The following is a 57,671-nucleotide window of genomic DNA, read 5'->3' as shown; positions in this document are numbered from 1 at the left end:
TGCGGTTTGCAGAAACAACGTTTCCAAAACCGATGTTAATTAATTTCAAACTCAAGGCTGACTCCTCCTTCTAGACCAAGCACTTCTACTCAATAACTCTATTATATGAAAAAAACAGGGCGAAACACAATTGTTATTCGATATTTTGCACTTGTTCTTTCATTTTTTCAATTTCACTCTTCAAATTCACAACGGTCTCCATCACCTGACCATCATTGGATTTCGAACCGATCGTATTCACTTCTCTGTGCATTTCCTGAACAATAAAATCCAGGCGGCGGCCGATAGGTTCTTCCCTCTCTAGCGTTTCCTCCAATTGGATCAGATGGGACTCTAGACGAGTCAACTCCTCTGTCACGTCCCCTTTCTCAGCCAGGAGAGCGACTTCCTGAAGAATTTTCGTGTCATCAGGACGGATTTGTTCCCGGGTATACTCCTCCACACGGTTACGAATTCTCTCTTTGTACGCCTCAATAACGATAGGACGGCGATCATCGAGACTGCGAATGGACTCCCTGACATTATCGACCCGAAGGCTCAAGTCCTGGTGTAACTTTTTGCCTTCCTGGATTCGCATATGCAGCAGCCGCTCAACAGCATCCTCTGCAGCTTGCAACAACACGTTCTGTAGAGCATCAGAGTCTACCTGTGCTTCTTTTTCTGTAAATATATCCTCTAACTTGGATACCATATCAATAGATATATCACCCGTCAAATTGTATCGATTCTTGATTTCCTGTAAACGATCGATATACTGATCCACTCTTGACCAATCTACATCGATCTTTTTATCAAAGAGCGCCTGCCCTTCAAGTGTTACAATGACATCCACCCTGCCACGGGACAATTCTTTTTTCACCACTTTTTTCAACCGGTCATCCAGGAACATCAATGTACGGGGACTTTTTATTGCTACATCCAGAAAGCGATGATTGACAGCTTTGATCTCTACATCTATCTGGGTATCACCGACTTCCACAGCAGCCTTGCCATAACCTGTCATGCTCTTTACCATTCGACTATCACACCTATATATGTAAATTAATCTATTTTCTTTATTTTATCAAAGCCCCATCTCTGTGGCGAATAATTGTCCCTGCACAAGGAATATTCTTAGAATTAACCGGACCAAACATGCTATACTTTTTACAGTAGAGAGGTGAAGACCATGTCTTTTGACGGAATTGTAACCCGGGCGATCACTAATGAGTTGAATGAAACGATCCAGTCCGGACGTATTATGAAAATTTATCAGCCAACAGAAACGGAACTTGTATTCACAGTCCGTTCACAGAGAAAAAAACACACCCTTCTGTTGTCCGCTCACCCGAGCTATGCTCGCTTCCATTTGACGGATGACCAATATCATAACCCAAAAGAGCCTCCGATGTTGTGCATGCTGCTTAGAAAGCACTTAATCGGCGGGTTCATTGAAAGGATTGAACAAGTAAGTATGGAACGGATCGTCAAGTTCCATATCCGCACACGTAACGAAATCGGCGATGAAACAATGAAGACACTAGTGATTGAAGTGATGGGAAAACACTCTAACATACTGCTAATCGATGAAGAACAAGGCCATATGCTTGATAGCATCAAACACCTGCCCCCTTCACAAAACCGGCACCGTACGATCATGCCGGGACAGCCGTATAAACTTCCCCCTGAGCAAGGTAAAATCAATCCTGTAGATCTGGACCCGGACACATTCATAAAGAAACTGGACTTCAATTCCGGTAAGATGGACAAACAAATTTTGAATATCGTCATGGGCTTTTCCCCATTGGTGACGAAAGAAATTGTCCATCAGGCGGGTCTCGGAGGGCCTGCTGCCTATAAAGAAGCTTATAGCGAAGTCAGAGATCGGATTATCGAGCATCGCTATGAGCCCCAAATACATCGGACAGACAAAGAACAATTTTATGTGGTCCCTCTTCATGCATTTTCAGGTGAAGTAGAATCCTTTGCTTCTGTCAGCGCCATGCTGGATGATTATTATTCAGGAAAAGCGGAACGCGACCGTGTGAAGCAGCAGGCTGGTGATTTACATCGCTTCTTGAAAAACGAACGCGATAAAAATAAAAGAAAAATCAAAAAGCACGAAGAGACCATGAGGAAATCAGAAGCAGCTGAAGATTACCAGCGTCTTGGTGAACTTTTGACAGCTCATATGCATATGGTCAAGACAGGCGACGAGTCCGTAACGATCATCAATTATTATGACCCTGATCAATCGGAACTTACGATCGAATTGAACCCCAACAAGACACCAAGTGAAAATGCACAAAGTTACTTCCAAACCTATACGAAATTAAAAAAATCTAAAGAAGTCGTGCAAAAAGAAATTCAAAAAGCTACCGATGAAATCCTTTACTTTGAGAGATTGATCCAACAAGTGGAATCAGCGCGGGAAGAGGATATAGAAGAGATTCGGGAAGAGTTGCGTGAACAAGGATACTTGAAGAAAAAACCGGCTGCAAAAGGAAACCGGAAAAACAACCAGAAGAAACCGGCACCGGAAAGCTTTCAATCCAGTGACGGTACGTTGATTTATGTTGGTAGAAACAACAAACAGAACGAATACTTGACGAACCGGATGGCAAACAAAATGGACATTTGGCTGCATGCGAAAGATATTCCCGGGTCACATGTAGTGATTCGCGATGAAGAACCCAGTGAAGACACTCTGTTCGAAGCCGCTCAACTTGCTGCCAATTTCAGTAAATCAAGTAAGTCCTCCTCTGTTCCTGTAGACTACACAAGGATCCGTCATGTGAAGAAACCCTCAGGAGCGAAGCCAGGCTTTGTGACTTACGATCAGCAACAGACATTGTTTGTAACCCCTGATGCTTCCTTCGTGAAAAAGTTAAAAATGCAGGACTGACCGATGACCTCCGTTCCTAATTAATGGAACGGAGGTTTTTACATATCCGACACCTCATGAGACAAACTATATCAAGCACCATCAAAAGGAGGCTAGGAACATGCCGAAAAATTCTAAATCCAAACGAAATCCAAAGAAAAGCAGAGATGCTGTCCAGCCGAGTACAGGAGAAGGAAGAATTTCCATCTCTAAAGCCGGTAAACCTTTCAACGAAGAAGAAAGATAACAGATGTAGGAAAAGGAACATCCTCAAAAAAACAGTGTTAAAATATAAAAAAGCACGAACAGAGACTACCGTTCGTGCTTTCATTCCCTTTCTTCTTTTCTCTCCACACCGATCCGTGCTCCAATCATCATCAGTGTCTGGTTGATTTTCCACACATAGAACAAGTGGTGGACGAGATCTCCCTGCCCATCGTTGTGCCCTGGAGCATAGCGCTCAATGGTCTCCCTTTCAGCATGGAGGTCATATAAAGTCCCTTCTCCCCCTTTGTTTTCAATAACAGAACAAAGTACCCTAATATTGTGACAAAACTTTTCCTCCATCATTTGAAAAGCTTCGTGTACTTCCTTGGAGTAATGAAAATTTTTCTGATAAGAAGAGGCTACTAATTGCTTGGCATAATAGTTGATGGCTATGAACATCGTCAACAACCTGGGAAGGTCTGAATACTTCATTCCTACAGGGCCCTGAACGACCGGTTTGGACTCATCTTCCAGGGATTGTACTTTTTCGTCCATCTCAAATGCGAGGTCTGCCAAATGTTTCACACTCGCTATGCCTTGAAAACTTTTCATATACTTAAGAACATAGGTCTCTAAATCTTCCAGGTAATCAAGCAGCACTTCATTCACTTTTTCCATTGTTTTGGTAGGATAGATGAAAGCGGCGACACCTAGAGCAATCAGGGCCCCTGCAATCGTATCAACAACTCTCGCCCCTAGAAGGTGATAGCTGATCCCACCCAACATGAGGTCATACATGAATGCGATTAACATGGTGATGAACATACTCGTTAACGTATAAGATACCGAAAGGAAATAAAAAGCTGAAAAAATCACCAGGAAAATTAAAACCACTTCGAGTTCAGAGTAGCCTGATACCGATTTTGCAAGGACGAATCCGATGAGCGCTCCAATCACCGTCCCAATCGAACGCTCCAACCCTTTCAAGTAGGTTCTTCCTACTGTTTCTGTACCCAGCTGGACAATAAACGTTGTTAAAAGCACCCAGTAAGGCTGGATCGGTGAAAGGAGATGGCCGACGATTACAGCAATCGTACCTGCCAGGATAGACTGGATCGCCTTCTTTGTCGTCGGTTCGAGGCCTTCCTTCTCCTCTTCCTCCTCCTCGTCCTTTTCTGATTCATTCTGTTTATAGAAATCAGGGTGGTGGCTGATCTTGTAGCGAACTTCTATCGCACCTTCCGTAACGTGTGTCGCGATCGCTTCGATACGACGCAATAGATAAAGCCATCCTTCCGGCCTTGTCGTTCGTTCTTTAAATAAATCGTCGATGAACGCCCGCAAAGCACCGACCACTTTTTCAGCTTCCGAAAGATGCTCCTCTTGATTTCTCGAATCAAGTACTTCTGCCTGTTGTAAGGTAAGGATGACCCGGACAAGAAGGTTCCTGAGCTCAGTGATTTCCAACGCTTCACTTTCCTTCAGCTTCTGCAAACTGTCAGAGAGAGTCATGACGAACATCGCTGTATCAAATACATACAATCTCAACTGACTAGACTCTAGTCCTGGCCAAATATCCTTTATGTCCTGAGTATTCAAATCCGTGGAAACTTGTATGGCATATTTCCTCAACTTGCTGATGTTGTACTCGAGTTTATTTTTCCGTGAAGTCTTACTCTCCGGTTCCTGAATGATTTCGATAAGTAATTGAAAGGTTAAATTCGCTTGTCTATGAAAAGATTGCATACTTCTTCTCAATAACTGGGCTGAATCTTTGAACACAATAAAATTATAAAGGAATGCATAGCTTATCCCTATAGTTACAGCCAAATAAAACCAGACAAACTGATCCGGCGGCAATTTTAAAAAAGAGGAAAAGTAGACAGTAATAAACCCGATCATCCCGAGGGAGAAATACCGACTACCGAATTTAGAAAAGTAAAAGGCACAAAAAATGATGGCGATCATGAGGGCCGAGACGTAAAAAGCACTGAATGAGAGTAATGACCCTAATGTGATTCCCATAAAAGCCGGAAGAGGCATGAGCATTGTTGTCACTTGTTTTTGCTGTTTTGTGTCATCCATGACCGCCATGATTCCTAACAAGCCGCCGACCCCCGACATGATGGACGGTAGTAATGGGTCATTGCCGAACATATTCAATAGCCATAAACTAGTAAAAACGGCTGAAATGACACTGACCGTTGCTTTTCCAGCCTGATTCAATCGTTTCCTCCCCGGGTCGGAAGCTAGCAAACGTCGAATCCAATAGGACTGAAACAGGCGTGCTTTCATATGTACCCTCCTTTTCTGTAATACTTTAATTATCACTGATCGTGGAGACATAACATTAAATTATAGAGTCCCCGTGTCTTTCTGTCAAAACTCCATACGATCCCTGTTCTTGCTTTTAATGTTCTATGCTTTCGATCTGGTGAGGAATATGGCGTGTGTGAAAACAACCACTTTCATCTATCATTCCATTCCACATTTACCGGAATGATATCCATTCTGCAGATGAATAAACATTTTTTCAAAATAAAAAGCCACGAAGGAATCGTGGCTTTACGTTAAGAAATATGCAAAAATGACAATAGATCCTACATACGAAAATATCGCTTGAGCCCAGTAACGGTTACGCTCTCTTTTCAACATATAAACGTTCCACAATACGAAAAGTACCAAAGAGGCGACAAGGCTTAACAATGGTTCGAGAGACCACATGGATTCCATAAAAGAAAATGCGACCCATGTGTACAAATAAACGAAACAAGTCAACAAACCCAACGAAGCGTTCATCAGTATGAAAAAAGAATGTTTTTTTGATTTCATGTTCATCACCAATACACTTTGATGACTTCATCGTACTAGGACGTGAATGAAATAGCAACTCCTTACCATTTAAGCTTTTGTAAAAATATGAGGATCCATACGCCATTTCTCCAGAAGCTCTTTTTGTTCGAATGTTAAATGCTCATCTTCGACCATTTGAGCAAGGAGGTCTTCATAACTAGCAAGCGATTGATAGGTATACCCTTTCTTACTGAATGTTTGATCCGCTTCCCGGAGGCCGTAGGTGAAAATCGAAAAAACGTCGAGTACTTCCACTCCTGCATTATGTAATGCATCTGCAGTTTCCACCGATGATTTTCCTGTGGAAATCAAATCTTCAATGACGACTGCTCGCTGTCCTTTTTGCAACTGCCCCTCGATCTGATTCCCTTTCCCATGTTTTTTTGCAGAGGATCTTACATAGACCATTGGTAAATTCATTCGTTCTGCTATCCAGGCTGCATGGGGAATGCCTGCCGTTGCACAGCCAGCAATCACATCCACCTCTTTATTCAATGATTCGATTTTTTCTACGAATGCACCCGCGATGGTACTACGAATCTCAGGATAAGACATCGTCAACCTGTTATCACAGTAAATCGGAGACTTGATCCCGGATGTCCATGTAAAAAAGTCTTCTGTCTGAACTTTGACTGCACCGATTTCCAGCAAGTCACGAATGAGTCGTTTGTTGTCCATAAGTGAAAGCCTCCTTCATTTTTGTATAGGTAGCCTGTGGGTCTTCAGCATCTCTGATGGCACGTCCAACGACAATCGAATCACTTCCTTTTTCAAGAGCCTCCACTGGAGTAGCTACGCGCTTTTGATCCTGTCGCCCACCATTTTTTTCACGAATTCCCGGTGTTAAAGCCAGAAGCCTGGTTTGCTGTTTGATCATTGCGGCTTCCTCTACGGAACAAACGACACCATCCGCCCCGTTTATTTCGGCAAGCTTACTGTAATGATGAACCACATTGATCAGTGACTCCTTCAATAACAAATCCTGCTCCAGCATTTTCTGATCTGTGGATGTAAGCATAGTAACAGCCAGGAGAACAGGCACTTCATCAGAAGCACCTTCTTCCAATCCCCTCTTTGCTGCTTTGATCATATCCCCGCCACCCTGGGCATGGACATTTATGACGTCTACGTCCAGTTTGGCTAAGTTGCGCATCGATCGCCGGACTGTCTCTGGAATATCATGCAGTTTCAAATCAAGGAAAATATCATGCCCTCTAGACTTTAATTGCTCGATGATACGGGGACCTTCCCGGTAATAAAGTTCCATTCCGACTTTTACAGGGATGCCGGATAAATCGTTTTTATCAAGAAAGGATAATGCTGTTTCTGCATTTTCAAAATCAAGAGCGAAGTAGATGGGTTGGATCTTTTTCAATGTGAGCACCTCCGATGACATCATCAATCTTAGAAAAACCATATTTCTCCAGGGTCTCTGGCAATTCGTCAATGATTTCCTTACAAATGAAAGGATTCTTGAAATTCGCACTGCCGATAGCCACTGCATTAGCACCAGCCAGTAAATATTCGATGACATCATCGGCTGATTCGATGCCTCCCATCCCGATGATCGGCAGGTCGACAGCTTGATAGACTTGATGGATCATCCGGATACTGATCGGTTTAATCGCCGCTCCTGACAAACCTCCTGTACCATTTGCAATGATAGGCTTCCTTGTTTTCGGATTTATCCTCATGCCTGTAAGTGTATTCACCATCGACAGTCCAGAGGCCCCCGCTGATTCTACAGCTTGTGCCATTTCTACAATATCTGTTACGTTTGGGGATAATTTGACGTAAACAGGTACATGGCTTGCACTTACTACTTCGGCCGTTACTTCGGCTGCAAGTGTCGCGTCTGTGCCAAACTGTACCCCACCTTCTTTCACGTTCGGGCAGGAGATGTTCAATTCGATGGCATCCACATGCTCAGAGATTTTCCCTGTGACAGTAACATATTCCTCCACCGTACTTCCGGCCACATTCGCAATGATTGGTACTTGTCTTTCTTTTAGAAAAGGAACCTCGTCCGTAATGATTTGATCCACTCCAGGGTTTTGCAATCCAATAGCATTCAGCATACCGCTGGCGGTTTCTGCGACCCTCGGTGTTGCGTTTCCGAACCGCTGGCTGCCTGTCGCTGCTTTCATGATTACAGCCCCCAGCTCTTCTAAATCGTAAAATTGGGCGAATTCTTTTCCGAATCCGAAACAACCGGATGCTGGCATGACAGGGTTTTTCAAAGACAACCCTGGTAGGTTTACTGATAAGTTCAAGATAACACGACCTCCTCGCTGCGGAAGACAGGGCCGTCACAACAAATTCTCCGGTACCCTTTCTTATCCGGTGACTCTACAACACAAGCGAAGCAGGCTCCGATTCCACACCCCATCCGCTCTTCCATTGAAATGTATCCGGGTATATCGGATAACCGCTCGGACACAGCTTTTAACATAGGGGTAGGACCACACGTGAAGTACGTATCAAATGTCCCTTCTAGTTCAGAAAGGGGATCGGTAACCAGCCCTTTCCTTCCTAATGAACCATCATCCGTCGTGATGTATACCTCCCCGAACTTTTCGAATTCATCCACCAGAAAAGCGTCATCCATCGATTGAAAACCGAGGACACTAATAATGGTTACTCCCTGGTTATGCAGATGTTTTGCAAGACTGTACAAAGGTGGAATTCCGATGCCTCCACCGATGATCAACGCCCGTTGTGTTTGAATGCTTTTAAGTGGGAACCCCTGGCCTCCTGGACCGAGAACGTCCAGCTGTTCACCGACTGATTTCCTTGTCAAGGCTTTCGTCCCTTCTCCCAACACTTTATAAAGGAGGGTGACTGTACCACTGGATTTGTCATAATCAGCGATAGATACCGGACGTCTTAAGTAAAATCCATCGATCAACAAGTGTACGAACTGCCCCGGATCCTCGATTTGATCGACCAGCTTGCCTTTCAAGACAAGCTGGTACGTATCTTTTGCAATTCTTTCATGGTGTAATATCGTCATAGACTCACGATTCATCCCATTACTCCTTCCATCGGGGAAATGGCACGTGCGGAAAAGGTCATGGTATTGATGACATCTACAATGGTTTGTGCTGTATCAAGGTTCGTCAAGCAAGCAATTCGGTGTTCGACAGCTTCTCTGCGGATCCTGAACCCATCGGATCTTGCCCGCATCCCGTTGTTAAGCGTATTAACTACAACTTGTACATCTCCCTGCTGGATGAGGTCAATCACATCACGCTGGGTCGATCCTACCTTTCCAACCCCTTCGACAGGAATACCGGCTCTTTCAATGACCGCAGCCGTCCCTTCCGTTGCGTATAATTTAAAGCCAAGCTGGAAGAAGGTATCTGCTATTTTCAGCATCTCGCTCTTATCTTTATCGGCTACCGTTAGTAGCACAGCCCCTTGTGTCGGAATCTGCAAACCTGCAGAAGTCATCCCTTTATAAAGAGCTTTTTCCAGTGTCTCATCATACCCGATGACTTCACCTGTGGACTTCATTTCAGGTCCCAGCGTTGTATCGACGCTCCGCAATTTCTCAAAAGAGAAGACAGGAACTTTTACATAGACACCAGACGGTTTCACTGCCACACCTGATGAGTAGCCATGATCCTTCAGTTTCTCCCCTAAAAGCACCTGGGTGGCTAGTCTGGCCATAGGCACGCCGGTAATTTTACTTAGGAATGGAACGGTCCGGCTTGCACGCGGATTGACTTCCAGGACGTAGGCTGTCCCTTCAAAGACGACGAACTGTATGTTTATCAAGCCTTTCATGTTCAGTTCACGTGCGATTTTCATCGTCGCATCGATACACTGCTGCTCAAGGTCTTCCGTAAGTCTTTGGGTCGGATATACAGCCATCGAATCACCGGAGTGGACACCAGCGCGTTCTATATGTTCCATGATTCCCGGAATGAAGACATCTTCTCCATCTGAGATGGCGTCGACTTCGATTTCCATCCCTGTCATATATTTATCGATTAAAATCGGATGGCCATTATGCACGGTTACGTTTGTTTCCAAGTAAGCGGCCAGCTCTTCCTCTGAATAAACAATCGCCATTGCCCGACCTCCGAGCACATAGGATGGACGGACGACGAGAGGATAACCGATATTTTTCGCTGCTTGATATGCTTCTGCTTCACTCGTTACACTTTCTCCGCCCGGTTTAGCGATTTCCAATTTATTCAAGAGCTGTTCGAACAAATCGCGATCCTCTGTCTGGTTGATGGATTCCATCGTTGTACCGAGAATCTTCACTCCTTCAGCAGTCAGATCATCCACGAGATTGATCGCTGTCTGACCCCCGAATTGAACAATGACTCCTTCCGGCTGTTCAAGGTCGATGACATTCATTACATCTTCTATTGTCAATGGTTCAAAGTATAATTTGTCAGAAACACTGAAATCTGTAGAAACCGTTTCCGGGTTATTATTCATGATGATCGCCTCATATCCCATTTCCTTCAAAGCAAGGACAGAGTGGACGGTAGCATAATCAAATTCCACGCCCTGACCGATACGGATGGGACCAGATCCGATGACGAGCACTTTTTTATTATCTGTCGGAATTGCTTCATTTTCCTCTTCATAGCTGCTGTAAAAATAAGGCGTCTCTGAGGCAAACTCACCTGCACAAGTATCGACCATCTTATAAACAGGGCGAACACCATTCGTGCGTCTCTCTGTTCTGACCTCTTTCGTAGATCTTCCAGACAGACGAGCGACCTGGGTATCTGAAAATCCAGTTCTCTTCACTTTTTCCAGTAACGGAAGAGTAAGTTCCCCTTGAACGATTTCTTTTTCCAGCATGATGATTTTTTGTAACTTGTACAGGAAGAAGAGATCGACACCTCCTGTAATATCATGCAATCGTTCGATGGAGAAGCCACGTCGTAAAGCTTCCGCTATAAGGAAAATTCTCTCATCATCCGCACGTCTCAAGCGCCCAATCAATTCTTCCTCCGACAGGCCTTCTGCGGATGGTAAAAACAATTCTTCTGTTTCTCCTTCAAGAGACCGCACTGCTTTCATGAGTGATTCTTCAAATGTACGGCCGATGCTCATCACTTCCCCTGTGGCTTTCATTTGAGTGCCAAGCTTCCGGTTGCCTTTGGCGAACTTATCAAACGGCCAGCGGGGTATTTTCGTGACTACATAGTCCAGGGCTGGTTCGAAACAAGCATAAGTCGTACCTGTGATCGGATTTTTTATTTCATCCAACGTCATACCCACAGCGATTTTGGCTGCTAGTTTTGCGATAGGATAACCAGTCGCTTTAGACGCAAGTGCAGAAGAACGGCTGACCCGTGGATTCACTTCTATTACATAATATTGAAAGCTATGAGGATCTAGTGCGAGCTGGACATTGCATCCTCCTTCGATTTCGAGCGCCTGAATGATTTCCAGGGAAGCATTTCTGAGCATCTGATACTCCCGATCACTTAAAGTCTGGGATGGTGCTACAACAATGGAATCCCCCGTATGGATACCGACTGGATCGAAGTTCTCCATATTACAAACAACAATCTTATTATCAAAACTATCACGCATGACTTCATATTCGACTTCCTTGAAGCCTGCAATGTTCTTTTCAATGAGACATTGGTGTACTGGGGACATCGCAAGCCCGTTTCGCGCGATTTCACGCAGTTGAGCAGGGTCATCACACATTCCCCCTCCCGCTCCGCCCATCGTATAAGCAGGACGGACAATGACGGGATAACCGATTTCTGCAGCAAAATCCAGTGCCTGGTCAACAGAGCTCACAATTTCACTTTCCGGTACCGGTTGATTCATTTGATGCATCAGGGAGCGGAATTTTTCACGATCCTCCGCTCGTTGAATTGCATCCAGTGGTGTACCCAACAACTCGACATCGAATTGATCCAGTATCCCTGATTCACTTAGTTCGACGGCAAGGTTCAAACCAGTTTGCCCTCCAAGAGTCGGTAAAATGGCGTCTGGCGTTTCTTTTCGAACGATTTTCTTCAAAAACTCGAGGGTAAGAGGCTCCATATACACTTCATCTGCAAATGTATGATCTGTCATGATCGTAGCAGGATTCGAGTTTGCTAGAATCACTTCATACCCTTCTTCTTTTAGGGACTGACAGGCTTGAGTTCCGGAATAATCGAATTCAGCAGCCTGGCCAATGACAATAGGTCCTGATCCGATGACGAGAATTTTGTTTATATCTGTACGCTTAGGCATGATAGATCCTCCTTTTTCTTCTGCTCCTGCTGTATAGTAATCATTTCTAAAAATTCATCAAAAAGGTGTGCGGTATCTTCTGGACCAGGCGAACTCTCCGGGTGGTATTGCACAGAGAACACAGGATAATCTTTGTGAAGCAATCCTTCGACCGTTTCGTCATTCAGAGACACTTGCGTCAAATCCATTTTCGTTGTTTGTAATGATTCTAGATCGACGGCATAGCCATGGTTTTGCGAGGTCATATACGTTCTCCCTGTCCGCAAATCTTTGACAGGCTGATTGATTCCGCGGTGTCCGAATTTCATTTTCGACGTATCTGCTCCAGAAGCAAGGGCGATCAGTTGATGTCCAAGACAGATACCGAAAATCGGTACCGTGCCGAATAACTGACGAATGGTATCGATGGCTTCCGGAACACTTTTTGGATCGCCAGGACCATTGGACAGCATCACTCCATCAGGCTTCAACCGTAATATTTCTTCTGCTGTCGTATCGTAAGGAACCACGGTTACATGGCAATGACGCTTCGTGAACTCTCTTAGAATGCCATGCTTCATACCAAAGTCCATGAGAACGATGCGCTGCCCTCTTCCAGGTACAACGTAAGGTTTGACGGTGGACACTTGTTTCACCTGGTCTGTCGCAAGTTTCGTATCTTCTAAAATTTTGATGGCTTCCGTAACTGGTCGATCCACCGTTGTGATCATCGCCTTCATCGTACCGTGCTGGCGAATGATTTTCGTCAGTTTTCTCGTATCAATGCCACTGATTCCTGGTATTTGCTTCGCTTTCAAGAATTCATCGAGCGTCTCTTCATTACGGAAGTTGGATGGAAATTCACAATGTTCCTTGACAATGACACCGAGGGCAGAAGGATTGACCGTTTCAAAATCATCCCGGTTGATTCCGTAGTTCCCGACTAAAGGGTACGTGAACGTAATGAGCTGTCCACAATAGGAAGGATCAGAAATCACTTCTTGATATCCAGTCATCCCTGTATTGAATACGACTTCTCCAATTGTTTCCCGATCACTTCCAAATCCTTCACCTACGAACACAGTTCCATCTTCAAGCACGAGTTGTTTCATATTTCTTCCCCTCCCAAACAATTTTCCCATTTACCATAGTGACTTGCGGCCAACCTTTCACTTTCCAGCCATGGAATGGTGTATTTTTACCTTTGGATACAAATTCATGTCGGTTGATTTCTTTTTCCGTATCTAAGTCAATAAAAGTCAGGTCTGCAGCCGTCCCCTTTTGAATGGTTCCATATGGAAGTCCAAACGTTTCGGCCGGTTTTCTTGTCAGCCAATCGACTACCTGGTCTACAGGAGCCAATCCTTTCTCAACGATATGTGTATAAAGCAGAGGAAAAGCTGTCTCCAGACCAGTGATCCCGAATGGAGAATACAAAAACCCTTGTTGTTTTTCTTCCTCTGTATGAGGAGCGTGGTCCGTGGCGATGAAGTCAATGGTTCCATCGAGCAAACCTTGAATTAATGCCTGTTGATCTTCCTCTGACCGGAGCGGAGGATTCATTTTGAAAAAGCCATCATCTTCCTTCACATCTTTTTCATTCAATAGAAGGTGATGAGGAGTGACCTCCGCTGTCACACGGATCCCTGCCCGCTTCGCATCACGGATCACCCGGACAGACTCTTTCGTAGAAACATGACAAACATGGTAATGGCAGCCGGTTGCTTCAGCGAGAAGAACGTCTCTTGCAATTTGGACCGATTCTGCTACATTGGCTATTCCTGGGAGTCCTAACCTTTCACTCACTTCTCCTTGATGGGCGACCCCTTTATAAACGAGCGAATTGTCTTCACAATGTGCGACAATCGCTTTATCCAGTCGACTTGCTTCTTGCATAGCTTCATACATTTTGCCTGTAGTCTGAACTCCTACTCCATCATCTGTAAATGCAAAAGCTCCTAATTCCGCTAAACTTTCCATGTCGACAAGCTCTTGTCCCAGCTGTCTAGTAGTTATAGAAGCATAAGGTAACACTCTTACGACTGCGTCTTTATCAATTTTGTCGAGTAACTGCTGCATCACTGCCGGTTGATCAGGAACCGGGCGGGTGTTCGGCATGGCACAGACAGTAGTGAATCCTCCTCGGGCAGCCGCCTGTGTACCGGTTGCTATCGTTTCCTTAGCTTCATCCCCTGGTTCCCTTAAATGGATATGGACATCTACAAATCCCGGCAATACGAGATGTCCCTTTGCATCAATCACCTCATCCGCGTCCCCTGCTTTTTCATCCAGCTGAATGATTGTCCCCTCTTCGATTAAAATCTCTCTATCTTTATAACTTCCATTCTCTAACACTTTAGTATTGACGATTTTCTTCTTCATTTAAAGCTCCCCTTTCATAAATGCTTCCATAATGGCCATCCTGATTGTCACGCCATTTGTCATTTGCCGGAAAATCCGTGACTTTGGCGACTCGACAAGGTCTGCGTCAATTTCCACTCCCCGGTTCACAGGGGCCGGATGAAGGATGAGACTGTGAGCAGCCATGCGTGATTCCCTCTCTTTTGTCAGCCCATACTGTTCAAGGTAGGAACCTGTCGTCTCTTGTTCTTCGTGCCTTTCATGCTGGATTCTTAAAAGCATAAGCACATCACATTGTTCCACAGCATCGTCTATGTTTATGTAACGATCTGCAAGCGTCGGATCCTGCCATTCCTCTTTACTGGCAAAAGAAACATTTGCGCCAAGCTGTCTGAGTGCAAAAGCATTCGACCTTGCCACCCGGCTATGCTTCAAGTCGCCTGCGATACAAATATTCAAACCTTGGAAGGTATTAAAATGTTCAAAAATCGTGTACAGATCGAGCAGAGATTGAGTCGGATGCTCTCCACACCCGTCGCCAGCGTTAATTAAGGACATATCCAGCCCTTTGGAACAATGGTCCAACATTCCGATCTCGGATTGCCTTACAACAGCGATATCAACACCGAGAGCCTCGATCGTTTTCAGTGTGTCATAAAGGCTTTCCCCTTTGGTCAAACTGGAATCATCTCCGCCAAGTTCCAACACTTCCATCCCTAATTTCCGTTCTGCTATATGAAAACTAGTTTTTGTACGAGTACTTGGCTCAAGGAATAAGTTCGTTGCAAACGTATCATTATAAGAAGGTTTTGTTTCTTCCCGTTCCAAACGCTTAGCTATTTCGAATAGGTGATGAATCTTTTCGTTCGTCAACTGTTTTATTGAAAGTAAATGCTGTTTCGATTTTGTAATCATCATTTTCATCTCTCCGATCTAAGATTAGGTTAAATCGGGACTAAGGTTATAAAAAAAGTACCCCCAGGTGTCTGGGGGTACTCTGCTCGTCACATATATGACGAGAAAGACCCTAGTACACCTTTTCGAGCCTCACGGGACTCAGTTAAAACGTGTGCATGAGTTTTGGTTCAAGCTACATGAGTTTTCTTTTTTTTCCTTTTCTACCACTGGTGCTTCAAACATCTGTCCGTTTCCATGTCCTTTTTCTTTTCCAGGCAGGATCAAATTCAATAAGATACCGATGATCGCTGCGAGGGCCATGCCTGCTATTTGGATATCTTCTGTCACTTGGACAAATGCCCCTCCGACACCGATGACAAGGATGACGGATGCGATGATAAGGTTTCTTTTTTCGCCGAAGTCGATTTGATTATCAATCAGCATACGCAAACCGCTGGATGCGATGATTCCGAAGAGCAGGATCGACACACCGCCCATTACTGCTGATGGAATGGATCCGATAACAGCGGTAACCATACCGATGAATCCGAAGACGATGGCGATGACTGCCGCACCACCGATGACAAAGACGCTGTAGACGCGCGTGATAGCCAGCACTCCGATATTCTCCCCATAAGTCGTGTTCGGTGGTCCACCGAGACAAGAAGCGATAAAGGTCGCTACCCCATCCCCTAAGATGGATTTGTCCAATCCCGGTTCTTTCAAGAAGTTCTTGCCGACAACCTTAGACAGAACCATTTGGTCTCCCGTATGCTCTGTAATAGTCACAAGGGCGAATGGCACCATCAGGAAGGCGATTTCCCAACTAATCACTTCCAGCGGGGAAAAGTCTACAAAAGGAATAATGAAACCTGGCATCTGGAAGATCGCTGCAACGCTACCAGCTAGAGATCCAGCAGTGGTTATCGCTGTCCATTCTTCCTGAATGGCGCTTGTATCAACAATTCCTTGAGTCATTGCAAACACATACCCTCCGACGATTCCGAACAAAATCGGCAGCAAGGAGAAGAACCCTTTAAAATAAATCGATGCGATTATCGTGATTGCCAGGGTAACAAGTGCGACCAATAAATGGGTGCCACTATAAATGTTCTCTTCCTGGCCGGGCAAGTACATCGCCATGTCGATAGCCGTTGATGCAAGTCCGAGACCGATGACGATGATTACTGGTCCTACAACGATCGGTGGCAGAAGATTCATGAGCCACTTTGTACCGAAGAGCGATATGAGCAAGGCCACCAAGCCGTAGACGAGACCGGCAAGAAAGCTTCCGACCATGGCTCCAGGAATTCCGCTTGAATTCGATACTTGAATGATCGGTGCAATAAAAGCAAAGCTTGACCCGAGATAAGCAGGTACTTTACCTCTAGTGATCAATAGATAAGCGAGTGTTCCAACCCCGCTTGAGACAAGGGCGACGGCCGGTGGTAGTCCTGTTAAAAATGGGACAAGGATAGTCGCTCCGAACATAGCGAATAGGTGTTGCAAACTGAGGACGAGCCATTTACTCATGGCTGGTACTTCGTTGACTTCAAGTGCTGCTTTATGTTGTTTCATTGATGATTCCTCCTTAAATTTTAGCGCTGAAGTCTGAGAGGGTTGAAATTTTCATAAAAAAACCTCTTTGCGCTCAAAAAGTCCGCAAAGAGGTAGACGTGTACTGCTACACGTAATCACTACGAACCTTTTAAGCCTCTCGGGACTTCCATTAAAGGTTGCTTTATTTATTTTTCGTAAATTTTCACTTCGTCCTGGTCATCCGTTTCCGATAAGGTGACGGTGATGATTTCATCCAGGGATGTCGGGACATTTTTACCAACGAAATCTGCCCGGATCGGCAATTCCCGGTGCCCCCGGTCTACTAAGACTGCGAGCTGAATTTCTTTCGGTCGACCATGGTCGATGAGAGCGTCCATTGCGGCACGCACCGTCCGACCCGTATAAAGGACATCATCGACGAGGATGACTTTCTTTCCATCGATATCAGTTTCAATGTTCGTTTCTCTCAGTTGGGGTTCGGCTGCATTTTGTTCTGGAGTCAAATCGTCACGATAAAGCGTGATATCAAGCTCTCCATCAGCAACATCCGTTCCCTCAATTTCCTGTATCTTATTTTTCAGGCGTTGAGCGATGGGTACTCCACGGGTTTTTATTCCAACAAGCACCACGTTTTCGATTCCCTTGTTCTTCTCTATAATTTCATGAGAGATTCTCGTCAAAGCTCTCCGAATCGCTGCATCATCCAGTACGATCGCTTTTTCGTTCATCACCGCTCGCTCCTCCTTCGCTTAATTCTCAAGGTATACAAAAAGCCCCTTTTCCACATAAAGGCAGAAAAGGGGCTTTTCCATACACATATCCTGTGTACGAACCGTCACCTTTCCAGCCTCACGGGACTGTCTTTAAAGGTCTTTATATTCTATTGATGATTATGCCAAAACCAAAGCTGTTTGTCAACTAAGATCTTTACTGGATTATTCTCTCATTTCTAAATAACTCAGTGTTTCAGCAAAATCCTCGGGAGGTTCTACCTCGAACTTTTTCCATTCACCTGTACGAGGGTGTTCGAATCCAAGCGATTTAGCATGAAGTGCTTGACCGTTCAAATCCAATGTTTTACGCGGACCATATTTAGGATCCCCTGCAAGCGGGTGACTAATATAACGCATGTGGACACGGATCTGGTGCGTACGTCCCGTCTCGAGCGTACACTCGACTAAAGTGAAATCAGCGAAATGACGAAGGACACGGAAGTGAGTGACCGCTTCTCTTCCATCATCGACGACCGCCATTTTTTGTCTATCTTTCGGATCTCGTCCGATCGGTGCATCGATGGTTCCATATTCGTGATGGATTTCTCCATGGACAATCGCTTCATACTTACGTTCCACCGTCTTCTTGGATAGTTGATCTGCTAAAGACTTATGGGCAAGATCATTTTTGGCGACCATCAATAAACCACTCGTATCTTTATCGATCCGATGGACAATACCAGGACGCTCCACCCCGTTAATGCCTGACAGATCTTTCACATGATGAAGGAGTGCATTAACAAGCGTTCCTGAATAATGACCGGCTGATGGATGGATGACCATTCCGGAAGGCTTGTTGACAACAATGACATCCTCGTCCTGATAAACGATATCAATCGGTATGTTTTCTGGCACTATATCCATCGGTTCCGGGGCAGGAATAGTCCAGGTGATGGTTTCCCCTTCCTGAACTTTATAATTGCTTTTCACGGATTTACCATCGACAAGTATAACGTCATCCTTCACCCATCCCTGAATTTGGGACCTGGATGCGTCATCGATGATATCAGTCAACAATTTATCAATCCGTTTCGATTGATCCTTTTCTGTAACTTTATACTGTTCACTCACGTTTCCAAACTTCCTTTCTTTTTCCGCTCATCCACAAACGTCGCTATCATAACAAATATGACTCCGACCACTAGAGCAGAATCCGCAACATTAAAAATAGGAAAATTATAGGAAAAGATGTACGTATTTACAAAATCGACGACTTCTTTCCTGAATACTCTATCAATAAAGTTCCCAATTGCACCAGATAGAATCAATGCAAGTGCTACACCGACAAAACGGCTTTCTTTTCCATATTGATGAAGATAATAAATGACAAAACCGATAACGACTACTGTAATGATGTAAAAGAACCACATTTGGCCTTGAAGGATTCCCCAGGCTGCTCCCTGGTTTCGGTGGGAGGTCAAATAAAGGAAATCTTCGATCATCGGTATACTTTGTCCTATGTTCATATTTGTTACTACAAGCCACTTCGTCCATTGGTCAAGTAGGATGACAGCAATGGCGATGATATAATACACAATCATAAGCGTCCTCCATGAATCTTATTCCTAGCATATTGTACCACAAAACTACATCCTTGTATTAATCTCCCTCATCTACATCAGCAGACTTATACATTAAACTTGGTTTCGAGATATTGTGTGAGTTGATTGGGACTTCGGGGAATGGTTCGCTTTCCGCGGGAGCGCAGGAGTCTCACCATTTCCCTATGCCCCTTGCTATAATATACCTCTCGAAAACGCTTGAGGTATAAGTTCCCATTCGTTGAGGAAGATCCACCCCGCAGTGTCATAAAATGCCTTTTCAGCTAAAAAGAATCCTATCATGAGGACAGCATTAATAGCGGGCCTACCATAATGTGAGCAGGAAGCTTTTCCCTCACTTCTTCGTTCCAGCCACATACGATAGGGAGAATCTCTACCCTCCTCCCCTAAAGTTTGGGGAATTTATCATTTCGAAATGCTGTAATCACACCACCAGAGTGCTTTACCTTTATCAAAATAAGGGTACCTATTCCTATTCGATGTCAAGAAACAGATTATGCAAGGACCGGTGGGGATGAGTCGCTTGCCGTCTTCCCCGCTGAAAGCGACTCATCCCCCATATCACCTTACTCTCATCAGCATCTAGGGAGGAACAAGAAAAGGTGCCGTGTGGTTTGGACGGCACCTTGGTGGGGAAATGTTTCATTTCAATATGTAAGATCTACTCTTAAGACTGAGAAGAGTACTCTTGTTCCATTTTCCGTTCGACTTCTTTCTCATCGTCGAGTTCTGTATCGAACAGATGATCCCAATCATCATTGTCGATCATATCGATTTGGGCTTCCACGAGCATACGTAATCTTGTTTTGAAGACTTTCGCCTGCTTTTTCATATCTTCCACTTCAATAGAAATTCGACGGGACTTTTCAAGCGCATCATTTACGATTCGATCGGCATTCTTTTCTGCCTCTTTTATAATAAGTTTGGATTCTTTATTCGCACTGCTCTTCACATCTTCTGCCGTCTCTTGGGCGACGAGAATCGATTTGTTCAATGTCGTCTCTATATCATTGAAATGTCCTAGTCGTTCGTTTAACTGGTTCACTTCACGCTCTAATTCTTTCTTTTGACGGATGACGATTTCATAATCTTTGATTACCTGATCGAGGAATTCATTGACTTCATCCTCGTCATAGCCTCTGAATCCGCGTGTGAATTCTTTGTTATGGATATCCAGTGGTGTTAATGGCACACCATCCACCTCCTCAACTCTTCTAGTAAATAATAATTCGACAGAAAGCTACGAATTCCTTCTTCTTCACATATTTAATTTAACTTAGCTGTCATCACTTTATATTTCTCTTTTCTCGTTTGACCGTTTATTTCATCCAGACGGCTTCTGCCTTTTCCTCTCAGGGAAATAAGGTCTCCCTTCTCTAATGAAAAGGCAGGGTTTTCCACCGTACGAAAGTTGACCTTCACACGCCCACCTTCAATGAACATGGAAGCTTTTTTACGTGACATGCCGTAAATCTCTTTGACCATGACATCGAGCCGGAGAGAAGAAACAGTCGTTTCCTTCGCTACCCATGATTCTTTACTCTCCATAAGTTTTTCCCATGGAATCTCGACAAACTCGACATTTGACTTTTTAATACCTGTCAAATTCATTTTGATATAATCACTGATCTCAGAGGCAGCTGTCAACTGAATAACCCCATCCTGTACAACGAGATCCCCCATTTTTTCACGTCGTACACCGAGGGACATGAAGGCACCCAGCACATCTCTGTGTTCCAGGGTCACAAATTTTTCAGGATACGTTGCTTCTAACAATGTCAGCTGGTAATCCTCTTTTTCAATCACTTCGTAATCAGGAGCGATGATCGCACGTTTACGTTCACTGTAATCCGCGCCCCCTTCAAGTCCGTAAATAAGATCAGCTTCATTTCCCATAACTGCCTTGAATATCATCTGCTCCCGGGGGTTAAGAAAATCACTTCGTTTCCGTTGATATTTTAGAGCAACGTCTTCTCTCCAGGAGAGGACTTGATCGATAAACGGCTGTTCTTCTTTTCGAAAATGCTGATAGATCTCCAATAAAAAAACCTCCATAACTACCAAAAGGAACAGACGCGAGAGCATCGTTATCAGCTCTGATCTGTTCCTCACCTTATAATCCCATTATCATGAAATAAAGCTCACGCAATCCTGAACGAGCGAAGTTCAAGACTAAAATTGCCACGATTGGTGATATATCAATCATGCCTAGTGGTGGGATGATTTTTCGGAATGGCTCTAAGAAAGGTTCCGCCAACCGTGAAAGGACTTCTCCAAAACTAGACTCTCTAGCTCCCGGGAACCAGGACATCAGAATATAGATAATGAGTATCCAAGAGTATATTTGTAATGCTGTCATTAAAATCTGGAACAAAAACGCCATGTCTTACCACCTTCTACTAATGTCATCTTCTTGTGCCATCATTTCAGAAATCGATCCAGAAATCTCTACATTATCCGGTGTGCAGAGAAATGTCTGGGTGCCGAGTTTCTGAATATCTCCTCCTATAGCATATACGGTTCCGCTCAAAAAATCTACAATACGTTTAGCCTGGTGATGATCGACTCTTTGAAGGTTGATTACGACTGCCCTTCTATTCACTAACTGATCTGCTATGTCCTGGGCTTCGTTGTAACTGCTCGGCTCACTTAAAACCATTTTGGACGAAGATTTAGCGCTTTTCAGGCTAACGACATTCCCCTGCTCCTGCTTTTTATCACTCCGTTGCTTAGGCGAAGGCTCTTCAACATTCTCCTCTTCAATTTCTTCTTCGACATATTCATAATCGTCATCCCAGAAAAAAGAACGGAATTTATTTTTCATGCTCATTATCATCACCCCTATTTTTTATTCACCGACAAGGCTGGACCCTAACCGGATATGTGTCGCTCCTTCTTCAATCGCAATGGTGTAATCGTTGCTCATCCCCATAGAGAGATATTCACAAGGGGCATGTTTGTACCTCTTGTCACGGATACGGTCTCTTAATGCCCGTAATTGCCGAAAGATTCCCCGGAGCTTTTCTTCATCCTCTGTATGAGGAGCCATCGTCATCAGGCCGACGATCCTAATATTTTCGTAATTTTCCAATGTCTCCACAAATGACTCCACTTCTGATGTATTCAATCCGTGCTTAGATTCTTCTTCACTCACATTAACCTGAATGAAGCAAGGGATTTTCGAATGTGCCCGTTTGTTGATTTCTTTAGCCAATGATTTCCGATCCAATGAATGAATCATGGAAACTTGTCCGATGATATCTTTCACTTTACGCGATTGCAGTGTTCCGATAAAGTGCCATGCCGCTTCCTCACCAATGGTTTCATACTTTTCGAGTAAGCCTTCTTTCCGGTTTTCCCCTAAGTGTTTGATACCTGCTTGCAGCGCTTCCTGAGCACGCTCGGTAGATACATATTTTGTTACGGCTATGACTGTGATCTCTTCCTTGGCACGCTTGCAATTTTCACAAGCTTGTTCGATGTTTTTCTTTATTTCTGCAAAGTTTGCTTCAACTGACATCCAAATACTCCTTCCCGCTCATCAAGGTCGAAGGGCGATATAACCGAGCATCCGCCCTGTTTTACCTCGATCGCGCCGATGGGAATAATATAATTCGTTTTCCTCGTATGTACAAGCCCCCGACACTTGAATGTTTTGCGCCGGAATTCCTGTATCTATCATTATCCGGCGATGAAGTGTTTTTAAATCTAATTGATATTTACCATTTTGGTGATCCACCACACACTCATTTTTATACTGTGATGGAATATGATCCACAACTTTTTGATCCACTTCATAATGATTTTTACCGATGGACGGACCAATGACAACTTGCAAATCTTTTACTTGGCAACCATTTTCACGAAGGGCTTCAATCATTTTGGCACCCATTCCGTGGACAGTTCCTTTCCACCCAGCGTGGGCAATACCAATCCAATTTGTGGTTGGATCAAAAAAATATAAAGGCACACAATCTGCAAAAAAAGCGCCGAGAACAAGATCCTTTTCATTTGTAATCAATCCATCTACGCCACCTATAGCTGTTGACATTGAATAAGATCCAGCACCAGCTGATTTAAAGTCGACAGCTTTCACTTCTGTGCCATGCACCTGCTCTCCAATGATCCACTTCTCAAGTGGAATATCCAACTCCTGAGCGAGTTCTTGTCTATTTTGTATCACTGCCTCTTTTTCATCGGATACATGGAGCCCCATATTCAATGTATCAAACGGGGCTTCACTATGACCACCTTGACGAGTTGTCAATCCAGCATTCACAACCGGATGAAAATTAAAACAAGTTTGTTTTCTCTTCGTATGTGTTTTGAAGGGTTCCATTTTTCTACCACCTCAATTTCCCTCCATTTTAACACATTTTTCATCCTATTTCTTGTTTTATTCTTCTGAATCTGTCTTTTGCACCGTAGAAATTCCTTTATATCCCGACTTTTTCACTAAAATGACATCTGCACCGATATTAACAATCTGATCCCACGGTATCGTCATTTCTTCTTCTTTACCAAAAAGCCCCATCGCTTTCCCTTTCAATGTTAAAACAAGCCCTTTCAGGCGTCCTCTTTGTGTATCGATATCAAGATCGCTAATATATCCAAGGCGTTCCCCTGTTTCCATTGCAATAACATCTTTCATTTGCAGTTCAGTAATTTTCATTTAGTCCTCACACTCCTTATTCTCACTATATGCATAGATGCTGGAAATTAGAAAAAGGAGAAAATGACAAACCACAAGAAAGTAATCCTTATTCAACATAATGGCAGTATTCTGGAAGACTCGATTTCGAGACTTTTATTGCGAATAAGGGTCGGTGGGGGATAAGTCGCTTTCCGCGGGGAAGACGGCAAGCCTCCTCGGTCACTTCATGACCTACGGGGTCTCGCCAATCTATCCTTTGCCGCAGGAGTCTCCTCATCCCCCACCCCCCTTGCCGTAAAAGTTACTCGAAATCGCCAAACAATAACCCTGCCATAAGTAGAGAAAGAATAGCACTTCAAGCCTGTGATTACTGTATTTTCACTTACATCATGCTGCTTCCTTTACTTGAAGGTGGTTTCGAAATACTTATCATGGAAAGGGGCGGAGGGAAACGGTGAGACTCCTATTTTGAAAGTGGAAGTGCCTTGATTAGCGGCGTATGGACTGGACATTCAAATGTGGAGGGGTCTTGGTGAGCCTCGACAAGCTTAACAACAATCATTACAGGGAGTGTTCTTCTTCCTGAAATGACTAGTAAAGAAGTTCGGTTAAGTTCGCAACGTCCTGTTGCAACACCGAACGACCCCGCTTCCTGTGAGGCCTAAGACCTCGAGAGGCTAGACACCGGAACTAGCCTGGAGTTCGAGGAGATAAAGGAAACACGAAGAGCGTAGCGATTCGATGTTGACTTATTGTACAGAAGCGAGGGAAGTCTCACTAGCCGCTAGGCACTGGAGCTGGATAGCACTCGTATGGTTTAAGATCTCAGAAAAAGATTTAACCTCAAATGGTTTTACAACTGGGATTTGCGGGACAGGTGAGACCCCACAGACCTTTAGCTCGAGGAGGCTCACCGCCCGCCCCACGGAAAGTGTTCAAATGTGGAATCGCCCTGGGAGACACGACTGGCATAAGCAGAACATCAACGGAATGGGTTTTTATTCCTTTGATGTTCTGCTTATGACGCGAGTGTCTGGGCAGAAGCGTTTGCTTTCATTGGAACATGGATGAATTCATTTCTTTAATGGCCGCTTTTTCTAAACGGGATACCTGCGCTTGGGAGATTCCGATCTCTTCAGCGACTTCCATCTGGGTCTTTCCTTGAAAAAAGCGCTTCGTCAAAATCATTTTCTCACGGTCATTCAACTTCTTCATCCCTTCTCTAAGGGACAGTTCATCTAGCCATACAGAATCCTTTTCGCGGTCGTCTTTGAGTTGATCGACGACAAAAATTGGATCCCCACCGTCATTATAAATGGGTTCAAATAAAGAGACAGGATCTTGTATGGCGTCCATAGCAAAAACTACATCTTCGTGTGGAACACCCATTCGTTCGGCGATTTCATGAGGAGCTGGATCTTTACTCGTTTCACCGATCATTTTTTCTCGCATTTGCAGGGCTTTATATGCCGTATCCCGTAAAGATCTTGAAACACGGATCGGGTTGTTATCCCGTAAATACCTGCGAATCTCACCGATGATCATTGGTACAGCGTAAGTAGAAAATTTCACATTGTGGCTTAAATCAAAATTATCAATGGATTTCATTAATCCAATACATCCGACTTGGAATAAATCATCTCCATATTCCCCGCGATTATTAAATCGCTGAATTACGGACAGGACTAAACGAAGATTACCGTTGACCAATTGCTCGCGTGCCTCTATTTCTCCACTTTGCAAACGCTCGAACAGGTCTCTCATTTCTGTGTTTTTCAGTACCGGAAGTTTTGATGTATCTACGCCGCATATCTCTACTTTATGTCGTGTCAATGTAAGACCCTCCCAGGAAGCTGTAATCAGTTTTAAGTATCTCCCTGGGTGGGAATTTTATGCATGGGACAATCGCTGGGTGTTATACCATTTTATCGAATTCACGTTGCAACCTGCGAATAATCTTCTTCTCAAGCCTTGATATATAAGACTGTGAGATGCCCATCATATCAGCAACATCTTTTTGTGTTTTTTCTTTTTTGCCAATCAAGCCGAAACGGAGTTCCATGATTTGTTTTTCTCGATCATTTAATTGCTCCAAAGCAGATTTCAGCAACTTTTTATCAATCTTTTTCTCTATTCCTTTTGTAATTAAATCCTCATCTGTCCCAAGAATATCTGAAAGAAGAAGTTCGTTTCCATCCCAATCGACATTAAGCGGTTCATCAAAGGAAACTTCTGTTTTAAGTTTGTTACTCTTTCGCAAGTGCATAAGAATCTCGTTTTCAATACACCTTGATGCGTAAGTAGCCAATTTAATCTTTTTCTCAGGATCAAAAGTATTAACAGCTTTAATCAAACCGATGGTACCAATACTAATCAAATCCTCTATGTTCAACCCTGTGTTTTCAAACTTCCTAGCAATATAGACGACAAGACGCAAATTTCTTTCGATAAGCATAGCTCTTGCTGCCTTATCCCCTTTTGGAAGGAGTTCGAGTAGTTGCTTTTCTTCTTCTCTTGATAAAGGCGGGGGCAAAGCCTCGCTTCCGCCAATGTAATAGATCTCATCCTGTTTAATGCCTAACTTCATAAGTATACGGTAGTACCATAGTCGTGCCTTAAAGAGCCACCTGAACATCGAATCCCCCTCCTGGAATCACGCTGATTTACCTTTTACCATCATCTGCGGATGAATGAGCATTTGATAAAGACGATCATGATTCAAGTCTTGATGTTGAACTCCTAACAACGGATGTTTCATCTCCAAATTCCCGGCATCTGTTTTTACTGTGATTTTATCTACGAGCAGTGTTAAAAGCAGCTGACCATTAACGCCTGCCGCCTGATAAGGTACAAGGCGGATGGATGATTGAATTTCTTCCGGCAGTTCATCCATCGAAGAAATGACCTTTTCTACCTCCAAACAATCGAGGTCTTCCTTAGATAAAAATTGCTCCCAAACAAATGGATCAGCAAGGAATACCATCTTTCGGCTAATAGGATCGATTAATTGATTGCCACTATCCACTAAACCTTTGCAGTGAGCGAGCCGTCCATTCCATTCAATCGTTACCTCATAAAGGTCCTCAAGCTTCATTCTGTGTACACTTACCTGGTTCAAGCGCCATTTAGTAAAGAAATAAGAGCTGGGAAAGCCTATTATTACAAACAACCAACTGACCGGGTCCCCATAACCACCACTGAACGTTACGACTGAGCCCCCTTGTAAGCTGATTTCTGTCGCTAAAAAGTAGTGAACCCCCATCATGGTTCCACCAATAGCAAAAGTAATAAAATAAAAACTGATCCACCTGGCAAAAAATGCACGGAGAGAGGTGTAAGAAAAGGCTACCCATATGATCAACATCGAAAAAACGATTTTCCCGACACTGCTGACAAGCCAGGAGTCTGGCATATAAATGGTAATCGGAACAATTGCAGAAGCAACAAACGCGCCGGCCATCATTCTTGTTTTTGATGATTTCGCTCTTGTAATCCCCTGTGTAAGCGATAAGATCATGCCATCCATCAACAGATTGAGCAACCAAACAGCATCAAGGTATATTATCTCCTCTCCCCTCCCTCCATCTCTGCTGTTAAAGAAAATTATAAGCCCGTCCGTCTAAAAAGTCTGTCACAATCTGAACCTGTAACTAGCAAGTTTTGTAGAAGCATGGAAAGAATTCCCCCCCACCTTTACACAAAAGCTCCTCTTGAAGACTCAGTTTCGAGACGTTTGTTTGTGAATATGGTGGGTGGGAAAACGAGTCGCTTTCCGCGGGGATGGCGTCAAGCCTCCTCGAGCTAAAGCTCTGCGGGGTCTTGCCTGCCCATCCATTCCCGCAGGAGTCTCCCCGTTTTCCCACCCACCATACGATAAAAAGATACGCGAAACTACCTTCACAGGAGAGGAGCTTTGGATACTGAAAATGCTATAACCGCTAATTTAACGCATGGTCCTCCATTCACATAGGGCAGGTACACTCTCATGTGATTTCGAGAAACACATATAGGAAAAGGGGCGGAGGGGAATTGGGGAGAATCCTGCCAGTTAGAAGAATAAGAGGAGGATATGATGAAGACAAAAAAGTCCCGCTACACTTTGGAGAGTGTAGCGGGACTTTATTTGATATTATCTGCGACGATTACGATTTCTTAAGAATGTAGGAATGTCGAGAGTATCTTCTTCTTGTGGTTTTTGTTGCGGTTGAGGAGCCTGACGACGAGGCTGCTCTTCGCGAATATTACGCTCTGGCTGTTGCTCTACTTGCTTTTGCTGATTAACAGGATTTACAGTTGGGCGCTTTTTCTGTTGACCTTGGGCAATTTGAGCTTCATCGAAACCAGTTGCGATAACTGTTACAACGATTTCATCTTTTAAGTTTTCATTGATGACTGAGCCGAAGATCACATTCACTTCCTGGTCTGCAGCAGAGGTTACGATATCGGCTGCTTCTTGAACTTCATAAAGGCTCAAGTTCGCTCCACCACTAATGTTCATCAAGACTCCGTGAGCTCCGTCGATAGAGGTTTCAAGTAGTGGGGAAGAGATGGCCTTCTTAGCTGCTTCAGCTGCTCGGCTTTCTCCTGTTGCAATACCGATACCCATTAGGGCGGAACCTTTGTCCACCATGATTGTTTTAACGTCGGCAAAGTCCACGTTGATCAACCCAGGAACAGCAATCAAGTCTGAAATACCCTGGACACCTTGACGAAGGACGTTATCCGCTTCACGGAACGCTTCGAGCATTGGTGTATTTTTGTCTACGATTTCTAGTAGACGATCGTTTGGAATGACGATAAGTGTATCGACAGCACCTTTAAGGCTTTCTGTACCACCACTCGCTTGGGTGGAGCGCTTACGTCCTTCAAAGGTGAATGGACGAGTGACAACACCGACAGTTAGGGCGCCGAGTTCTTTAGCTACCTGGGCGATGACTGGAGCTGCCCCTGTACCTGTTCCGCCTCCCATACCGGCAGTTACGAATACCATATCTGCGCCTTGAAGAGCCTCTTCGATTTGTTCTTTGCTTTCTTCAGCAGCTTTGCGTCCGACTTCCGGGTTCGCACCTGCTCCCAGACCGCGCGTCAGTTTACCACCGATTTGCATCTTCACTTCTGCTTTAGATAAGTTTAATGCCTGAGCATCAGTATTGACGGCGATGAATTCTACACCCTGAACACCGTGCTCAATCATACGGTTGACGGCATTGCTACCACCGCCACCTACTCCGATTACTTTAATGGTTGCCAGTTGGTCCATGCTTGTATCAAAATCTAACATCTTACGTTCCTCCTAATACACGAGATTACAAGATTTATTGGTTCGTCTGTCCATTGACCGACTCAAACTTGTTCATTAATCAAAGAAATACTTCAAAAGGTTGCTAAAGCCTGACTCTTTTTTCTTTTCTGGTTTCTCTTTTTCTTCTTTCGGTTGTTGTTGTTTCACCGCACGTTTTTGCTTTTTCGGCTGCGGTGGTTCTTGAATTTCACCTGATACGGAAGGAAATATCTCTTTTCCTTGTATTTTCGCATTACGATAGGCGAATTGCAAGATTCCTACTCCACTAGTGAACTGTGGTTCTCTCACTCCAATATAATCCGGAATGGCAAGTCTTACGTTTGCATGGAAAACATCCTGAGCCAGTTCTAATACTCCAGGCATGTTCATTGTACCCCCTGTGAGGACAAACCCACCTGGAAGCTCACGCACACCCATTCGTTGGATCTCTTGGGCTGCGAAGACAAAAATTTCTTCTAGTCTAGCTTCAATCATATCAGAGATTTGCAACTGATTGAATGCCTGTTGACGATTACTTCCAATAATCGTGACAGAAAAATTTTCCTCTTCATTCGCATCATCGAAAAATGCATGGCCATGTTCTACTTTCACCTGCTCTGCTTCTTCTGTGGAAGTCCTCAAACCAATCGACAAGTCTTTCGTCAAATTGTCTCCACCGAAAGGAATCATGCTCGTTCCTTTCAAATGACCTTCTTCAAAAACAGAGATTGTTGTAGATCCGCCTCCAACATCAATTAAGGCGACACCCAAGTTTGTTTCATCGCCAGACAACGATACAGTTCCAGAAGCGAGCGGCTGCAAACAAACATCCAAAACTTCCAGACCTGCTCGTTCCACACATTTCAATGTATTATGTAAAACGGTTTTTGCGCAGGTAATAATCATGCCTTCCATTTCCAGACGAACACCAATCATACCACGTGGGTCGGTAATTTCATCCTGCCCATCTACGATGAATTGGCGTGGAATAACATCGATGATTTCCCGTTCAGGTGGAACGGACACCACCTGGGCAGCATCAATCACTCTAGTAATGTCTTCATTTCCAATTTCCCTGCTTTCGCTGGAAACTGCAACAACGCCATGACATGGTTGCAATTGGATATGGTTCCCGTTCACTCCGACAACTACACGATCTATTTTCATATCGACCATGCGTTCTGCTTGCTCTACAGCTGAACGAATCGAATGTACCGTCTGATCTATATCAACGATTGCTCCTTTTTTCATCCCGTTCGATTTTGCTGTACCGACCCCAATGATGTTGAGGTTATCATTCATAATTTCTCCTATAATCACTTTGATTCGACTTGTTCCTATATCTAAACTTACTAAAATTTCATTTTGATTCACCAGTGACGCACCTCCTGTAGCAAGCCATATAAGTAGTTCAAAGCATATCGAATTCACGCTTAAAAAACAATCATTGAAATACAAACGTAAATGAAATGATATATTCCGTAGTTAAAACCTCGGAACTTTAGAGAAAAAACTCACTCATATGTTGTTTTCCACAGAGTTTCGTGTTTTTCCTCTTATTTACGCTCATTTTTTTCTGAATTTCATTAGCAATTTTTGGTCGATGATCATCCTTCTTATTATAGCAAGGTTCCTAAACAACCGGACACCGAAGGCAAAGACCGCAGCCAAATATAGATCCACCCCTAACTGCACCCCGATAAAGGCAAGCAGGGCAGCTAAAGATATGTTGAAAATAAACCCTGTAAGAAAAACGGTATCATCAAAGTTTTTTTCGAGTTGAGCCCGAATTCCCCCAAATAATGTGTCGAACGCAGCGAGAACGGCAATGGAGAGATAATCGGAATAGGCATCCGGAATACGAATATCGGTTAAAACCCCTAAAGTGAGACCGATGATCAGAAATAAAATTGGCAACCACACATTAACCACCAGTTTCTTCTAAAATTTCTAAATGGAGGGCTCCATCAAATTCAGGTAAAAGGAGACTGTCCTTTAATTCGATTTTCATCTCCATATTATCGATATTGAAAATATCCTGCGTAGGACTTGCTTTCATATAATTGCGCAGTTTCGCAGGGTCTTCTGCCAAAACTTTCAAAGTGATAGGCAGGGATCCAATCGGCCGATTGTTAACATATGTGGAACCGTTGACATCTCTGATCGGAGAAAGGTTCGTAATCCTCTCTTCACCGATACTGATTTCATCCGCACCGTAAGTGTTCAACTCATTCAATAGCCGATGGAGCAAATGAGGGGATAATTCAGGATACGCCTGGCCGGTTACACTTTCTTCAAATATTGGAGCAATCGTCATTTCTATCCCTGCCCCTTCTACCTTATTTAGGCCAACCCTTTCCTCCAGCACCTCAATGGACTCTATTAATGTATCGAGTTGCTCTCCTGAAGACTGTTGTTCGTAATCTTCTATAGTCTGGTCAGCATCCGAGATACTCTCCAACAGTTCCTGCTGGGCGTCCTGTTGCCGTTGCAATTCCTCCCGTACTTCCCATACATCCCGCGTTTCTCTCATTTGGGATTCATAGGAAGTCGTTTGAAACTGGACTGCAACCATAAAGCCTATGAACAGGAAGACGATGGATACTAACCACTTTGTCCTCTTTTTCATGATGCTCACCCTTCAGTGGATAACCTTGCTTTCATTTCTATTTGATTATTCTTCGTCATATCGACTTCCACATTATCGTTGAGAAGCTGATCCACTACGCCTCTAGTCAAATTCAGGCTAGAATAGAGTACATCAGAATCACCGATGGCTGTGATTACAAAAGGAGCAGGATGCTGGATGCCGTCCACCGTAATAACAGGGCCTGTACATGCGATATAGCTATCCTTCATATACCTCTGTCCATTGATAGCAATAGCTTTCGCTCCCGCACTGAGGAGTTCATTGATGACGTTGTGCAGATGTGTTTCGTGCACAATGTATTGGTTAACCTGTTCCTCATCGGGGATATAGCCGGAGTCGCTTAAAACTATTTCCACTCCTTCGCCCTGGATCGGGATTTCACCATTAAGCATTTGCAGTTTTTTCTTCCTCTCAACAAAGTCAGCAACAGTTTGCTCCCGTCCAGCCATTTCATTTTCAAATTTTTGAATGATGTCCCGTTTTTCATTCAACTCATCCCTAAGTTGCTTGTTCCTGTTTTCCATATCCAACAATCGTTGTTGATAGAAATATTCTTTCTCCCATTGGGAATCATTCAGTTGAACCATCTGTGGAGAACTTTTAGTTTGTTGATAACTATAGCTGATGAGAAAACCGGAGACGAGCAGAACGAGGGACAGGATTACCGACTTACCCCTCCGTTTCATCGGCAGTTTCCTCCTCTTCCTGTACCTCATCTTCTTCCGCTGTATCATCTTCTCCCGCTGTATCATTCTCTGGGAACTCTTCGAAATAGGCCCCTACATCAATATGTATGATCCCTTCCGCCCCTTCGTCTAATTGGGAGACAATCGACGGATAAGCAGGCATTTTTTCAGCAAAGCTCCGGATCGAGGCCTGAACTTGATACCCATCATTCATATAAAGAAGTATTTGATAAGGATTCCCGTCCCGAGGATCCCAATGTATTTCTGAAATAAGACCAGCAACACTGCTTGGGAGCTCCTTCAATTCTTGGGAAATTTCCTTCAAATAAATCTCTTTCGTAAACCCGGCCAGAATCGGTGCATCTCCTCCAGGAAGGGCTGTCTGTCCTTCAAGTCTGGAACCGTCCTCCAAGATGGCATGATACATCCCATCATTTTTCACATAACCAATTCTTTCCGCTTCTTCCACTTCAATGGTGACTTTATTTGGAAAGGAACGGTCGATAGAAGCAAAGGTGATTTCTTGATGCGATTCAATCTGCTGTTTCATCTCATCTTCATCGACTCTCCAATAATTCGTGGATGTCGTTACACCGCCAAGCTCTTTGATTTCTTCTTCCGAAACGTGATATTGGCCTTCGACGACAATATTTCGAACGTTACTGAGTGGCGACTGGAGATAAATGACCAACGCAATCAGCAAAAAAAGAATAGTCAAATACAAAATCAGTCGACGATTCGCTTTTTTGCGTCTCGTCTGTTTCAGTTTAGGTATGCGATCTTCTATGGAAACCACTTTTCTTTCTTCCATAACGGGCATTTCTCCTTCTGGCTAGACACCCTTTCGCTGTTTGTCCTAGCTGTTTGAAAGAATTATATTTTTCTACCAGATAATGAGCATAGACTCAATATCTATACGCATCCTATTATATCACAAAAATAGGCAAACTAATTGATAGAGTTTTCCTAGTTTCCCATCTAATTTTTTACAAGAATGAGCGTATTTCGAGGGAACCAAAGTGATTTCGCTAAATTCGTTTACCCACTCCCCTTTCTAACTAAACATTCACTTGCAAATTAATAAATTTACTCACAAATTCATTTCCCTCCTCCACAAAAGCTCCCGTTTGCTTAAGACTCAGCTTCGAGATGGTTCCCAGGATTCGTTGCCATGGGGAGCTTCAGGGGTGGTGGGGAACGAACCCCTTTACCAAGATGGGACGTCTTCCCCTCATTCATAAGCATATATAAAGCGCTCTATATCATACTTCCACTCTTGGAATGGCCATTGAGGCGTTTTATATTCTCCCCTTCCCTTGAGCATACAAGCAGTGTTCCCAGAAGTGGTTTCGAGAGACTGATATGCCAAATGAGCAGAGGGGGATGGGGAGACTCCTAATGTGAAAGCAGAAGTGCCTTGGTCAGCGGCGTATGGACTGGACATTCAAATGTGGAGGTGTCTTGGTCAGCCTCGATAAGCTTAAGAACAATCATTACAGGGAGTGTTCTTCTTCCTGAAATGACTAGTAAAGAAGCGATGGAAGTCTCACTAGGCACTGGAGCTGGATAGCACACATATGGCTTAGGTAATCTTATGAATGTAGGTCCATTCAGGTGTAAGAACGAGAAGAGAGTGCTTGGTGAGACCCCAGGCCCCCGCAGCCCCATCCACTTGCACAAACATCTCGAGCTCAAGTCCTCAAGAATACGGACAGATTGTTGAATATATAATTTTGCAAAAAGAAAGACCAGAGATGGCTCTGGCCTTTGGGAAAGATTATTCATTTAGTAGAAAAGCGGCTGACGCTGAGCAACAACCCAAGCGAGGCGAGCGTTAGGGTCAGGGAAGATCCCCCGTAACTGACGAGTGGCAATGTAATCCCTGTGACTGGAATTAATCCGGTAACAACGCTGACATTAATCATAACTTGAATGCTGATCATCCCTACAATTCCTAATGCCAATAAGGAACCAAACAGATCCGGAGCAAGAAGACTTGCACGTATTCCTCTCCACAACAGGACGAAGAATAAACTGAGGACTAGAAGTCCACCTAAAAACCCGAGTTCTTCTGCTAGCACGGCAAAAATAAAGTCCGTTTGCGGCTCTGGAAGGTAAAAAAACTTTTGCATGCTATTACCGAGTCCTAGACCGAGCAAGCCTCCTGGGCCGATGGCGTATAAGGATTGGATGATTTGGAACCCTGCCCCAAGAGGGTCTTCCCAGGGATGCAAAAAAGCGGTAATCCGTTTGATACGATAGGGTGCGGAGGCAATCAAGCCGATCATGCCCGCCATCCCTGCAGCCGCAATCCACATAAAATGACTGATTCTTGCTCCTGCTGTAAACATCATCACAAGGCATGTCCCGACCATCACTACACCTGTCCCTAAATCAGGCTGCAACATGATCAACGCAAACGGAACAAGGATGAGAGCCAGTCCAGGTAAAAAACCTTCTTGAAAAGAGTTCATCTTTTTCTGCCGCTCAGATAAAAAACGGGCGAGAAACAAAATGAGACCGAGTTTCATAAACTCTGATGGCTGGATACTGAACATGCCGACACCGATCCAGCTCCTGGCCCCTCCGCGTACCATCCCTACACCGGGGATCAATACTGCAACCAAAAAAACCAGACAAATAATCAAAATCATTTTGGAATGGGCATGCCATACATAATAGGGAATCCTTGATAACACGAACATCGCTATCAACCCTGCTGTGGCAAATAAAAGCTGTCTCTTAGCATAAAACCAGGGGTCATCGAATTTATACTCCGACCATATACTCGAGGAGCTGTACACCATCACGACCCCGATAAGGAGAATACCGAGGATGGCGATGACCAACCATAAATCCGGCTTTTTTTCTTCCATAAAAAAAGCCCTACCTCCCATCTCTGGAAAACAGGGCTCAAGCTTGTCGCATAAAGCCCTTATTAGAGCTTATGCACGGCTTCGATAAACATGTTGCCTCTTTCTTCAAATGTACGATACTGATCCCAGCTCGCACATGCCGGGGAAAGAAGAATGACATCTTCTTCATCCGAACGGTCATATGCTTCATTCACGGCTTCGTTCATTGTCTCCACTTTGATAACATCCTCAATTCCTGCTTCACGAGCGGTATCGCTTAAAATATCAGCTGTTTCACCGAATACGACCATCGCTTTAACGGAATCAAGGTGCGGGATAAGAGACTCGAAGGTCGTCCCCCGATCGAGACCTCCTGCAAGTAATATCACCGGGTTTTCAAAGGACTTCAACGCATAAGTAGTAGCGAGTATATTCGTAGCCTTTGAGTCATTATAAAACAGGCGTTCATTTTTCTTCGTGACAAACTGCAATCGATGCTTCACGCCGGCGAAAGATTTCAACACTTCAACAATCGCTTCGTTTTTTATGCCATTCACTTTGACAGCAGCGACAGCAGCAAGAATATTCTGCAGGTTTTGCTCTCCCACAAGGACAATATCATGTTTCTTCATGATGGGCTCTTCGTTAAAATAAATGAACGCTTCATCGGCCCAGGCACCTTGTCCCTTCTTTTCAATAGAAAAAGGAACAAGCTTAGCCTTCACGTCAGGCAAGAATTGTTCAATTTTTTTATCATCCGCATTGTACACCAACGTATCTTCAGCGGTTTGATTGGCTGCTATTTTCGCCTTCGCCCTATGGTAATTTTCCAGTGTATGATGGTAATCCAGATGAGCTTCATATAAGTTCAGCCAAACAGAAATATCCGGACGGAAACGTTCTGTACCTAACAACTGAAAAGATGAGAGCTCAGTCACCATCGTTTCCTTATCATCCGTTGTTCTAGCGACTTCACAGGAAACATGACCAATATTACCAGCCAAAGCCACGGCTTGCTGATCGGCTTTGATCATTTCATGGATCAAAGTCGTAGTCGTCGTTTTACCATTAGAGCCGGTGACAGCTACTAGCGGGCCTTCATGCAGAAAGCTCGCAAGCTCCACTTCTGTGACCACAGGAATCTTTCGCTCCACAGCCTCTGCTATAATTGGATTCTCATAAGGGATGCCAGGATTTTTGACGAGATAGTCAATATCATCCAACACAGATAATGGGTGACCACCCGTTACGACATCCGCTCCTTTGTTGATTAATGCCTGGACTTCCGCTGTCTCTTTATCTGCCTTAAGATCATTAATCCTTACTTCTACACCACTATCCAATAAAAGCTCTGCAGCGGCTGTTCCACTTTTAGCTAGACCTAAGACAAGTACATGTTGATAGGGGAAATTTTTTAGTGTCTTCATCCGAACATCACCTCAATATAGATCCCAAGTACGGCAAAGACGAGTCCGACAGACCAGAAAGTTGTGACTACGCGCCACTCGGACCAGCCCTTCAGTTCATAGTGGTGATGGAGAGGACTCATTTTGAATACACGTTTTCCTGTTGTTTTAAAAGAAATAACCTGAATGATGACAGAAAGCGTCTCCAGTACGAAGACACCGCCAATAATGACGAGCACAAGTTCAAGCTTAGTCAAAATAGCGATAATCGCGATTGCTCCACCTAGTGCCAGGGAGCCTGTATCTCCCATAAACACTTTCGCTGGGTGCGCATTGAAAACAAGAAAACCAAGCAACGCCCCGACAATCGCTAAGGAAAAGATGGTAATTTCAACGTTCATCACACCTGTCCAGGCTAAAATAGCAAAGGCTCCGAATGCGATCGCTGCTGTTCCTGCTAACAGACCGTCAAGTCCATCTGTTAAGTTGACCGCATTTGAAGCACCAACAAGCATGAACAAAATGAGTAAAGCATAGCCCCAGCCAAGATCCAGTTCGATCGATGTTCCCGGAATACTGATAAACGTCGGGAAATCAGAATTTCTTAAGATTAAATAAACTACTAAGGCAATGACAATTTGACCAAGCATCTTTTGCTTGGAAGTAAGACCTAGATTTCTTTTCATCGCGACTTTAATATAATCATCTAAAAAGCCGAGCAAACCGTACCCGACCAGGACGAATAGTACAAGGAACAATTGGGTGTTCTCTGCATTCGGGTTAAACCAGTAGGACGAGATGAGCGTCGTTATCACCACTGCAAGGATGATCATCACGCCTCCCATCGTCGGTGTCCCTGATTTTTTCTGGTGAGATTCAGGTCCTTCGTCGCGGATGGCCTGACCAAATTTCAATCTTCTTAAAAAAGGAATGATCATTGGCGAGATCACAACAGTGATAGCAAATGAAATAACCATAGTTAGTAGTAGTATGTAGTCGTTCATCGGTAATTCTCCTCCTTTTGCCTCATCATCGCCAATCGATCAATCCACAAGATTCTCAAGCAACTCTTCTAATTTCATTCCTCGGGAAGCTTTGATGAGTACGACCGTATCCTCCGTCAATAGTGAACGGACGTGATGACTTAGCTCTTTCTTTTCTATGAAATGTTTTGTGTCGATCGTTGGGTGTGTGGTCGAGATTGCTTCAGAAATTTTACGCGAATGATCGCCAATGGTATACACGGCATGAATATTCGCATCAATAGCCTCGGCAACACTTTCATGTAATGCTTCGGAATGTTCACCCAGCTCGAACATATCACCTAATATTAACACTTTTTTGCTTTTTGATGTCAAATCACTGATAACTTTGATAATCGCCTTCATAGATGTTGGAGACGCATTATAAGCATCATTGATGATCAAGGATCCTTTGTGGCCTTCATGCTTTTCAAAACGCATGGCGGACATTTCTAATTGTCTGAACCCTTTTTGAATCTCTTCCACGGATAGCCCCAGGCGTTCGGCAAGTGCAATCACATATGTAGCATTCTTTACATTATGTTTCCCAGCCATTGGTAATTCAAAGGAATGTTCACGAACAGTAAAAGTGCTGTAATCATCTGTCAATCGTTGAATGGCTGCACGGTAATCGGCATCGTCCCCAAACCCGCAGGACACTGTTCTTGAACCTTTTTTCTGGTCTTCCAACAAGGCTTCATCTGCATCAATGATGAGCGTTCCTTCCGATGATAACCCTTCGGTGATCTCGAGTTTCGCTTTTGCAATACCTTCGCGGGACCCAAGGTTCTCAATATGAGATTCTCCAATGTTCGTGATAATCGCGTAGTCCGGGTGAGCCAGGTTCGATAATACGGATATTTCTCCTGCACGGTCCATTCCCATCTCTAAGACGGCAGCTTCTGTATCCATGGGCATCGATAGCACTGTCAGCGGAAGACCGATATGATTATTAAAGTTTCCGGCTGTCTTATGTGTCTGGTATTTCGTCGCAAGGACAGAGGCTACCATATCTTTCGTTGTCGTTTTTCCATTTGAGCCGGTGATACCTACCACTATCGGATCCACTTTATTTAAATAATACGAGGCAACTTGCTGAAGCGCCTTCGTCGTATCTTCCACAAAGAACAAGGGGAATTCTGTAGGAGCAAGTCGCGGTACAGGCTGATCTTTTTGCCAAAGGGCCGCAACTGCTCCTTGTTTGATCGCTTCCCCGAGGAATTGGTGGGCATCGAAGTTCTCCCCGACGATCGGCACAAAAAGACTTTGTTTTGCCGTTTTTCTACTGTCCGTCATGACAGAATCGATAGTAATTAGATCATTTGCTGCTCCTTGATGGTTGGTAAATAACTGTGCTAGTTCTTTGACTTCAAAAATCATGATGGACGCTCCTTCATTTCTTTTAATATTGATTTCGCCACTTCGCAATCATCGAAATGGTAACGGGTGCCTTTAATTTCCTGGTATGTTTCATGGCCTTTCCCGGCAATGAGGACAACATCCCCCTTTTGCGCCTGGACCAATGCATGACGGATCGCTTTTTCCCGATTTTCGATGATGCTGTAAGGACCATTCAAATGAGTGGTCATATCTTTGAAAATCTGTCGTGGATTTTCAGAACGCGGGTTATCATTTGTAAAAATGACTCTGTCCGCATATTCCGTACTGACCTGTGCCATCAGTGGCCGTTTACTGCGATCGCGGTCTCCCCCACATCCGACGACAACACAGATCGAACCTTTACATAAATCCCTAAGTGTCTTGAGAACATTCTTCAAGGAATCCGGTGTATGGGCATAATCGATGACTACCCCGAATTCCTGCCCTTCACGAACAGGCTCAAAACGCCCACGCACTCCTTTCGTCTCTTGAAAGGACCGTTGTATCGTTTCAAGAGAGACTCCGGACAAAATCGCCGCTCCTGCTGCTGCAAGCATATTGTAAATGCTGAATATTCCCATAAGCGGGCTTTCAATCCTGATGGATCCGATGGGTGTCGTCATTAAGAATGATGTACCCGTTTCTGTCATTGTGTATTCTTCTGCTTTCACATCTGCCTGTTCATGGATGCCATAAGTGAGCAATCCTTGTGATGTGGACTGAATGAACTTCTTCGCTGATGGGGAGTCCTTATTGATCACTGCGAATTTCTCCCGTTGTTTATTATACCCATTCCCCAATTGCGCGAACAATAGGGACTTTGCACGAAGATAATCATCGAAATTTTCGTGATAATCTAAATGGTCCTGAGTCAAATTGGTGAAGATGGCAATATCGAAATCACACCCATAGACTCTTCCCTGGTCAAGCGCGTGGGAAGACACTTCCATGATTGCCTGATCAACTTTTACTTTTCGCATGTGGTGAAAGTATTTATGCAATGTCAGCGCATCAGGTGTTGTATTTTTCACAGGAAACGTCTCCCCATCAATTTTAACTTGAATGGTCCCGATGATTCCTGTTCGATCTTTCTGCTGCTGAAAAATTTCATCCAGCAAGTATGTGATGGTTGTCTTCCCATTCGTTCCCGTTACTCCAATTATATGAAGATGTTCGGTTGGACAATCGTAAAATGCAGCAGCTGTCATAGCGAGTGCCCGGGACGTGTCGTTGACAAGAACAACCGGAGCGGATGTTTCCACCCGCTCCTCCGCAATGACGGCCACCGCTCCTTTGGCCACTGCATCTTCAGCGAATCGATGACCATCTACATCGACGCCGCGCAAACATATGAACACATCTCCGGGTTCTGTCGTTCTCGAATCCATGGAGAGCCCTTTTACCATCACCTCTGAGATCGGTTGTGTCACTTTATAAAAAGGAATGAATCGCAAGAGTTTTTTCATTTTCATACGTGTCACCCTTACCTACGTGCAAGTATTATTATACCAAACCACTACTTATTCCCCTAAATAAACACGGATGGTCGAACCACTAGGAACTTTGACTCCTGCTTTTGGTGCCTGGGTTATCACCTTAGAACCCTCCCCGCTCACTTCCACTTCGAGATTTAACAGCATTTGGCTTAATTCCTCTTTTTCCATCCCTGTCACTTCAGGCACTTCTACAAGCGGTTCATCTGGCCATGAGTACTCTTTTTCAAGCCCATCTTTACGCGGTTCGACTCCCAGAGCTCTTAAGCTGTCGCCCATGATATTCCCGACGATCGGAGCTGCTACCACTCCACCGAATTGGACTGTATTTTTAGGATTATCGATAGCAAGGTAAACCACAAGTTCCGGATCATCAGCAGGTGCAAAACCAATAAAAGAGACGATATGGTTATTTTCCATATACCTTCCATCAGGACCTACTTTTTGTGCTGTCCCTGTCTTTCCACCGACCCGGTAGCCTTCCACATATGCGCCTCTTCCTGTCCCTTTCGCAACGACACTTTCAAGAGAGCGACGGATTTCTGCTGACGTCTTTTCAGAAATGACCCTTTCCTTCAATTTCGGTTCGTTCTCTTCTAATATTTCACCACTTATCGGGTCTTTCCACGATTCCTGGATATAAGGCTCGTAATAATAGCCACCATTCACCGCAGCAGCGACAGCCATGACTTGCTGAATGGGCGTGACAGAGACCCCTTGTCCAAATGCTGTCGTAGCTTGTTCCACTGGACCTACATTTTCCGGTTTGAACAATATCCCTTTTCCTTCTCCTTCTAAGTCGATACCAGTCTTTTCGCCAAAGCCAAAACGATCGATATATTCGAATAACTTTTCTTTCCCTAAACGTTGTCCGAGATTAACAAAGCCCGGGTTACAAGAATTTTGGACTACTTCCAAAAATGTTTGTTCCCCATGACCTCCGCGCTTCCAGCAATGCAATGTTGCCCCATCCACTTTTATCGACCCAGAGTCATGGAAGTGATCCTCATCGAGATCAACCAGATCTTCTTCTAGAGCAGCTGCTAACGTGATGATCTTGAAGGTCGACCCAGGCTCGTACGTACTCCACACCGGAAGGTTACGGTTGTATACTTCCGGTTCTACTTCCTGATAATTAGCAGGGTTGAAGTTCGGTCTTGTCGCCATGCCGACGACCTTTCCTGTGTCCGGGTCGACAGCAAGAGCTACAGCTCCATCAGGATTGTATTTCACTTGAGCTATATCAAGTTCACGTTCGATGATCGACTGGACTTTGTAGTCGATGGTCAGCTGAAGGTCCTTCCCATCCACTGGGGGCTTATAGATGTCTGCCATGTCCGGCATTCTTTTACCTTTTGCATCACTGAAAAAAGATAGTGCTCCTTTTTCTCCTTTCAGCTCTTCATCATAATAAGCTTCCAGACCTAAAAGTCCCTGGTTATCTATTCCACTGAACCCTAGCACATGGGAAAGGAACGAACCATGAGGGTAATACCTCTCTGAATCCTCCGCAACGTATACTCCGGGAAGTTGTAACGATTGAATCGCTTCTGCCTGCTCTTCACTTATTTTGCGGCCTTCTGGATGAATCCTTTCTATAGATGTGACTTTCGTTACATGTTCGTACGCTTTTTCTTCACTCATGTTCAAAATTTGTGCGAGGTGCTGAGCTGTCTTTTCCGCATCCTTTACCTGTCTCGGCACTACCATTACCGTCGGAGCGGATTGATTTCCGACAAGCACTTCTCCATTAGTGTCGAGAATCTTTCCACGTTCAGGCTCAAAAGTAATGTCCCTGCTCCAGGATTCTTCTGCTTTTGAAATAAGGAAGTCACTTAAGAAGAACTGCACGTAACCAAGCCTGCCTGCAATGACAAAAAAAATAACCATTCCCACAAGAAAAACAGTGACTAATCGTTTCTTTACGACCACTTGTGATACTCGTCTCATCTAAATAACTCCTTTTTGAAGTCGATAGAGTCAGCTTGTATCACTATATGCAATCGAGAAACGATTAGAACACTGCCAGGAATGGTGTTATTCAGACTGAGGCGGTTCTAATTCAACAACTAAATATCCGCCTTCTTTTATGTTAGATCCTGCTGGGATACTTTGGGCTTTTACAAATCCATTGCCCATCGTTTCAATGTTCAACTTGAAGTGTTTCGCAAGCTTATGAACATCACGTACAGAATATCCTGTTAAATCCGGCATTTTGGGTTGATCGGTTACAATCATGATCCGTTGGTTCTCCACTACCTTTGTGCCAGGAGAAGGAAGGATTGCTTCTACGTTTTCTCCACTTCCGATCACTTCGACATTTTCAAAGCTTTCTTTCAGTTTTTGTTCTGCTTGTTCTGTACTCTCATCCGCTACATCAGGCATGGTAAGCGGGGAGAAGGATTGATCGGTCTCTTTATCTGGTTGGATGTCCATATAATGAAGACTGTTCTCCATCACCGTCCGGACAATATAAGAGACGGGTTCCGACCCGAGTTCCGTAGCTTCTAGTTGTGGTTGTTGAACAGCTACATAGACCAGCAATTCAGGGTCTTCTTTAGGGGCCATTCCCATGAATGAGAAGGTGTAGTTTTCACGGCCGGACATATAACCGCCACCAGGCTTACTAATTTGGGCAGTACCCGTCTTGCCTGCTAAGGTGTAGTCGTCTAATTTGAACGACTGCCCTGTTCCTTGTTCTGAGGTCACAACCTCTCCCATCAACTCTCTCACTTGGTCTGCTGTATCCTTCGAGATTGGGGTTCCGATTTGGTCCGGCTCGTTCTCTTTCAACACTTCTCCTGTGTCACCGGAAGTGATTTTAGATAACATATATGGACGCATCATCTTTCCATCATTGGCTACTGCTGTTGCAGCTGTCATCATCTGAATGGCTGTGACCGTAGAACCTTGGCCGAAGGAAGTGGTCGCTTGTTCAGATTTCCTATCAAACACGAAGCGGCCGTTCTTTTCGTTCGGAAGGTCAATACCTGTCTTTTCGTCAAAGTTAAACGCCGACAAGTATTTTCGTAGTTTCGTAGGACCAAGCACTTCTAAAGCAAGTTTAGAAGCAGCAACATTTGAGGAGCGTTGAAATCCTTCATCATAGGAAATCGGCCCCCACCCTTCACCGTTGTTGTGGTCTCCGATCGTATGCCCTGGAACCTTATATGTTCCCGACTGGAACACATCGCTCCCTTTATACACGCCTGCATCAATGGCTGCAGCCCATGTGAAAATTTTCATTGTGGATCCAGGTTCGAACGTATGGGAAACGATATCATTGTACCAATTCTCTACATCTCCAATATTGTTCGGGTTGTAGCTTGGTCTGTTACTCATCGCTAAAATTTCCCCTGTATCGGGGTCCATGACCGCGGCCATGATTTTTTCGGGACTATACTCTTCCTCCACTTGAGTTAACGCATCTTCTAAAAATGTCTGGATTTTCTGATCGATGGTGAGATACACATCATTGCCATTTTCAGGTTCTGTCATAACCTCATTAGGATCCAATAACTTTGTCCCATATTTATCCCGTTCGTAACTTATTTTCCCTTTCTCTTCCTGCAAATGCTTTTCCATTTGTTTTTCGATACCAGTAACACCGTTAATTTCGCCTTCTTTTGACCGAGCAAACCCGATCACATGCGAAGCAAATTGACCATTCGGATAATAACGCCTGGATTCCTGCTTGAACTTTATTCCATTGAGCTCAAGTTCCTCAATCTCTTCTTTAGCTTCTTGGGAAAGAGACCGTCCATTTGAACCGAATTCCACCTGAAAACGGTCATTCTCTTTACCTTCCTCAAGCGTCTGTTGGATTTCACTCGCTTTCATATCAAGAAAAGGAGCTAGTTTCTTGGCTGTTTCTCCTGGGTCCGTCACATGTTGAGGTGGATCAAGGTTAGCAGAATATTCCGGATCCACTATCGCATATAATCGATACGTTGGACGATCGTAGGCGAGAACCATTCCGTTGTTGTCATAAATTTTCCCTCGATCTGCATCGATTTCATAAGAGGTCGTCCGTATGTCTTCTGCCCAGGCAGTCAAGTCCACACCATCAATGGATCCAACTGTTTCAATATAAAGGAAACGTCCGGCAATAATGAAAAACATGATCGAAAACACGAGGATTAAAAAGACAGTGCTGAAATTCTTGTTTCGATTATTCATTTTGCATCACCAGCCGTTATTCATTATTGATTTTGCCGGCTTGTTTTACTTGGGCGTTCTGGATATTGAGTCCGTTTTCTTTAGCGATGCTGAGGATCCGATCTGGATTGCTCAATTCTTTCACTTGATAGGCAAGGTTTTCATTCTGTGATTGCTGTTGTTGAATATCCTGTTCTAAACCGCGGATATCACGATTGATCGCATCTGTCGCTGCAGAGGTTTGAACTAAAAATACAGAGGCAGCAAGGACAGCTGCTGTAGCGAATGAATAGAGAATCTTCTCTCCGGTACTAATCCATTTCTGTTTATGTACCTTTACTTTGACCTGTTTCTGTCTTTCAGGCTGCTGTAAAGGCTGCTGTTTTCTAATCTGTTCAGCACTCATGTTTGTTTCCACCCTTCATTAAATTCGAATTCCTTATTCCAAGGTTTGACTTTCTCGACAATCCTTAATTTCGCTGAACGAGAGCGGCGGTTTTCCTCAAGTTCCAAATCTTCGGCTACTATAGGCTTTCGACTAACTAAACGAAAAGGCGGCTGTTTTTCCTCGGGGATCATTGGTATGTTTTTCGGTAAAGGTGGGTTGGAACTCCATTTTTTGAACGCTTGCTTGCACAGGCGATCCTCGAGAGAGTGGAAAGTGATCACAGCGATCCTCCCCCCCGACTCCAACAACTCTAGCTGCCTGGTGAAGACTATCCTGAAAGGCACCAAGTTCATCATTAACTGCTATGCGGATAGCCTGAAAAATTCTTTTTGCAGGGTGCCCGCCTTTCCTCCTGGCTGGGGCAGGAATCCCTTCTTTAATCAATTCAACAAGTTCCCCTGTCGTTTCAATTGGCTTCGACTCTCTTGCCGCTTCAATCTTTCTCGCAATCTGCTTGGAGAATTTTTCTTCTCCATACTTAAAAAATATACGAACAAGATCTTCATACGGCCATTCATTGATGACCTCTTTCGCGCTCAGCTCATCTTCTTGATTCATCCGCATATCAAGTGGGGCGTTTTGATGATAGCTGAACCCGCGTTCTTCCACATCCAGCTGTGGGCTTGATACACCAAGATCGTAAATGACACCATCGACATCCGTTACCTCAAGCTCTGCCAACTTCTCTTCTAATTGACGAAAGTTTGCATGAACGAAGGTTACTCTGTCTTCGTACTTCTTCAAACGTTCTTTCGCTGCTTCTAACGCAATCTCATCCTGATCGAATGAAATAAGGCGTCCTTTTCCCGTCAGCGCAGCAGCAATCGCTTCTGAATGGCCGCCGCCTCCTAACGTGCAATCTACATAAATACCTTCCGGGTCTACATCTAAATGGTTTATTGTTTCACTTTTCAATACACTATAATGTTCAAACATGGTTTCACTCGTTTCTGACTATCAGATATCAAAATCCAACATATTTTCTGCGATTTCTGAGAAGGACTCTTCGGATGCTTCGAAATAGCTTTCCCACTCCTCATGACTCCAAAACTCAATCCGGTTGGATACACCAATGACCACACATTCCTTATCGAGGGAGGCATATTTCCTGAGCGGTGGTGGAATGTTGATTCTTCCTTGCTTGTCCACTTCACATTCAACAGCACCAGAAAAGAAAAATCGGGTGAAAGCGCGGGCATCTTTTTTCGTGAGGGGAAGTTTTTTCAGCTTCTCTTCAAGCAACTTCCATTCATTCATAGGATAAGCAAACAGACACTGATCTAAACCTCGTGTCAGCACGAAGCTGTCACCAAGATCCGGACGGAATTTCGAGGGTACGATGATCCGTCCTTTACTATCAATGTTGTGTTGAAATTCACCCATGAACATAGTGTTCCCCCACCTTCTAAATCCACCTTACCACATCGCCCCACTTTTCTCCACTTACTTTTTATTCATTCTTTGCCCACAAAAAAAATCCTGCCCGGGAAGGCAAGATTTTGAAGGTTTTATCCATTTATTTTGTAGTGGTGGATTGTGGAGGAGTTGTTCTACAAATAAACGACATAATGGTCATGCTGAAAGCTCATATGGTGTCTATTCATCTGCTGAAAAAGCGTTACACCATACTGGTTAACCCATGGGACAATGCTCCACATCCGTTCCTGTAAACCACCACCTGGATGAACAGTTACATTTATGTTATCAAACTGGGACATTTCTTTTTGATACCTCTCCTCCATGGACTGGTGAAGGCGTTTATCAAGGAAATCAATGTTATTGAACAAATATTCCAAGTTCTTCTCTGCCAGTTGTTTCAGATCTCCCCCAAGAGACTCTGATTTCTTTCGCAAAGGGGCATGTACCCGGTCAATCTCCATTTTCACCTGCTCTGTAAGCTGACGGATCGGAGGTGCACTCATAGAGGAAATCCAGTTCAATTTTCGTTCACTGACTCCTACTGCAATAGCTTCCCTCGGTGGGATTTGGAATTTCTCCATATCCTGGCCTGTCTTCCGGTCTATCAGAGTGAACGATAGACGCGGCAGGACAGGCGGCATACACAACCCTGCCGCTTCAAAAGCAGGCTTTAATGCTGACCAGTAATTAATTTCTCCCGGTCCTCCGATAAAAGCAAGAACTGGAAAAAGAGATTCCTGCATCAACGGCCTTGTAACTACATTATTACTCAGGCGTTCGGGTGTTTGTTTGGCAATTTGTAAAAGCTCTTCTTTTGTCAAAACGACTTCATTGTTTTTTCCACGAAACCGCCCTTCCTCATCACGCATAAGTAATATTCGCTCTCCATCACGGTGATAAAACAAATGAGCATCTTCCAATTCACTGTCCAGGAGGATCTCATACCCTTGCTGGCGATTTTTTTGAAGTACTGCATAAACGCCTTGAGCGATTTCTTTATTTTGTTCTATCATCGTAGTGAAATAAGAAGACTCAAGCTTTCTCACTTCCGGCGCATGAGCATCAAACAAAACAAGTCCTTCATCCGGGAACAAGTGGTACACAACTTTTGCAAAGAAATCACTATAGGTGTTTGATTCCTGCAAAAGTCGCTCCATCTCTTTATAAACATCCTGCGTGTGTTCTGTCTCTTTAACCATACGGAAAACGTCCGACAACCATTCGGAAGCTTTTTCCTTGTCCATGACGATTTCAGAAACAGACGCTTTCGTTTCCGGCACATGATCAATAGTCACTTTGCTCATGTGGTCGTCTTTCTTCATCATCACATGATGGATCTCATCGAAGTCGTGATCTTCCCCTGCTATCCAGAATACAGGAATAACTGGTTTATGGAGCTCATTTTCCTTCTCCTTAGCCAATTGCAAAACGGAAATGATTTTATGGACAGAATAAAGAGGTCCCGTCAACAACCCAGCTTGCTGTCCTGCAATAACAACCGTGCTGTCTTCTTCTCTTAATTTCTCAACATTTTCTAACGTCTTCTCCGGAGCAGCCCAATCGTCATTCATCCGCTTGAGTATATCAGCCAGCTCTTCCCTTTGATAGGACTGTTCCTTCAACCGGGAGAAACGACTTTCCCAAGTGGCCCCCTCAAAAGGATGGAAACTGAATCTATCTGCAATTTTTTCATAATTATTTTTATAATCACGAAACAATGACTGTTTCGGCTCTAAATCAATCGGATCAATACGCATATCTATACGGCTCCTTTATAGGCAAAAGTTACACATTAATATGTATCCCACTGTATTGTACAAAAAACAACCACAAAATTCACATTATCTGTTTGATAGAAGTGTGGAGATGGGCTGGTAGATCTGACACGCATAAGCAAAACGTTGACGTGGAGCGATTTTCTCCACAGAAACGGAGTGCTTATGTCGCGAAGATCTGCCCATCGCAACCGGATCCCAAAAAAGAAATGCGGAAGAGCCTTGGTCAGCCCCGACAAGCTTAAGAACACTCCTGCAGTGAAGGGGGTCTTTCTTCACCGCAGGAGTGGACTTAAGACCTAAGGGGTAGACACTCGAAATCTGGATAAAAACACCGGCACAGCCAGGCATTAGCCAACTGGCCGATAATCGCTTTCTTATTCTATGTCAGTTTTTATAAAACATGTTGAATAGTGGAGTGATTGAAATGCGGAAGCGTCCTGATAGACATGAAAAGCATAAGCAAAGCTACGCTGCGTCAGTCATTGCCACAGAATAGATTTGCTTATGCTCTCGAGTGTCTGGACACCAGTTAGGGGCAACACGCAGCTCAAATGAAGAAAACTCTAGTAATTAGACCATAAGTGGATAACCCTAAATAGAAAAACATGAACAAAAGAAAACTAATACGCCAAAAACCTTTGAACGCATGTCTCAAACGTACTTCGTCGTTCATCTTATATTGCGCGACCATAGATATTCCTAACAAAAGTAAAAGGAAGACGATGATGAAAGGAAAAAAGCTCCGTTCAAAAAGGACGACAAGGAGGACATGGACAGCCAAAATGAAAATAGGGGCAGTAAAGTTTGCGGTACGATGAAGGGCTTTCAGCTTACGCCGGCTCCATTTCCTTGCACACAAATAAAAAATGATTAAGAAAGGTAGAGGCAATGTCAAAACGATCGCAAGAATATAAGCAAAAAGATCACTCAAAACTTCTCACCCCCTCTTCATACTCCAGTGCATGAATAGCGCTGATAACAAATTGGTGACAAGGCAAAGGAAGAGGACTCTGATTAAGTATGTAACCACTGATGCTGTCTATCTCTGTAAGCCGGTGCTCCTTAAGATCTTTCAACATAGAGGACTGGTTTTCTGAAGTTTTTCCCGCTATCTCTTCCACCCTGGACCACTCTTTAGAAATATCCATGTCTAAAACTCCACACGCTTCTTCACACAATTGGAATGCGATCTTTTGTATATATGGATTAGTCAGAATACACCGGTTCTTTTGTCCAAATACCGCTGTTAAAGGATTGATCACTGTATTTATAATGAGTTTATTTTTAAGCATCATTTGATGGTCTTTTCTATAATAAAATGGAAAAGTAATGGTATGTAATTTTTCGATAAGCGAGACGATCTCCCCTGCAAGATGAGAGAAATTAGCGATTTGTATATTCCCTCTCCCTGTATGAGCAACTTTATTGTCCCCTTCTGCCAGAGCCCCATGTTCCACTACTCCGACTGCACTTGAAATATTTGCATTCGATAGCTTTTCCAAATGACCCATTCCATTTTGCAAGAATAAATAAGGAGCATCTGTCGGGAGATTTTGCTCAAGTAGAGCCTCCACTCCATGTTGTTTTATAGTAACTATCCATAAATCGTAGCCAGAAGCCATTTCTGAAGATAGATGGGCATTAACTGGGGTAGGGTTTTCCAGCACATCACATAGAATACCTTCCGAGTTGAGCTTCTCCTTTTGTCCTTCTCTTCTAACAAACATATGCACATCATGAGCCCTGCCTAAATAGACCCCCAACAATAATCCTATAGAACCTGCTCCAATAATTCCGATTTTCATCGATCTCTCCTCACTTCGTACTAATCTAATATCCAATTGTAGCAGATTCTTTTCCGCTATTGCAGTCGATATTTGTTTCTTGCATCATTATTCATTTCATTCTGAAAATTTTTATATTATAATAGGATTATATACAGATATTTGAAAGGGGATTCTGGTATGATGACAAAAACAAAAGTACAGCCTTTATTAGTCAATTATAAGACGCTTGAAGAGTTTAAGCGCTTCAAAGAATACGGAAACCAGGAACTTACGATGCTGGAGGATTTGGAGAGTAATATCGTCGAAAATGATAGTGAATCACCTTTTTACGGTATTTATTATGGAAGCGCTTTAGTTGCGCGGATGAGCTTATACCGAGTGAAAGCGAAATATGACCACTATTTCAATCCACCACAGGATTATTTAGAACTGTGGAAGCTCGAGGTACTGCCGGATTACCGTAGTCTTGGTTACGGCAAAGCCCTGGTAGAATTTGCGAAAAGTTTCGAGTTACCGATCAAAACAAATCCACGCATCAAATCTCATGGCTTCTGGGAAAAGATGGGTTTCCAGAAAGCTCACTACGATGTTGAGCGTGACTTAGGTGAAAACCCATTGATCTGGATGCCGTCCGGGGTAGAAGAAAGAGAAATAAATGCTTAACACAAGAATGAGGCCGCTACACTATACTGTAGGGGCCTTTTTTATGATCTAAAAGTATATGAATAGCATGAGGGAGAAACGATCAAACACCACTTTCACTCTTACGTTTTTCTCTTACCCAATGGACGAGTTTATCCATTTCGTTCCAAGCCGCTTCCCATTGCTTTAATTCCTCTCGCAGCTTTTTATTCGCTTCATTGAGTTGTTTGAGCTGGTTTTCTAAATGCTCTTTCCCTTGCTCATCGAACTGTTTACTTTTCATTTCTTTCAAAAATGAAATAGCTGCATCGAGAGACATCGGGGTCTCTTCGGACGTTGCAGGGGGACTATAAAAAGTGCGGGTCGCTTTTCGGCTGTTCTTAGCTTCCTGGATTTCTTTTTGATAATCTTTCCGGACGGTGGCATTCCACCTGAATCCACATGCTGCCGGGGTCCGACGCAGCTGCTCAGCGACTTCCTGGAAGGCTTCCAACTGTGTTTTCCCTTCGCGAATATGTTTCAGTATTGTCGTCGCCAATAAAAGGTCTTCTTCGTCCTTCCAGGCATCTTGTCTTGGGGCATCCATAGCATCCCTCCTCTATCGTTTGCTTATAGTTATGCAGGAGGAATGATTGATAGAATCGCATTTATCATCTTTTTCTCTTCGCAGCAAACTTCCTAACCGCTTCTTTATGCTCATCCGATTCCCATAACAAAGAACACTGTTGGACTTCCTGGTCCATTTGCTGGGATAACCTATCTCCATCCAGATGTTTGAGATATTGCTGTTTGAATACACGCATCTGCTCGCTCGTCTTATTCAAAAATGATGGAAAAAGTTCTTCCACACTCCAGTTTACCGTAATCTTTTTATGTAACCAACCTATCCGATAGACTTGATCTGCTGAATACATTTCCGCATCCATTAGCCAATGAGCAGCATAGTCACTCTTAATCCTGCGGTATAATAATGTTCCGCCTCCCCATCCTGGAGTGATCCCTAAATTTCCTTGAACAAATCCATAGGAGGCAGACTCCAATCCATAGCGAAAGTCACAAGCGGTAGCAATTTCGCACCCACCACCCCGGGCCTGACCATTCAGTAAAGCAAATGTAGGGACAGGGAAAGTAGCCAACTCGTATAAAACTTCTTTCATAGAATGAAGAATGTCATAAGCTTCCTCTGCTACCATTTCTCCATGATGTTCATTTAGGTCGCCACCCGCACAAAAAGCGTGATCTCCTGCACCGGTAACGACTAGAAATTTAAGGTCTTCCTCTTTCAAAGACAAGATAGCTTCATATAGCTCCTTTGTCATTTGTTTAGAAACCGCATTCATTTTTTCCGGCCGATTCAACGTTAAAATAGCATACTCATCGTTTTTCTCTATCAATACTTGTTTCATTTTCCCTCCACTCCTTTCTTCCCTAATGTACCAGAAAAATAATGATAAGTATTCAATTAAATGGCAGTATTCTTGAAGACTCGATTTCGAGATGTTTGTAGGGGCTTTAGGGGCTACGGGAAACGGTTCGCTTTCCGTGGGGGTGGGCGCTGAGCCTCCTCAGGCTTTGCCTTCCGGTGTCTCACCTGTCCCACACGCCCCATAGGAGTCTCACCGTTTCCCTCCGCCCCTTTACCATGTGAGTGTCCCGAAACCACTTCTGGAATAATCTGCTTTTTACTCAAAGCAAGTGTGGAAGATATAGACTTGCATGGCCACTATTCTGAAGGTGAAAGCGTGATATAGAGCGTTTTAGGCCCGATTCCGAGTGGGGGGCATCTTAGTAATGGGTTCGTTTCTCTCCTGGATGTAATGGGGTGGTGGGGAAGCTGGGAGACTCCCGTGGGAGAAGGAGGTAGGCGAGATCCCACAGGGCGACAGCCCGAGGAAGCTCGCCAGTTCCCCCACAGGAAAGCGAGTAGCTTCCCAACCACCCTTGACTCCTAATATGGCAAACGGACCCCCAGATCACCTCGAAGCTGCGGCTTCTACAACGGGGAGCTTTTATGGGTGAAGTATAGACATATAAAAAAGGCCTGACCGGAGTCAGACCTCTTTCGATGAACTTAGCTGTTCACCACTTGTTTTCCATTATATTGTCCACAAGATTTGCAAACATGGTGTGGTTTTGAGTACTCGCCACAGTTATCACACTGAACCATTCCTGGTGCGTGAAGTTTCTTGTGAGTACGACGTTGGTTTTTTACTTTTTTAGACGTTTTACGCTTAGGTACTGCCATGTTGTACACCTCCTTTAAGTTACGATTCTGAGAACCATGAAGATTTTCTTAGTCGTTCTCTTCTTCATTTAATAATGATTGCAGTTTAGCCATTCGAGGATCCACTTTCTTTTCCTCTGGTTCCTCTGTAACCACCTGCCAGCCCTTCCCTTCCTGGGGGGCTGCTTCATGAGCCTCATCATCTTTGGAAAATACGCGTGTCGGAATCTCCAACTGTACATTTTCCTTGATATAAGGCGTTAAGTCAAGCACTTCTCCATTCACGGAATGAACTTCAGAGTCATCTTCTTCTGTATGGTAAGGTGACAGATTGAATACCTCTAGAGCATCAATGTGAAATGGATAAGTCACATCAACTAACGTCCGGGCACAAGGCAACACCATTTCTCCATCAATCGAAAAAGTTACCGTTATATCATTTCCTCGTGTGATTGCTTGACCTTTGACATGAACAGGGGAAATCCTGCGAATGTCATTGTTCATTTGCTCTAATTCGCGAATATCTACGTCATCCTCAAAGTAAAAAGGCTCATCACCTGTTTGTTTGAGTTTTTGTAGAGGAAATTTCATAGTTATCACCTCATGGCAACAAGAGTTATTGTAAAAGGATTTCGCTGATTTGTCAATATTTTTTTCTTTACAGCTCTTTCCTTAAGCTAAGCTGATTCAGTAAAGATACCACATTTTCAGGACGAGATGCGAATTTTCCCTACTAACATGATAAAATAAACCAAACACTTGTTCAATAGAAAAGATATAGACAGGAGGATCTCTTATGAAATCATGCGGAGTCATTGTCGAATACAATCCTTTCCACAATGGACATCTTTATCATTTGAAAAAGGCGAAAAAACATGCAGATGCTGATTGCATGATCGCTATCATGAGTGGAAATTTTCTTCAGCGGGGGGAGCCGGCAATTATTGATAAGTGGCACCGGACAGAAGCAGCTCTTCGTGGGGGCGCAGATCTTGTTGTGGAACTCCCATTTCTCTATGCCGTGCAGCATAGCGACTTTTTCAGCAAAGGGGCGATACAAACCTTAGCGGAACTCGGAGTCGACAGCGTGTGCTTTGGCAGCGAAAACGGTGACATAAGCGCTTTTACGAAAGCCTATGAACATATGCATAAATGGAAAGAAGAATATGAAGTGGCACTCAGGCAGTATTTGAATGAAGGTCTTTCTTATCCAGAAGCATCACGATTAGGATATGAAGCCATCAAATTTCCTTCTGGAACCATCGATCTCTCACAGCCGAATAATATCCTTGGTTATAGCTATGTGAAACAACTCCTCACTTATGCCCCAGAGGTAGAACCATTGACAGTATTAAGGAAAAATAATCATTTCCACGACGAAGATATCACTGGATCTGTCGCTAGTGCCACTAGCATACGAAAAGAATTACTGGCTAAAGGGGAAATGAGTAGTGATGCCCAAACTACCATCCCCTCTACAACGGAGGAACAATTGCAGAAATATAAAGATGGTCATGGCTTATGGCATGAATGGGAAGCATATTTTCACTTACTTCAATATAAAATTCTTACAATGGAAGAAAGCACATTGCGATGTTTTCATGGTGTGGAGGAAGGAATTGAATACCGCCTGAAGCGGGCGATCAAAGAAGCGACGTCTTTCCATGAATTTTTGATGAAGTTGAAAACCAAACGGTACACGTGGACACGACTCCAACGAACGCTTGTTCATATTCTTGTAGGTACGGATAAACTGGAAGCAAGTCAATTATTAAGAGCGACGCCCCCTCCGTACGCACGGGTGCTGGGTATGAACGATTCAGGAAAGAAATATCTAAGAATGATCAAAAAAGAAACGACCATTCCTGTAATTACACAGCCGCAGCAGCTCGAAAGCGAAATGCTCGACCTCGAGGCAAGAGCGGCCGCTGCTTACTATAGTGTTTTAAGCCCTGCTATTCGTGTTCGTGCCCTAAAAAAAGAATACGGTGCTCCTGTTATCCTTTAATTATAAGTTTAACCTTCCATAAAAGCTCCGATTTTGGAAGACTCAGTTTTTTCGAGACTTTAGTGGGAGTTTAGGGGCTACGGGAAAAGGTTCGTCCAGTTCCATCGCCCAGGGCGGTTCCACATTTGAACACTTTCCGTGAGGCGGGCGCTGAGCCTCCTTGAGCTAAAGCTCTGCGGGGTCTCACCCTGTCCCGCAGATCCCAGAGGAAGCTCGCCAGGCCCCCCACAGGAAAGCGAGTTGCTTCCCAGCCAGCCCTCACTCTTAATACGGCAACGAATCCCGGTTATTTCGAAACTGAATCTTCCAGAATACTGCCATTTAGTTGAATAACTGTCGACAAAAAAAAAGGAACTTCCGGATGCGGAAGTTCCTTTTTTCAGGAGTGGTTTTTAATTATCCTTGGGCGGGGTCGAGTTGTTGTAAATAATCGAGAGCATCCTGGAATGTATCTACCGGAACGACCTCCATTTCTGTATCAATTTCTTCTGCTGTCTGTTTTGCCACTTCATAATTGGATCCTTTGCGCCCCTCTTCGTTCGGTGCGAAGAATACGTCGGCTCCATGATCGGAAGCAGCCACCACTTTTTTATCAATTCCGCCGATACGGCCGATTTGTCCTTCATAATTGATCTCACCTGTGCCGGCAATCTCATAACCTTTTGTTAGATCCTCTTCCGTCAACTGGTCGTAAATTTCTAATGAGAACATCAGACCGGCACTAGGTCCGCCAATCTCTCCACTTTTCACATTAACAGCCGGGTTCACTTCAACTGTACGATCGGTAACAAGTGAAATCCCAACCCCGACTTTTTCTGGGTTATCCGGGAAAGTTGCAAGCTCTAGTTCCCGTTCCAGCGTTTTTTCGCCACGAACGATGGTAAGGTTAACGGAGTCCCCATCTTCCATGCTGCTGACATAGTCGATCAGATCGCTTGTTTCTTCTATTTTTTTACCGTCCACTTCTACGATTTGATCTCCCGTTTCCAGTATCTCTTCCGCAGGCATTCCTTCTATGACATTCATCACAAAAACACCTTCATAGTTTATCTCAATATCTTTTCCTGCTGCTTGATAGGCCACTACTTGCGAAGCTTCTTGGGAAGATTCCATCATTTGTAACTGTGCATGGAAATATTCTTCCTCTGAGACTCCCTCTGGACGTATCTCTTCCAACGGATAGATTTGATGGAAAGGTCTTACCTGGGCTAACAGCCATTGCAGCGGTGTTGCTTGTCCTCCGCGAACCGTGACGAGATGCATATCACCTTCACTTGTATGGCCTCCTTCGACTTCGACGATATCATTCAAAGCATCGGCTGTACCTGGTTTATAAATGTAATAAGGGAGTTGATAGGCTCCCAAAAAGGCTACGATAAGAATGGTAATAATGGCAGTTATGATTACTCTTTTGTTGGTTTTCATTCTGTTGTTGACTCCTTCCACGCAGCGAGCTTCTCTTTTATTTCTATAATTTTGTCTTCCGCTGCCCTTTCTCCCGCTCCGACAATTTCTTGTAAATTAGTAAATGCACGGGAACTATAGTTGGAAACATCCGGTCGGATCATAATATCCGCATCTTTTGATACCCCTATGGCTGTCACCAGCTCATCCTGCATGATATCTATACTTTGTGTAATGACATCATAAATGGAATTGATATTCGGATCTGCATCAAAGTGGGCACAATCGATAGCGATTACGAAATCAGCTCCCATCCCTTTGACGACAGATACAGGTACACGGTCGATGACACCTCCATCGATATAAAGACGATCATCAATTTTCTCAGGGACAAAAATTCCCGGAATGGCAATGCTCGCTCGTACAGCGGAACTTGCCGGCCCTGAGGTGAAGATCTTTTTTTCCCCTGCGTACAAATCTGTAGCAACAATCGACATAGGGATTTTAAAATCCTCGATATTTTTCCCGAATGTAAATAAGCGTATATATTCCTTGATTCTTCTTCCTTGAACAAATCCCATTTTCGGGACTGTGAAATCCAGGTAATATTTTCTTTTAAATGTAAAGGCAAGTTTATACATATCTTCGATCCGCTGACCTGCAGCAAAAAAAGAGCCGACAAGAGCTCCCATACTACTTCCTGCTATCACATCGACAGGGATATCGTGCTCACGAAGGACTTTCAGAACACCCAAGTGTGCAAAACCACGTGCACCTCCAGAACCTAACGCCAATCCTACTTTCGGTCTGCCCACTCGTCATTCCTCCTACATACAGATGGTTTATTTTATGGAATAAACCCATCCCTTATGAGCGTACACATGGATATATAGACAACTTATGCCGTCAAAATATATCCCTATTCTACTATTCCTAGAAAGAGAAGTACAGGAAACTGCAAACCCAAGGAGGCGTTCTCCATTTCAAAACTAAAAACCATTTCCTTAACGCTAATTACTTCTTCATTAGCGATAGCATTGATATTATTCCCTCGTGAAGCACTTTCTGCAAGCTTGAGGGGACTTGACCTTTG

The 57,671-nt window shown here is 44.0% G+C and carries 55 protein-coding genes and 1 pseudogene (2 of these 56 cut by a window edge); 5 read left to right on the top strand and 51 right to left on the bottom strand.

Translation table 11 applies throughout. From position 1 onward, the window contains the following. Both remA and BMZ58_RS10895 read right to left on the bottom strand, forming a co-directional pair. On the bottom strand, positions 1–55 hold the start of the coding sequence (gene remA / locus BMZ58_RS10900; RefSeq protein WP_027954142.1) for an extracellular matrix/biofilm regulator RemA. It extends 209 nt beyond the left edge of the window; only the first 55 of its 264 coding nucleotides appear in the window; the start codon lies at positions 53–55; its stop codon lies beyond the left edge, outside the window. A 78-nt stretch (positions 56–133) separates the two neighbouring features. Further along, positions 134–1,015: a YicC/YloC family endoribonuclease gene (locus tag BMZ58_RS10895; protein WP_075036584.1), complete on the bottom strand. Its 882-nt coding sequence runs from the start codon at positions 1,013–1,015 to the stop codon at positions 134–136. A 153-nt stretch (positions 1,016–1,168) separates the two neighbouring features. On the opposite strand from BMZ58_RS10895, the gene BMZ58_RS10890 reads away from it, so the two are divergent. Both BMZ58_RS10890 and BMZ58_RS21620 read left to right on the top strand, forming a co-directional pair. Then, the gene (locus tag BMZ58_RS10890; protein WP_075036583.1) at positions 1,169–2,884 is read left to right on the top strand and encodes an Rqc2 family fibronectin-binding protein; all 1,716 of its coding nucleotides are present in this window, start codon (positions 1,169–1,171) and stop codon (positions 2,882–2,884) included. A 100-nt stretch (positions 2,885–2,984) separates the two neighbouring features. After that, positions 2,985–3,110, top strand: coding sequence for a hypothetical protein (locus BMZ58_RS21620; RefSeq protein WP_279626130.1), 126 nt, complete (start codon positions 2,985–2,987; stop codon positions 3,108–3,110). A gap of 80 nt (positions 3,111–3,190) precedes the next feature. Here BMZ58_RS21620 and BMZ58_RS10885 read toward each other — a convergent pair whose 3' ends face one another. The 43 genes and pseudogenes from BMZ58_RS10885 to BMZ58_RS10660 all read right to left on the bottom strand — a co-directional run bounded on the left by BMZ58_RS10885 (position 3,191) and on the right by BMZ58_RS10660 (position 50,318). Next, positions 3,191–5,365, bottom strand: a complete 2,175-nt coding sequence (locus BMZ58_RS10885) for an FUSC family protein (RefSeq protein WP_075036582.1) — start codon at positions 5,363–5,365, stop codon at positions 3,191–3,193. A gap of 270 nt (positions 5,366–5,635) precedes the next feature. Further along, positions 5,636–5,869 (bottom strand): hypothetical protein, encoded by a 234-nt coding sequence (locus BMZ58_RS10880; RefSeq protein ID WP_244151534.1) that lies wholly within the window; start codon positions 5,867–5,869, stop codon positions 5,636–5,638. 102 nt (positions 5,870–5,971) lie between these two features. Continuing rightward, positions 5,972–6,601 (bottom strand): orotate phosphoribosyltransferase, encoded by a 630-nt coding sequence (gene pyrE / locus BMZ58_RS10875; protein ID WP_075036580.1) that lies wholly within the window; start codon positions 6,599–6,601, stop codon positions 5,972–5,974. After that, positions 6,576–7,307 (bottom strand): orotidine-5'-phosphate decarboxylase, encoded by a 732-nt coding sequence (gene pyrF, locus BMZ58_RS10870; protein WP_341864783.1) that lies wholly within the window; start codon positions 7,305–7,307, stop codon positions 6,576–6,578. The genes pyrE and pyrF overlap by 26 nt, the downstream gene beginning before the upstream one ends. Continuing rightward, positions 7,264–8,196 carry a dihydroorotate dehydrogenase gene (locus BMZ58_RS10865; RefSeq protein ID WP_425268654.1) on the bottom strand — a complete coding sequence of 311 codons (933 nt, stop codon included), beginning with the start codon at positions 8,194–8,196 and terminating at the stop codon, positions 7,264–7,266. Before BMZ58_RS10865 ends, pyrF begins: the two co-directional genes overlap by 44 nt. Continuing rightward, positions 8,193–8,951 carry a dihydroorotate dehydrogenase electron transfer subunit gene (locus BMZ58_RS10860; protein ID WP_075036577.1) on the bottom strand — a complete coding sequence of 253 codons (759 nt, stop codon included), beginning with the start codon at positions 8,949–8,951 and terminating at the stop codon, positions 8,193–8,195. Before BMZ58_RS10860 ends, BMZ58_RS10865 begins: the two co-directional genes overlap by 4 nt. Then, positions 8,948–12,151, bottom strand: coding sequence for a carbamoyl-phosphate synthase large subunit (carB, locus tag BMZ58_RS10855; protein WP_075036576.1), 3,204 nt, complete (start codon positions 12,149–12,151; stop codon positions 8,948–8,950). Before carB ends, BMZ58_RS10860 begins: the two co-directional genes overlap by 4 nt. After that, positions 12,130–13,242 (bottom strand): carbamoyl phosphate synthase small subunit, encoded by a 1,113-nt coding sequence (locus BMZ58_RS10850; RefSeq protein WP_075036575.1) that lies wholly within the window; start codon positions 13,240–13,242, stop codon positions 12,130–12,132. Before BMZ58_RS10850 ends, carB begins: the two co-directional genes overlap by 22 nt. Next, a complete protein-coding gene (locus tag BMZ58_RS10845; RefSeq protein ID WP_075036574.1) occupies positions 13,223–14,512 on the bottom strand; it encodes a dihydroorotase in 1,290 nt (429 codons plus the stop codon). Before BMZ58_RS10845 ends, BMZ58_RS10850 begins: the two co-directional genes overlap by 20 nt. After that, positions 14,513–15,409: an aspartate carbamoyltransferase catalytic subunit gene (locus tag BMZ58_RS10840; protein ID WP_075036573.1), complete on the bottom strand. Its 897-nt coding sequence runs from the start codon at positions 15,407–15,409 to the stop codon at positions 14,513–14,515. Positions 15,410–15,547: 138 nt separating this feature from the next. Then, a complete protein-coding gene (locus BMZ58_RS10835) occupies positions 15,548–16,966 on the bottom strand; it encodes a solute carrier family 23 protein (RefSeq protein WP_075036572.1) in 1,419 nt (472 codons plus the stop codon). A 167-nt stretch (positions 16,967–17,133) separates the two neighbouring features. After that, positions 17,134–17,676 (bottom strand): bifunctional pyr operon transcriptional regulator/uracil phosphoribosyltransferase PyrR, encoded by a 543-nt coding sequence (pyrR, locus tag BMZ58_RS10830; RefSeq protein WP_075036626.1) that lies wholly within the window; start codon positions 17,674–17,676, stop codon positions 17,134–17,136. Between the two features lie 207 nt (positions 17,677–17,883). Further along, positions 17,884–18,792, bottom strand: coding sequence for an RluA family pseudouridine synthase (locus tag BMZ58_RS10825; protein WP_075036571.1), 909 nt, complete (start codon positions 18,790–18,792; stop codon positions 17,884–17,886). Then, on the bottom strand, positions 18,789–19,262 hold the full coding sequence (lspA, locus tag BMZ58_RS10820) for a signal peptidase II (RefSeq protein WP_279626129.1): 474 nt from the start codon (positions 19,260–19,262) through the stop codon (positions 18,789–18,791). Before lspA ends, BMZ58_RS10825 begins: the two co-directional genes overlap by 4 nt. 688 nt (positions 19,263–19,950) lie before the next feature. Next, entirely contained in the window at positions 19,951–20,475 is a 525-nt protein-coding gene (locus tag BMZ58_RS10810) for a DivIVA domain-containing protein (protein WP_075036569.1), read from the bottom strand. Positions 20,476–20,549: 74 nt separating this feature from the next. After that, positions 20,550–21,338, bottom strand: a complete 789-nt coding sequence (locus BMZ58_RS10805) for a YlmH family RNA-binding protein (protein WP_425268653.1) — start codon at positions 21,336–21,338, stop codon at positions 20,550–20,552. 58 nt (positions 21,339–21,396) lie between these two features. Beyond that, positions 21,397–21,666 (bottom strand): YggT family protein, encoded by a 270-nt coding sequence (locus tag BMZ58_RS10800; RefSeq protein ID WP_075036567.1) that lies wholly within the window; start codon positions 21,664–21,666, stop codon positions 21,397–21,399. 3 nt (positions 21,667–21,669) lie between these two features. Beyond that, the gene (locus tag BMZ58_RS10795; RefSeq protein ID WP_075036566.1) at positions 21,670–22,113 is read right to left on the bottom strand and encodes a cell division protein SepF; all 444 of its coding nucleotides are present in this window, start codon (positions 22,111–22,113) and stop codon (positions 21,670–21,672) included. Between the two features lie 18 nt (positions 22,114–22,131). Beyond that, the gene (locus BMZ58_RS10790; RefSeq protein ID WP_075036565.1) at positions 22,132–22,803 is read right to left on the bottom strand and encodes a YggS family pyridoxal phosphate-dependent enzyme; all 672 of its coding nucleotides are present in this window, start codon (positions 22,801–22,803) and stop codon (positions 22,132–22,134) included. 21 nt (positions 22,804–22,824) lie between these two features. Then, a complete protein-coding gene (pgeF, locus tag BMZ58_RS10785; RefSeq protein WP_075036564.1) occupies positions 22,825–23,622 on the bottom strand; it encodes a peptidoglycan editing factor PgeF in 798 nt (265 codons plus the stop codon). 57 nt (positions 23,623–23,679) lie between these two features. After that, positions 23,680–23,955, bottom strand: a complete 276-nt coding sequence (locus tag BMZ58_RS10780; RefSeq protein ID WP_075036563.1) for a YlmC/YmxH family sporulation protein — start codon at positions 23,953–23,955, stop codon at positions 23,680–23,682. Between the two features lie 1,035 nt (positions 23,956–24,990). Continuing rightward, positions 24,991–25,770: an RNA polymerase sporulation sigma factor SigG gene (sigG, locus tag BMZ58_RS10770; protein WP_075036561.1), complete on the bottom strand. Its 780-nt coding sequence runs from the start codon at positions 25,768–25,770 to the stop codon at positions 24,991–24,993. 82 nt (positions 25,771–25,852) lie between these two features. Continuing rightward, positions 25,853–26,572 carry an RNA polymerase sporulation sigma factor SigE gene (sigE, locus tag BMZ58_RS10765; RefSeq protein WP_075036560.1) on the bottom strand — a complete coding sequence of 240 codons (720 nt, stop codon included), beginning with the start codon at positions 26,570–26,572 and terminating at the stop codon, positions 25,853–25,855. 18 nt (positions 26,573–26,590) lie between these two features. After that, positions 26,591–27,499, bottom strand: coding sequence for a sigma-E processing peptidase SpoIIGA (gene spoIIGA / locus BMZ58_RS10760; RefSeq protein WP_279626133.1), 909 nt, complete (start codon positions 27,497–27,499; stop codon positions 26,591–26,593). A 567-nt stretch (positions 27,500–28,066) separates the two neighbouring features. Further along, a complete protein-coding gene (gene ftsZ / locus BMZ58_RS10755; protein WP_075036559.1) occupies positions 28,067–29,218 on the bottom strand; it encodes a cell division protein FtsZ in 1,152 nt (383 codons plus the stop codon). A 75-nt stretch (positions 29,219–29,293) separates the two neighbouring features. Next, positions 29,294–30,592 (bottom strand): cell division protein FtsA, encoded by a 1,299-nt coding sequence (ftsA, locus tag BMZ58_RS10750; protein WP_075036558.1) that lies wholly within the window; start codon positions 30,590–30,592, stop codon positions 29,294–29,296. Between the two features lie 192 nt (positions 30,593–30,784). Then, positions 30,785–31,141, bottom strand: a complete 357-nt coding sequence (locus BMZ58_RS10745; RefSeq protein ID WP_075036557.1) for a small basic family protein — start codon at positions 31,139–31,141, stop codon at positions 30,785–30,787. Position 31,142: 1 nt separating this feature from the next. Beyond that, entirely contained in the window at positions 31,143–31,847 is a 705-nt protein-coding gene (locus BMZ58_RS10740; protein ID WP_083412685.1) for a DUF881 domain-containing protein, read from the bottom strand. Positions 31,848–31,852: 5 nt separating this feature from the next. Next, complete coding sequence (locus BMZ58_RS10735) at positions 31,853–32,554, bottom strand: DUF881 domain-containing protein (RefSeq protein WP_075036556.1); 702 nt, start codon at positions 32,552–32,554, stop codon at positions 31,853–31,855. Further along, complete coding sequence (locus tag BMZ58_RS10730) at positions 32,538–33,365, bottom strand: cell division protein FtsQ/DivIB (protein WP_075036555.1); 828 nt, start codon at positions 33,363–33,365, stop codon at positions 32,538–32,540. The genes BMZ58_RS10735 and BMZ58_RS10730 overlap by 17 nt, the downstream gene beginning before the upstream one ends. Before the next feature lie 970 nt (positions 33,366–34,335). Continuing rightward, positions 34,336–35,430: a stage V sporulation protein E gene (spoVE, locus tag BMZ58_RS10720; RefSeq protein WP_075036553.1), complete on the bottom strand. Its 1,095-nt coding sequence runs from the start codon at positions 35,428–35,430 to the stop codon at positions 34,336–34,338. 62 nt (positions 35,431–35,492) lie between these two features. Then, a complete protein-coding gene (murD, locus tag BMZ58_RS10715; RefSeq protein WP_075036552.1) occupies positions 35,493–36,836 on the bottom strand; it encodes a UDP-N-acetylmuramoyl-L-alanine--D-glutamate ligase in 1,344 nt (447 codons plus the stop codon). Continuing rightward, a complete protein-coding gene (gene mraY, locus BMZ58_RS10710) occupies positions 36,833–37,819 on the bottom strand; it encodes a phospho-N-acetylmuramoyl-pentapeptide-transferase (RefSeq protein WP_075036551.1) in 987 nt (328 codons plus the stop codon). Before mraY ends, murD begins: the two co-directional genes overlap by 4 nt. A 39-nt stretch (positions 37,820–37,858) precedes the next feature. Then, entirely contained in the window at positions 37,859–39,217 is a 1,359-nt protein-coding gene (locus BMZ58_RS10705; protein WP_075036550.1) for a UDP-N-acetylmuramoyl-tripeptide--D-alanyl-D-alanine ligase, read from the bottom strand. Further along, positions 39,214–40,689 (bottom strand): UDP-N-acetylmuramoyl-L-alanyl-D-glutamate--2,6-diaminopimelate ligase, encoded by a 1,476-nt coding sequence (locus tag BMZ58_RS10700; protein ID WP_075036549.1) that lies wholly within the window; start codon positions 40,687–40,689, stop codon positions 39,214–39,216. Before BMZ58_RS10700 ends, BMZ58_RS10705 begins: the two co-directional genes overlap by 4 nt. Positions 40,690–40,737: 48 nt before the next feature. After that, positions 40,738–42,660 carry a stage V sporulation protein D gene (locus BMZ58_RS10695; RefSeq protein WP_075036548.1) on the bottom strand — a complete coding sequence of 641 codons (1,923 nt, stop codon included), beginning with the start codon at positions 42,658–42,660 and terminating at the stop codon, positions 40,738–40,740. Between the two features lie 87 nt (positions 42,661–42,747). Continuing rightward, positions 42,748–44,889, bottom strand: coding sequence for a penicillin-binding protein (locus tag BMZ58_RS10690; RefSeq protein ID WP_075036547.1), 2,142 nt, complete (start codon positions 44,887–44,889; stop codon positions 42,748–42,750). 16 nt (positions 44,890–44,905) lie between these two features. Beyond that, positions 44,906–45,274: a cell division protein FtsL gene (gene ftsL, locus BMZ58_RS10685; RefSeq protein ID WP_075036546.1), complete on the bottom strand. Its 369-nt coding sequence runs from the start codon at positions 45,272–45,274 to the stop codon at positions 44,906–44,908. Next, positions 45,271–46,252, bottom strand: a pseudogene (gene rsmH, locus BMZ58_RS10680) (16S rRNA (cytosine(1402)-N(4))-methyltransferase RsmH). Before rsmH ends, ftsL begins: the two are co-directional and overlap by 4 nt. Before the next feature lie 21 nt (positions 46,253–46,273). Then, positions 46,274–46,705: a division/cell wall cluster transcriptional repressor MraZ gene (mraZ, locus tag BMZ58_RS10675; RefSeq protein ID WP_075036545.1), complete on the bottom strand. Its 432-nt coding sequence runs from the start codon at positions 46,703–46,705 to the stop codon at positions 46,274–46,276. A 161-nt stretch (positions 46,706–46,866) separates the two neighbouring features. Continuing rightward, positions 46,867–48,492, bottom strand: coding sequence for a bacillithiol biosynthesis cysteine-adding enzyme BshC (bshC, locus tag BMZ58_RS10670; RefSeq protein WP_075036544.1), 1,626 nt, complete (start codon positions 48,490–48,492; stop codon positions 46,867–46,869). 568 nt (positions 48,493–49,060) lie between these two features. After that, entirely contained in the window at positions 49,061–49,444 is a 384-nt protein-coding gene (locus BMZ58_RS10665) for a DUF3397 domain-containing protein (RefSeq protein ID WP_075036543.1), read from the bottom strand. Then, positions 49,437–50,318, bottom strand: coding sequence for a ketopantoate reductase family protein (locus tag BMZ58_RS10660; RefSeq protein WP_075036542.1), 882 nt, complete (start codon positions 50,316–50,318; stop codon positions 49,437–49,439). The genes BMZ58_RS10665 and BMZ58_RS10660 overlap by 8 nt, the downstream gene beginning before the upstream one ends. Before the next feature lie 159 nt (positions 50,319–50,477). Between BMZ58_RS10660 and BMZ58_RS10655 the strand changes: the two genes are divergently transcribed. Beyond that, positions 50,478–50,963, top strand: coding sequence for an N-acetyltransferase (locus tag BMZ58_RS10655; protein WP_083412684.1), 486 nt, complete (start codon positions 50,478–50,480; stop codon positions 50,961–50,963). A gap of 82 nt (positions 50,964–51,045) precedes the next feature. Here BMZ58_RS10655 and BMZ58_RS10650 read toward each other — a convergent pair whose 3' ends face one another. The 4 genes from BMZ58_RS10650 to BMZ58_RS10635 form a co-directional block, all read right to left on the bottom strand. After that, positions 51,046–51,528, bottom strand: coding sequence for an RsfA family transcriptional regulator (locus BMZ58_RS10650; RefSeq protein WP_075036541.1), 483 nt, complete (start codon positions 51,526–51,528; stop codon positions 51,046–51,048). 64 nt (positions 51,529–51,592) lie between these two features. After that, positions 51,593–52,348 (bottom strand): enoyl-CoA hydratase/isomerase family protein, encoded by a 756-nt coding sequence (locus BMZ58_RS10645; protein ID WP_075036540.1) that lies wholly within the window; start codon positions 52,346–52,348, stop codon positions 51,593–51,595. Between the two features lie 665 nt (positions 52,349–53,013). Then, positions 53,014–53,187, bottom strand: coding sequence for a 50S ribosomal protein L32 (rpmF, locus tag BMZ58_RS10640; protein ID WP_075036539.1), 174 nt, complete (start codon positions 53,185–53,187; stop codon positions 53,014–53,016). 48 nt (positions 53,188–53,235) lie between these two features. Beyond that, complete coding sequence (locus BMZ58_RS10635) at positions 53,236–53,757, bottom strand: YceD family protein (RefSeq protein ID WP_075036538.1); 522 nt, start codon at positions 53,755–53,757, stop codon at positions 53,236–53,238. A gap of 205 nt (positions 53,758–53,962) precedes the next feature. Between BMZ58_RS10635 and BMZ58_RS10630 the strand changes: the two genes are divergently transcribed. Then, a complete protein-coding gene (locus BMZ58_RS10630) occupies positions 53,963–55,174 on the top strand; it encodes a nucleotidyltransferase (protein ID WP_075036537.1) in 1,212 nt (403 codons plus the stop codon). Between the two features lie 396 nt (positions 55,175–55,570). Here BMZ58_RS10630 and BMZ58_RS10625 read toward each other — a convergent pair whose 3' ends face one another. Together BMZ58_RS10625 and BMZ58_RS10620 are read right to left on the bottom strand one after the other, a co-directional pair. Further along, on the bottom strand, positions 55,571–56,599 hold the full coding sequence (locus BMZ58_RS10625) for a SepM family pheromone-processing serine protease (protein WP_075036536.1): 1,029 nt from the start codon (positions 56,597–56,599) through the stop codon (positions 55,571–55,573). Further along, entirely contained in the window at positions 56,596–57,393 is a 798-nt protein-coding gene (locus BMZ58_RS10620; RefSeq protein ID WP_075036535.1) for a patatin-like phospholipase family protein, read from the bottom strand. Before BMZ58_RS10620 ends, BMZ58_RS10625 begins: the two co-directional genes overlap by 4 nt. Positions 57,394–57,615: 222 nt before the next feature. Here BMZ58_RS10620 and ylbJ point away from each other — a divergent pair, with 222 nt between their 5' ends. Beyond that, on the top strand, positions 57,616–57,671 hold the start of the coding sequence (ylbJ, locus tag BMZ58_RS10615) for a sporulation integral membrane protein YlbJ (protein WP_341864782.1). It continues 1,084 nt past the right edge of the window; the window shows 56 of its 1,140 coding nt (coding positions 1–56); its start codon is at positions 57,616–57,618; its stop codon lies beyond the right edge, outside the window.

This window comes from Halobacillus dabanensis, from assembly GCF_900114165.1.
Taxonomy (GTDB): Bacteria; Bacillota; Bacilli; order Bacillales; family Halobacillaceae; genus Halobacillus; species Halobacillus dabanensis.
Note: the sequence above shows the minus strand (reverse complement) of the source record. Positions and strands in the feature narration are given on the sequence as shown.

Excerpts from the sequence above, each read along its gene's own strand:
- BMZ58_RS10895 (WP_075036584.1), bottom strand. The coding sequence starts at position 1,015 with ATGGTAAAGAGCATGACAGGTTATGGCAAGGCTGCTGTGGAAGTCGGT.
- BMZ58_RS10890 (WP_075036583.1), top strand. The coding sequence starts at position 1,169 with ATGTCTTTTGACGGAATTGTAACCCGGGCGATCACTAATGAGTTGAAT.
- BMZ58_RS21620 (WP_279626130.1), top strand. The coding sequence starts at position 2,985 with ATGCCGAAAAATTCTAAATCCAAACGAAATCCAAAGAAAAGCAGAGAT.
- BMZ58_RS10885 (WP_075036582.1), bottom strand. The coding sequence starts at position 5,365 with ATGAAAGCACGCCTGTTTCAGTCCTATTGGATTCGACGTTTGCTAGCT.
- BMZ58_RS10880 (WP_244151534.1), bottom strand. The coding sequence starts at position 5,869 with ATGAACGCTTCGTTGGGTTTGTTGACTTGTTTCGTTTATTTGTACACA.
- pyrE (WP_075036580.1), bottom strand. The coding sequence starts at position 6,601 with ATGGACAACAAACGACTCATTCGTGACTTGCTGGAAATCGGTGCAGTC.
- BMZ58_RS10860 (WP_075036577.1), bottom strand. The coding sequence starts at position 8,951 with ATGAATCGTGAGTCTATGACGATATTACACCATGAAAGAATTGCAAAA.
- carB (WP_075036576.1), bottom strand. The coding sequence starts at position 12,151 with ATGCCTAAGCGTACAGATATAAACAAAATTCTCGTCATCGGATCAGGA.
- BMZ58_RS10850 (WP_075036575.1), bottom strand. The coding sequence starts at position 13,242 with ATGAAACAACTCGTGCTTGAAGATGGAACTGTGTTCGTAGGTGAAGGA.
- BMZ58_RS10845 (WP_075036574.1), bottom strand. The coding sequence starts at position 14,512 with ATGAAGAAGAAAATCGTCAATACTAAAGTGTTAGAGAATGGAAGTTAT.
- BMZ58_RS10840 (WP_075036573.1), bottom strand. The coding sequence starts at position 15,409 with ATGATGATTACAAAATCGAAACAGCATTTACTTTCAATAAAACAGTTG.
- BMZ58_RS10835 (WP_075036572.1), bottom strand. The coding sequence starts at position 16,966 with ATGAAACAACATAAAGCAGCACTTGAAGTCAACGAAGTACCAGCCATG.
- pyrR (WP_075036626.1), bottom strand. The coding sequence starts at position 17,676 with ATGAACGAAAAAGCGATCGTACTGGATGATGCAGCGATTCGGAGAGCT.
- lspA (WP_279626129.1), bottom strand. The coding sequence starts at position 19,262 with ATGATTGTGTATTATATCATCGCCATTGCTGTCATCCTACTTGACCAA.
- BMZ58_RS10805 (WP_425268653.1), bottom strand. The coding sequence starts at position 21,338 with ATGGAGGTTTTTTTATTGGAGATCTATCAGCATTTTCGAAAAGAAGAA.
- BMZ58_RS10800 (WP_075036567.1), bottom strand. The coding sequence starts at position 21,666 with ATGGCGTTTTTGTTCCAGATTTTAATGACAGCATTACAAATATACTCT.
- BMZ58_RS10795 (WP_075036566.1), bottom strand. The coding sequence starts at position 22,113 with ATGAGCATGAAAAATAAATTCCGTTCTTTTTTCTGGGATGACGATTAT.
- BMZ58_RS10790 (WP_075036565.1), bottom strand. The coding sequence starts at position 22,803 with ATGTCAGTTGAAGCAAACTTTGCAGAAATAAAGAAAAACATCGAACAA.
- pgeF (WP_075036564.1), bottom strand. The coding sequence starts at position 23,622 with ATGGAACCCTTCAAAACACATACGAAGAGAAAACAAACTTGTTTTAAT.
- BMZ58_RS10780 (WP_075036563.1), bottom strand. The coding sequence starts at position 23,955 with ATGAAAATTACTGAACTGCAAATGAAAGATGTTATTGCAATGGAAACA.
- sigE (WP_075036560.1), bottom strand. The coding sequence starts at position 26,572 with ATGTTCAGGTGGCTCTTTAAGGCACGACTATGGTACTACCGTATACTT.
- ftsZ (WP_075036559.1), bottom strand. The coding sequence starts at position 29,218 with ATGTTAGATTTTGATACAAGCATGGACCAACTGGCAACCATTAAAGTA.
- BMZ58_RS10740 (WP_083412685.1), bottom strand. The coding sequence starts at position 31,847 with ATGAAAAAGAGGACAAAGTGGTTAGTATCCATCGTCTTCCTGTTCATA.
- BMZ58_RS10735 (WP_075036556.1), bottom strand. The coding sequence starts at position 32,554 with ATGAAACGGAGGGGTAAGTCGGTAATCCTGTCCCTCGTTCTGCTCGTC.
- BMZ58_RS10730 (WP_075036555.1), bottom strand. The coding sequence starts at position 33,365 with ATGGAAGAAAGAAAAGTGGTTTCCATAGAAGATCGCATACCTAAACTG.
- spoVE (WP_075036553.1), bottom strand. The coding sequence starts at position 35,430 with ATGGAAGAAAAAAAGCCGGATTTATGGTTGGTCATCGCCATCCTCGGT.
- murD (WP_075036552.1), bottom strand. The coding sequence starts at position 36,836 with ATGAAGACACTAAAAAATTTCCCCTATCAACATGTACTTGTCTTAGGT.
- mraY (WP_075036551.1), bottom strand. The coding sequence starts at position 37,819 with ATGAACGACTACATACTACTACTAACTATGGTTATTTCATTTGCTATC.
- BMZ58_RS10705 (WP_075036550.1), bottom strand. The coding sequence starts at position 39,217 with ATGATTTTTGAAGTCAAAGAACTAGCACAGTTATTTACCAACCATCAA.
- BMZ58_RS10700 (WP_075036549.1), bottom strand. The coding sequence starts at position 40,689 with ATGAAAATGAAAAAACTCTTGCGATTCATTCCTTTTTATAAAGTGACA.
- BMZ58_RS10695 (WP_075036548.1), bottom strand. The coding sequence starts at position 42,660 with ATGAGACGAGTATCACAAGTGGTCGTAAAGAAACGATTAGTCACTGTT.
- BMZ58_RS10690 (WP_075036547.1), bottom strand. The coding sequence starts at position 44,889 with ATGAATAATCGAAACAAGAATTTCAGCACTGTCTTTTTAATCCTCGTG.
- ftsL (WP_075036546.1), bottom strand. The coding sequence starts at position 45,274 with ATGAGTGCTGAACAGATTAGAAAACAGCAGCCTTTACAGCAGCCTGAA.
- mraZ (WP_075036545.1), bottom strand. The coding sequence starts at position 46,705 with ATGTTCATGGGTGAATTTCAACACAACATTGATAGTAAAGGACGGATC.
- bshC (WP_075036544.1), bottom strand. The coding sequence starts at position 48,492 with ATGCGTATTGATCCGATTGATTTAGAGCCGAAACAGTCATTGTTTCGT.
- BMZ58_RS10660 (WP_075036542.1), bottom strand. The coding sequence starts at position 50,318 with ATGAAAATCGGAATTATTGGAGCAGGTTCTATAGGATTATTGTTGGGG.
- BMZ58_RS10655 (WP_083412684.1), top strand. The coding sequence starts at position 50,478 with ATGATGACAAAAACAAAAGTACAGCCTTTATTAGTCAATTATAAGACG.
- BMZ58_RS10650 (WP_075036541.1), bottom strand. The coding sequence starts at position 51,528 with ATGGATGCCCCAAGACAAGATGCCTGGAAGGACGAAGAAGACCTTTTA.
- BMZ58_RS10645 (WP_075036540.1), bottom strand. The coding sequence starts at position 52,348 with ATGAAACAAGTATTGATAGAGAAAAACGATGAGTATGCTATTTTAACG.
- rpmF (WP_075036539.1), bottom strand. The coding sequence starts at position 53,187 with ATGGCAGTACCTAAGCGTAAAACGTCTAAAAAAGTAAAAAACCAACGT.
- BMZ58_RS10635 (WP_075036538.1), bottom strand. The coding sequence starts at position 53,757 with ATGAAATTTCCTCTACAAAAACTCAAACAAACAGGTGATGAGCCTTTT.
- BMZ58_RS10630 (WP_075036537.1), top strand. The coding sequence starts at position 53,963 with ATGAAATCATGCGGAGTCATTGTCGAATACAATCCTTTCCACAATGGA.
- BMZ58_RS10625 (WP_075036536.1), bottom strand. The coding sequence starts at position 56,599 with ATGAAAACCAACAAAAGAGTAATCATAACTGCCATTATTACCATTCTT.